This is a genomic window from Calidifontibacillus oryziterrae, assembly GCF_000331575.1.
In the GTDB taxonomy this organism is placed as follows: domain Bacteria; phylum Bacillota; class Bacilli; order Bacillales; family Bacillaceae_J; genus Calidifontibacillus_A; species Calidifontibacillus_A oryziterrae.
Genome location: NZ_ANOK01000003.1, coordinates 173015 through 230685 on the forward strand (window position 1 = coordinate 173015; position 57671 = coordinate 230685).

At 35.6% G+C, this 57671-nt stretch carries 64 protein-coding genes and 1 other annotated feature (1 of these 65 cut by a window edge); of the genes, 58 read left to right on the forward strand and 6 right to left on the reverse strand.

Annotation, left to right across the window (positions count from 1 at the left end; genetic code table 11):
* The 5 genes from D612_RS0100920 to D612_RS0100940 form a co-directional block, all read left to right on the forward strand.
* A protein-coding gene (locus D612_RS0100920; RefSeq protein WP_017753589.1) for a cytochrome c oxidase subunit I crosses the window boundary here: on the forward strand, window positions 1–1078 show its 3' portion. The gene continues 791 nt to the left of window position 1, outside the view; 1078 of the gene's 1869 nt are visible here — the last part of the coding sequence; its start codon lies off the left edge, out of view; its stop codon occupies window positions 1076–1078.
* Window positions 1078–1695 (forward strand): cytochrome c oxidase subunit 3, encoded by a 618-nt coding sequence (locus D612_RS0100925; RefSeq protein ID WP_017753590.1) that lies wholly within the window; start codon window positions 1078–1080, stop codon window positions 1693–1695. Before D612_RS0100920 ends, D612_RS0100925 begins: the two co-directional genes overlap by 1 nt.
* 3 nt (window positions 1696–1698) lie before the next feature.
* Complete coding sequence (gene ctaF / locus D612_RS0100930) at window positions 1699–2034, forward strand: cytochrome c oxidase subunit IVB (RefSeq protein WP_017753591.1); 336 nt, start codon at window positions 1699–1701, stop codon at window positions 2032–2034.
* Window positions 2035–2132: 98 nt separating this feature from the next.
* Window positions 2133–3035 (forward strand): cytochrome c oxidase assembly factor CtaG, encoded by a 903-nt coding sequence (gene ctaG / locus D612_RS0100935; RefSeq protein WP_017753592.1) that lies wholly within the window; start codon window positions 2133–2135, stop codon window positions 3033–3035.
* Window positions 3036–3049: 14 nt separating this feature from the next.
* The gene (locus tag D612_RS0100940; RefSeq protein ID WP_017753593.1) at window positions 3050–3568 is read left to right on the forward strand and encodes a GNAT family N-acetyltransferase; all 519 of its coding nucleotides are present in this window, start codon (window positions 3050–3052) and stop codon (window positions 3566–3568) included.
* Between the two features lie 8 nt (window positions 3569–3576).
* Here the strand turns inward: D612_RS0100940 and ytvI are convergent, their stop codons facing one another.
* Complete coding sequence (ytvI, locus tag D612_RS0100945) at window positions 3577–4635, reverse strand: sporulation integral membrane protein YtvI (protein WP_017753594.1); 1059 nt, start codon at window positions 4633–4635, stop codon at window positions 3577–3579.
* Between the two features lie 195 nt (window positions 4636–4830).
* On the opposite strand from ytvI, the gene D612_RS0100950 reads away from it, so the two are divergent.
* Window positions 4831–5205, forward strand: coding sequence for an Asp23/Gls24 family envelope stress response protein (locus D612_RS0100950; protein ID WP_017753595.1), 375 nt, complete (start codon window positions 4831–4833; stop codon window positions 5203–5205).
* Window positions 5206–5228: 23 nt separating this feature from the next.
* On the opposite strand, the gene D612_RS0100955 is transcribed toward D612_RS0100950, so the two are convergent.
* Window positions 5229–5582 (reverse strand): YugN family protein, encoded by a 354-nt coding sequence (locus tag D612_RS0100955; RefSeq protein WP_017753596.1) that lies wholly within the window; start codon window positions 5580–5582, stop codon window positions 5229–5231.
* A 255-nt stretch (window positions 5583–5837) separates the two neighbouring features.
* On the opposite strand from D612_RS0100955, the gene safA reads away from it, so the two are divergent.
* The 8 genes from safA (at window position 5838) to D612_RS0100995 (ending at window position 10340) form a co-directional block, all read left to right on the forward strand.
* Window positions 5838–6455, forward strand: coding sequence for a SafA/ExsA family spore coat assembly protein (gene safA, locus D612_RS0100960; protein WP_017753597.1), 618 nt, complete (start codon window positions 5838–5840; stop codon window positions 6453–6455).
* A 17-nt stretch (window positions 6456–6472) separates the two neighbouring features.
* Window positions 6473–6901, forward strand: a complete 429-nt coding sequence (locus D612_RS0100965) for a CBS domain-containing protein (protein WP_017753598.1) — start codon at window positions 6473–6475, stop codon at window positions 6899–6901.
* Between the two features lie 112 nt (window positions 6902–7013).
* The gene (locus D612_RS0100970; protein WP_017753599.1) at window positions 7014–8063 is read left to right on the forward strand and encodes a CAP domain-containing protein; all 1050 of its coding nucleotides are present in this window, start codon (window positions 7014–7016) and stop codon (window positions 8061–8063) included.
* Between the two features lie 141 nt (window positions 8064–8204).
* Window positions 8205–8627 carry a YlbD family protein gene (locus D612_RS0100975; protein WP_017753600.1) on the forward strand — a complete coding sequence of 141 codons (423 nt, stop codon included), beginning with the start codon at window positions 8205–8207 and terminating at the stop codon, window positions 8625–8627.
* 22 nt (window positions 8628–8649) lie between these two features.
* A complete protein-coding gene (locus D612_RS0100980) occupies window positions 8650–8907 on the forward strand; it encodes a YlbE-like family protein (RefSeq protein WP_017753601.1) in 258 nt (85 codons plus the stop codon).
* Between the two features lie 108 nt (window positions 8908–9015).
* Window positions 9016–9423 (forward strand): hypothetical protein, encoded by a 408-nt coding sequence (locus tag D612_RS17650; protein ID WP_017753602.1) that lies wholly within the window; start codon window positions 9016–9018, stop codon window positions 9421–9423.
* Between the two features lie 112 nt (window positions 9424–9535).
* Window positions 9536–9982 carry a YlbF family regulator gene (locus D612_RS0100990; RefSeq protein WP_026092345.1) on the forward strand — a complete coding sequence of 149 codons (447 nt, stop codon included), beginning with the start codon at window positions 9536–9538 and terminating at the stop codon, window positions 9980–9982.
* Between the two features lie 79 nt (window positions 9983–10061).
* Window positions 10062–10340 carry a YlbG family protein gene (locus D612_RS0100995; RefSeq protein ID WP_017753604.1) on the forward strand — a complete coding sequence of 93 codons (279 nt, stop codon included), beginning with the start codon at window positions 10062–10064 and terminating at the stop codon, window positions 10338–10340.
* A 63-nt stretch (window positions 10341–10403) separates the two neighbouring features.
* On the opposite strand, the gene D612_RS0101000 is transcribed toward D612_RS0100995, so the two are convergent.
* A complete protein-coding gene (locus D612_RS0101000; protein WP_017753605.1) occupies window positions 10404–10793 on the reverse strand; it encodes a DUF7147 family protein in 390 nt (129 codons plus the stop codon).
* Between the two features lie 139 nt (window positions 10794–10932).
* Here D612_RS0101000 and D612_RS0101005 point away from each other — a divergent pair, with 139 nt between their 5' ends.
* From D612_RS0101005 to coaD, 3 genes are all read left to right on the forward strand, one after another.
* Entirely contained in the window at window positions 10933–12384 is a 1452-nt protein-coding gene (locus tag D612_RS0101005; protein WP_017753606.1) for a stalk domain-containing protein, read from the forward strand.
* 289 nt (window positions 12385–12673) lie between these two features.
* The gene (gene rsmD / locus D612_RS0101015; protein ID WP_017753608.1) at window positions 12674–13243 is read left to right on the forward strand and encodes a 16S rRNA (guanine(966)-N(2))-methyltransferase RsmD; all 570 of its coding nucleotides are present in this window, start codon (window positions 12674–12676) and stop codon (window positions 13241–13243) included.
* Window positions 13244–13269: 26 nt separating this feature from the next.
* Window positions 13270–13770 (forward strand): pantetheine-phosphate adenylyltransferase, encoded by a 501-nt coding sequence (coaD, locus tag D612_RS0101020; RefSeq protein WP_026092346.1) that lies wholly within the window; start codon window positions 13270–13272, stop codon window positions 13768–13770.
* 5 nt (window positions 13771–13775) lie between these two features.
* Here coaD and ylbJ read toward each other — a convergent pair whose 3' ends face one another.
* Window positions 13776–14993 (reverse strand): sporulation integral membrane protein YlbJ, encoded by a 1218-nt coding sequence (gene ylbJ, locus D612_RS0101025; RefSeq protein WP_017753610.1) that lies wholly within the window; start codon window positions 14991–14993, stop codon window positions 13776–13778.
* Between the two features lie 157 nt (window positions 14994–15150).
* Between ylbJ and D612_RS0101030 the strand changes: the two genes are divergently transcribed.
* Window positions 15151–15942 carry a patatin-like phospholipase family protein gene (locus tag D612_RS0101030; protein WP_017753611.1) on the forward strand — a complete coding sequence of 264 codons (792 nt, stop codon included), beginning with the start codon at window positions 15151–15153 and terminating at the stop codon, window positions 15940–15942.
* Window positions 15935–17005, forward strand: coding sequence for a SepM family pheromone-processing serine protease (locus D612_RS0101035; protein WP_017753612.1), 1071 nt, complete (start codon window positions 15935–15937; stop codon window positions 17003–17005). Before D612_RS0101030 ends, D612_RS0101035 begins: the two co-directional genes overlap by 8 nt.
* Window positions 17006–17115: 110 nt before the next feature.
* Here D612_RS0101035 and D612_RS0101040 read toward each other — a convergent pair whose 3' ends face one another.
* Window positions 17116–18354 carry a nucleotidyltransferase gene (locus tag D612_RS0101040; protein WP_017753613.1) on the reverse strand — a complete coding sequence of 413 codons (1239 nt, stop codon included), beginning with the start codon at window positions 18352–18354 and terminating at the stop codon, window positions 17116–17118.
* Window positions 18355–18494: 140 nt separating this feature from the next.
* Here D612_RS0101040 and D612_RS0101045 point away from each other — a divergent pair, with 140 nt between their 5' ends.
* The 4 genes from D612_RS0101045 to D612_RS0101060 all read left to right on the forward strand — a co-directional run bounded on the left by D612_RS0101045 (window position 18495) and on the right by D612_RS0101060 (window position 20867).
* Entirely contained in the window at window positions 18495–19019 is a 525-nt protein-coding gene (locus tag D612_RS0101045; protein WP_017753614.1) for a YceD family protein, read from the forward strand.
* A gap of 26 nt (window positions 19020–19045) precedes the next feature.
* Complete coding sequence (rpmF, locus tag D612_RS0101050; protein WP_017753615.1) at window positions 19046–19222, forward strand: 50S ribosomal protein L32; 177 nt, start codon at window positions 19046–19048, stop codon at window positions 19220–19222.
* A gap of 191 nt (window positions 19223–19413) precedes the next feature.
* Entirely contained in the window at window positions 19414–20172 is a 759-nt protein-coding gene (locus D612_RS0101055; RefSeq protein WP_017753616.1) for an enoyl-CoA hydratase/isomerase family protein, read from the forward strand.
* An 80-nt stretch (window positions 20173–20252) separates the two neighbouring features.
* Window positions 20253–20867: an RsfA family transcriptional regulator gene (locus tag D612_RS0101060; RefSeq protein WP_017753617.1), complete on the forward strand. Its 615-nt coding sequence runs from the start codon at window positions 20253–20255 to the stop codon at window positions 20865–20867.
* Between the two features lie 25 nt (window positions 20868–20892).
* On the opposite strand, the gene D612_RS0101065 is transcribed toward D612_RS0101060, so the two are convergent.
* On the reverse strand, window positions 20893–21366 hold the full coding sequence (locus D612_RS0101065) for an N-acetyltransferase (protein WP_017753618.1): 474 nt from the start codon (window positions 21364–21366) through the stop codon (window positions 20893–20895).
* A gap of 195 nt (window positions 21367–21561) precedes the next feature.
* Between D612_RS0101065 and D612_RS0101070 the strand changes: the two genes are divergently transcribed.
* From D612_RS0101070 to D612_RS0101240, 35 genes are all read left to right on the forward strand, one after another.
* A complete protein-coding gene (locus D612_RS0101070) occupies window positions 21562–22473 on the forward strand; it encodes a 2-dehydropantoate 2-reductase (protein ID WP_017753619.1) in 912 nt (303 codons plus the stop codon).
* Window positions 22466–22849 carry a DUF3397 domain-containing protein gene (locus D612_RS0101075; protein WP_017753620.1) on the forward strand — a complete coding sequence of 128 codons (384 nt, stop codon included), beginning with the start codon at window positions 22466–22468 and terminating at the stop codon, window positions 22847–22849. Before D612_RS0101070 ends, D612_RS0101075 begins: the two co-directional genes overlap by 8 nt.
* A gap of 91 nt (window positions 22850–22940) precedes the next feature.
* The gene (gene bshC, locus D612_RS0101080; protein ID WP_017753621.1) at window positions 22941–24566 is read left to right on the forward strand and encodes a bacillithiol biosynthesis cysteine-adding enzyme BshC; all 1626 of its coding nucleotides are present in this window, start codon (window positions 22941–22943) and stop codon (window positions 24564–24566) included.
* A gap of 156 nt (window positions 24567–24722) precedes the next feature.
* Window positions 24723–25154, forward strand: a complete 432-nt coding sequence (mraZ, locus tag D612_RS0101085; RefSeq protein WP_017753622.1) for a division/cell wall cluster transcriptional repressor MraZ — start codon at window positions 24723–24725, stop codon at window positions 25152–25154.
* Between the two features lie 60 nt (window positions 25155–25214).
* Window positions 25215–26147 carry a 16S rRNA (cytosine(1402)-N(4))-methyltransferase RsmH gene (gene rsmH, locus D612_RS0101090; RefSeq protein ID WP_017753623.1) on the forward strand — a complete coding sequence of 311 codons (933 nt, stop codon included), beginning with the start codon at window positions 25215–25217 and terminating at the stop codon, window positions 26145–26147.
* A 41-nt stretch (window positions 26148–26188) separates the two neighbouring features.
* A complete protein-coding gene (ftsL, locus tag D612_RS0101095) occupies window positions 26189–26548 on the forward strand; it encodes a cell division protein FtsL (protein WP_017753624.1) in 360 nt (119 codons plus the stop codon).
* An 18-nt stretch (window positions 26549–26566) separates the two neighbouring features.
* Complete coding sequence (locus D612_RS0101100; RefSeq protein ID WP_017753625.1) at window positions 26567–28825, forward strand: penicillin-binding protein; 2259 nt, start codon at window positions 26567–26569, stop codon at window positions 28823–28825.
* A gap of 289 nt (window positions 28826–29114) precedes the next feature.
* Window positions 29115–31031 (forward strand): stage V sporulation protein D, encoded by a 1917-nt coding sequence (locus D612_RS0101105; RefSeq protein WP_017753626.1) that lies wholly within the window; start codon window positions 29115–29117, stop codon window positions 31029–31031.
* 135 nt (window positions 31032–31166) lie between these two features.
* Complete coding sequence (locus tag D612_RS0101110; protein ID WP_026092347.1) at window positions 31167–32642, forward strand: UDP-N-acetylmuramoyl-L-alanyl-D-glutamate--2,6-diaminopimelate ligase; 1476 nt, start codon at window positions 31167–31169, stop codon at window positions 32640–32642.
* Complete coding sequence (locus D612_RS0101115) at window positions 32639–34003, forward strand: UDP-N-acetylmuramoyl-tripeptide--D-alanyl-D-alanine ligase (RefSeq protein WP_017753628.1); 1365 nt, start codon at window positions 32639–32641, stop codon at window positions 34001–34003. The genes D612_RS0101110 and D612_RS0101115 overlap by 4 nt, the downstream gene beginning before the upstream one ends.
* Window positions 34004–34060: 57 nt before the next feature.
* Window positions 34061–35035, forward strand: a complete 975-nt coding sequence (gene mraY, locus D612_RS0101120) for a phospho-N-acetylmuramoyl-pentapeptide-transferase (protein WP_017753629.1) — start codon at window positions 34061–34063, stop codon at window positions 35033–35035.
* The gene (gene murD, locus D612_RS0101125; RefSeq protein ID WP_017753630.1) at window positions 35036–36394 is read left to right on the forward strand and encodes a UDP-N-acetylmuramoyl-L-alanine--D-glutamate ligase; all 1359 of its coding nucleotides are present in this window, start codon (window positions 35036–35038) and stop codon (window positions 36392–36394) included.
* Window positions 36395–36442: 48 nt separating this feature from the next.
* Entirely contained in the window at window positions 36443–37543 is a 1101-nt protein-coding gene (gene spoVE, locus D612_RS0101130) for a stage V sporulation protein E (RefSeq protein ID WP_017753631.1), read from the forward strand.
* 163 nt (window positions 37544–37706) lie between these two features.
* Window positions 37707–38795 (forward strand): undecaprenyldiphospho-muramoylpentapeptide beta-N-acetylglucosaminyltransferase, encoded by a 1089-nt coding sequence (gene murG / locus D612_RS0101135; RefSeq protein ID WP_017753632.1) that lies wholly within the window; start codon window positions 37707–37709, stop codon window positions 38793–38795.
* A 71-nt stretch (window positions 38796–38866) separates the two neighbouring features.
* The gene (gene murB, locus D612_RS0101140; protein WP_017753633.1) at window positions 38867–39775 is read left to right on the forward strand and encodes a UDP-N-acetylmuramate dehydrogenase; all 909 of its coding nucleotides are present in this window, start codon (window positions 38867–38869) and stop codon (window positions 39773–39775) included.
* A gap of 174 nt (window positions 39776–39949) precedes the next feature.
* Window positions 39950–40729 carry a cell division protein FtsQ/DivIB gene (locus D612_RS0101145; protein WP_017753634.1) on the forward strand — a complete coding sequence of 260 codons (780 nt, stop codon included), beginning with the start codon at window positions 39950–39952 and terminating at the stop codon, window positions 40727–40729.
* Entirely contained in the window at window positions 40713–41414 is a 702-nt protein-coding gene (locus D612_RS0101150) for a DUF881 domain-containing protein (protein WP_017753635.1), read from the forward strand. Before D612_RS0101145 ends, D612_RS0101150 begins: the two co-directional genes overlap by 17 nt.
* Window positions 41415–41448: 34 nt before the next feature.
* On the forward strand, window positions 41449–42156 hold the full coding sequence (locus D612_RS0101155) for a DUF881 domain-containing protein (protein WP_017753636.1): 708 nt from the start codon (window positions 41449–41451) through the stop codon (window positions 42154–42156).
* A gap of 30 nt (window positions 42157–42186) precedes the next feature.
* Complete coding sequence (locus D612_RS0101160; RefSeq protein ID WP_017753637.1) at window positions 42187–42537, forward strand: small basic family protein; 351 nt, start codon at window positions 42187–42189, stop codon at window positions 42535–42537.
* Window positions 42538–42661: 124 nt separating this feature from the next.
* Window positions 42662–43939 (forward strand): cell division protein FtsA, encoded by a 1278-nt coding sequence (ftsA, locus tag D612_RS0101165; RefSeq protein WP_017753638.1) that lies wholly within the window; start codon window positions 42662–42664, stop codon window positions 43937–43939.
* A 42-nt stretch (window positions 43940–43981) separates the two neighbouring features.
* A complete protein-coding gene (gene ftsZ / locus D612_RS0101170) occupies window positions 43982–45139 on the forward strand; it encodes a cell division protein FtsZ (protein WP_017753639.1) in 1158 nt (385 codons plus the stop codon).
* Between the two features lie 427 nt (window positions 45140–45566).
* Window positions 45567–46478: a sigma-E processing peptidase SpoIIGA gene (spoIIGA, locus tag D612_RS0101175; RefSeq protein WP_017753640.1), complete on the forward strand. Its 912-nt coding sequence runs from the start codon at window positions 45567–45569 to the stop codon at window positions 46476–46478.
* A gap of 24 nt (window positions 46479–46502) precedes the next feature.
* The gene (gene sigE, locus D612_RS0101180; protein ID WP_017753641.1) at window positions 46503–47222 is read left to right on the forward strand and encodes an RNA polymerase sporulation sigma factor SigE; all 720 of its coding nucleotides are present in this window, start codon (window positions 46503–46505) and stop codon (window positions 47220–47222) included.
* Window positions 47223–47364: 142 nt separating this feature from the next.
* Window positions 47365–48141: an RNA polymerase sporulation sigma factor SigG gene (sigG, locus tag D612_RS0101185; protein WP_017753642.1), complete on the forward strand. Its 777-nt coding sequence runs from the start codon at window positions 47365–47367 to the stop codon at window positions 48139–48141.
* A 164-nt stretch (window positions 48142–48305) separates the two neighbouring features.
* Window positions 48306–48599, forward strand: coding sequence for a YlmC/YmxH family sporulation protein (locus D612_RS0101190; RefSeq protein ID WP_017753643.1), 294 nt, complete (start codon window positions 48306–48308; stop codon window positions 48597–48599).
* A gap of 110 nt (window positions 48600–48709) precedes the next feature.
* Window positions 48710–49537, forward strand: coding sequence for a peptidoglycan editing factor PgeF (gene pgeF, locus D612_RS0101195; RefSeq protein WP_017753644.1), 828 nt, complete (start codon window positions 48710–48712; stop codon window positions 49535–49537).
* A 17-nt stretch (window positions 49538–49554) separates the two neighbouring features.
* Window positions 49555–50232, forward strand: a complete 678-nt coding sequence (locus D612_RS0101200) for a YggS family pyridoxal phosphate-dependent enzyme (RefSeq protein WP_026092348.1) — start codon at window positions 49555–49557, stop codon at window positions 50230–50232.
* An 11-nt stretch (window positions 50233–50243) separates the two neighbouring features.
* The gene (locus D612_RS0101205) at window positions 50244–50678 is read left to right on the forward strand and encodes a cell division protein SepF (RefSeq protein WP_017753646.1); all 435 of its coding nucleotides are present in this window, start codon (window positions 50244–50246) and stop codon (window positions 50676–50678) included.
* Window positions 50679–50681: 3 nt separating this feature from the next.
* The gene (locus D612_RS0101210; protein WP_017753647.1) at window positions 50682–50942 is read left to right on the forward strand and encodes a YggT family protein; all 261 of its coding nucleotides are present in this window, start codon (window positions 50682–50684) and stop codon (window positions 50940–50942) included.
* Between the two features lie 68 nt (window positions 50943–51010).
* The gene (locus tag D612_RS0101215; RefSeq protein WP_017753648.1) at window positions 51011–51784 is read left to right on the forward strand and encodes a YlmH family RNA-binding protein; all 774 of its coding nucleotides are present in this window, start codon (window positions 51011–51013) and stop codon (window positions 51782–51784) included.
* Window positions 51785–51876: 92 nt separating this feature from the next.
* Window positions 51877–52374: a DivIVA domain-containing protein gene (locus D612_RS0101220; protein WP_017753649.1), complete on the forward strand. Its 498-nt coding sequence runs from the start codon at window positions 51877–51879 to the stop codon at window positions 52372–52374.
* 64 nt (window positions 52375–52438) lie between these two features.
* Window positions 52439–52717: a binding site (T-box leader), on the forward strand.
* Window positions 52718–52839: 122 nt separating this feature from the next.
* On the forward strand, window positions 52840–55602 hold the full coding sequence (gene ileS / locus D612_RS0101225; RefSeq protein WP_017753650.1) for an isoleucine--tRNA ligase: 2763 nt from the start codon (window positions 52840–52842) through the stop codon (window positions 55600–55602).
* A gap of 167 nt (window positions 55603–55769) precedes the next feature.
* Complete coding sequence (locus D612_RS17655) at window positions 55770–56105, forward strand: TraR/DksA C4-type zinc finger protein (RefSeq protein WP_017753651.1); 336 nt, start codon at window positions 55770–55772, stop codon at window positions 56103–56105.
* 145 nt (window positions 56106–56250) lie between these two features.
* The gene (gene lspA, locus D612_RS0101235) at window positions 56251–56760 is read left to right on the forward strand and encodes a signal peptidase II (RefSeq protein WP_017753652.1); all 510 of its coding nucleotides are present in this window, start codon (window positions 56251–56253) and stop codon (window positions 56758–56760) included.
* Window positions 56729–57640 (forward strand): RluA family pseudouridine synthase, encoded by a 912-nt coding sequence (locus D612_RS0101240; protein ID WP_017753653.1) that lies wholly within the window; start codon window positions 56729–56731, stop codon window positions 57638–57640. The genes lspA and D612_RS0101240 overlap by 32 nt, the downstream gene beginning before the upstream one ends.
* Window positions 57641–57671 lie beyond the last annotated feature (31 nt).

Sequence of the window (57671 nt, forward strand, 5' to 3'; positions counted from 1 at the left end):
TGTCATTTCAACATTTTCGCGGAAACGTGTATTCGGTTATACATCAATGGTGTTTGCGACAGTATTAATTGGTTTTATCGGATTTATGGTGTGGGCACACCATATGTTTACAACAGGTCTTGGTGCAGCTGCTAACTCCATCTTTGCAGTTATGACAATGGCAGTAGGTGTACCTACAGGAATTAAAGTATTTAACTGGCTATTTACAATGTGGGGCGGAAACATTCGCTATACAACACCAATGCTGTATGCAACCTGGTTCGTACCAACGTTCGTAATGGGTGGGGTAACGGGTGTTATGCTAGCATCATCTGCTGCTGATTACCAGTTCCATGATACGTACTTTGTTGTTGCTCATTTCCACTATATTATTGTTGGTGGGATAGTGTTAGGCATTTTCGCTGGTATTCATTATTGGTGGCCAAAAATGTTTGGGAAAATGATGAACGATACGTTAGGAAAAATTACGTTCTGGATTTGGTATATCGGCTTCCACTTAACATTCTTTATTCAACATTTCTTAGGTCTTTGGGGAATGCCGCGCCGCGTATTTACATATTTGCCAAATCAAGGCTGGGACACGGCAAACTTTGTAAGTTCAGTTGGAGCGATTTTAATGGCAGTTGCTGTTGTATTATTAGTCGTTAACATGATAATGTCTATCTTTAATAAAGAGGCGGTTGGTGCAGATCCATGGGGTGATGGCCGCACGTTAGAATGGGCTGTTGCATCTCCACCAGTTGAGTATAATTTCAAACAAATTCCGTTAGTTCGCGGCTTAGATGCTCTATGGGTTGAAAAAATGGCTGGCAATAAGGAATTGACACCGGCAGAACCGTTAGGTGATATTCATATGCCAAACGGCTCATTTATTCCATTTGTCATTTCAGTAGGTCTATTTATTGCCGGATTTGGCTTTATGTACCATGACCTTGGCACGAACAAGACAGCTCTAATGGTAGCGATTTTAGGTATGGTCATAACGTTTGGGGCAATGCTCGTTCGTTCTATTAAAGACGATCACGGTTATCACATTCATAAGGAAGACCTTGAACGTGAAGGGGGGATAAGTGCATAATGGCTGAGCATGTATTAACTAAAGATAATTTTCCAGCAGAACCTGAAAAGGCGACGATGGAAGGGAAAAATAAATTTATAGGCTTTTGGTTGTTTCTTGGTGGCGAAACTGTTATGTTTGCTTCCTTATTTGGTACATTTTTAGCTTTACGTCATTCGACGATGAATGGGCCTACTGGTGAGGAACTTTTCTCACTGCCATTGGTTTTTATAGCAACCATGCTTCTACTTTTTAGTAGTTTGACAAGTGTTTATGCGATGTATCATATGAAAAACTTTGAGTATCGCAAGATGCTTGCCTGGATGTGGGTAACAGTACTGCTTGGGCTTGGATTCCTTTTACTAGAGATTTATGAGTTTAATCATTATGTTCATGAAGGATTGAGGTATACAACAAATGCATTTTCTTCTGCCTTCTATACTCTAGTTGGTTTTCATGGAGCACACGTCGTTTTCGGGCTTTGTTGGATTACAGCTTTATTAGTTCGCAACTCACGCCGTGAATTAAGTCTTTACACTGCTCCAAAGTTTTATGTAGCAAGCCTGTATTGGCATTTCATAGATGTTGTCTGGATTTTCATCTTTACGGCCGTATACTTAATGGGAAAGGTGGGTTAATAAATGACAATGAATTCTAATTCATCAACTCAAATCGATCATTTTGAGTTTCGCAAACAAAAGAATAAGGAGGAGATGAATCAACAGATAATTGTATTTTCATTAACACTTTTCCTTACGATAATGGCATTTGCTGCAATTGCCTTTACGGATATTATTACAGTTTGGTTTGCTGTACCGTTTATTGTCATTCTTGCAGTTTTGCAAGCTATATATCAATTATTTTACTTTATGCATATGAATCATAAAGGTCATGAAGCTCCGATTATATTCATATTTTCAGGTATATTAGTAGCAATTGTTACGGTCGTTGCTTTAATGACTATTGTCTGGATTTAACTTTTGGTTGTTTATCATGTAAGGACCCGATTAAACGGGTCCTTCTTTTAAAATCCCCATTCGCTTACAAATTGATGCATTATCGCGAGGTGAGAAGCATGCTAGAAAAATTATCAGTATTCGGGGTAAGGGCAATGTGGAGCCCAATATTCTTATTAATAATTGTTTTAATTGGTTTATTTTATATATGGGTAGTTAACAATCGAAAATCAAGGAAATTACAACCTGTATCAAGTAAACAACAACTTTTATTTATTTCTGCTTTGCTTATTCTTTATATTATTAAAGGAAGTCCTTTAGATTTATTAGGGCATTTAAACTTTAGCGTTCATATGTTTCAGATGTCTATTTTGTACTTAGTTGTTCCGCCGTTACTCCTAATGGGGTTTCCGACAAGAATGTTTGAATACGCTTTAGATAATAAAGTAATAGAAAAAGTGATTGTTATTGTTACGAAACCATTATTTTCTGTTGTTTTATTTAATGGATTATTTTCCTTTTATCATTTTCCATTTATTTTTGACCAAGTAAAAACAAACCCGTTTCTTCACGCCGTTGTTACAGTTGTGTTGTTTATTAGTGCAATGATCATGTGGTGGCCAATATTAACTCCAATTAAGAAATATTCAACTCTAGGAGGATTGCAAAAATTGGCCTATATTTTTGCAATGGGGGTCTTACTTACACCAGCATGTGCCTTAATTATATTTGCAGAACAACCCCTTTTTAAAACATATACTGATCCAATGGTTTGGGCTAAAGCATTGGAATTATGTGTCCCAAACGGGATGTTGTCAGCAATTGACTTATCAAGTCCCCAATTATTTTCATGGTTACCAGCAAAGGATGACCAGCGGCTAGGTGGGGTACTAATGAAAATTATTCAAGAGCTTGTATATGGTATTGCGCTTGGCTATGTATTTTTTCAATGGGTTAAGTCTGAAAAGGAAAGAGACCAACAAGAAAGCTTGTCAGTAGTTACTCCTTATTTGTTGAAATAAAGGAGCTAGAAAGATTGACGACAATTAACACAAAAAGATTACAAATTAAAGCTTGCACGCTTGAAATAGCTCAGGCTTTAGTTTTTGGTTCTAAAATAACAGATTCGCTAGATCAAATTATCATTCCAGACCATTGGCCGACTGATGAGATTAAAAGCATCCTACCTTTCTATATAGAAAGGCTAGAAAATGTTCATTATAAACCTAGATGGAGTTTTTGGCTAATCATCCATAATAATGATCGCCGTTTAATTGGAAGTGTACTATTTAAAGAGAATGGTCATGAAAGCGGTATTGTTGAATTAGGATATGAAATTGTGGATGCTTATCAAAAGCAGGGTTTTGGGTACGAAGCTATTCAAGCCCTTGTAAGCTGGGTGTTTGCAACTGGAAGAGTAAATGTAATTTTTGCAGAATGTGATCAAGAAAATGTAGGTTCGATTCGTTTATTAGAAAAATTAGGTATGCGTTGTACTGAATTGAATCCGCCTTTCATAAGATGGGAACTATCAAAAACGAAAAAAGGGTGTTGATACACCCTTTAAATTTTAAAATTAATTTTTATAATTCCAGCTTCCCGTGCTGAAGTAAATGCTATATAAATTAGTGGGCCAATGATAAATCCTAATATTCCAAACAACTTTAATCCTAGGTACATGGCTACCAATGTTGCTAATGGGGAAATACCCATTTGCTGGCCCATTACTTTTGGTTCCACCGTTCTTCGAATAACGAGTAGAATTGCCCCCAAAATGGCAATTTGTGTGCCGAGTACAATATTACCCGTTAATAAAAGATACAATGACCATGGCAGCATAATAATGATAGAACCGATTATTGGTATCACGTCGATAATCCAAATAACAAAGGCCATTGTAAGTGCTACCTCAGGAAGAATAATCAGTAGACCGATTAGTGCAACAATGAATATGATTATGCTAACTAACAGTTGGCCCTTACAAAAACCTAAAATCACATAGGATAGTCGTGATGTCATAAATGTAACACGATCGGCTGTCTTAGGCGTAAAATGATTATAAATTCTTGTTTTTAGGTTTGGAAGCTCCAGCATAATTAAAAATAATGCGATTAAATAGACAAGGATGCTTACTAAATAATTAGGTATATTTTTGATTGTTTTTGTAATATTATCAAAACTTACTATTTCAGTAAACGCGACTTTTGTTTTAAGTAAAAACTCCTCGACCTGGTTGCTAAGCTCCTTCACAACTTCAGCCGGTAAATCCTCTGAGGCAGCCATTAATTGTTTCTCGGCTTTAAACCATACTTTGTTTATTTCATTTATATAAGCAGGAGTATTTTCAGCAAATTCGATTGCTTCAGTGTAAACCTTCGTAACAATAAAATAATTAGTTAATCCTAATAAAAATATAAATACAAGAAATACCATTAAAACGGATAATTTTCTCCGTCCTTTTAACTTTTTTTCAAGAAATTTAACAAAAGGTTCTAAAAATAGGGCGGTGATCATTGCAACTACTAATGGTATAGATAAAGGTAATATCCAAATAGCAAGAAGTAAGATAATGAAACATATGATTGTTATGATGAAAAGCTTTTTTGTTTTGTCAGTTAACAATACGGGACTTCCTTTCTAAGTATATACTTAATTTCATTATAGAATGGAATTTTGTTTATGAATAGTGAATTAAGTATAGATAGTAAAATATTTTATCATTTAAATTATTCAGTTATGTTAATTTCATTGCGGTTATATTGTTGAACTTGTAAACTTTCCGCACCTTACAAAATTCTGTTGATTGGGGGATGTACAATGATAAAAAAAATGCTGGAAAAGGGCTCAATTAGTATATCGGAAGATGTTTTTTCAATAATTGCAGCAATTGTAATTGATGACATGGACGAAATTGCTACTACGGTATCCAACATAAAGGATGACTTTATCAGAGTGGTGAATAGAAAAGGAAATCAAAAAGGCATCATCGTTGATAATAATGAAGAGGAAGTATCGATAGATGTAAGAATATCTGTATATTTAGGAACAAATATTTGTGAGCTATGCAAGGGACTGCAACAAAAAATTTCCGAAGAGATTGAAGTTATGACCGGAATAAAGGTTGCAAATGTAAATGTATATGTTGATTCAGTGAAGGTTAAGGAGAAGGGGATTATCCAAAATATCGGATAGTCCCCTTCGTTTAGTAATGATCATTATGATAATTGTTGACTTACTTTTTCAAGAATTGCTTTTGCTTTTTCGACTACGCTACTTGGGAAATCTTCGCCTTCCCCATATTCAACACCATGTGGGTAGTAATGTTTTCCTAAAAGCGGTGTTAAGAGCTTGATTTTTGCATGTTTAGAATCAACATTACCTTCGACCGCATAGCCTTGAACTCGTAAATAAAATACTTCTTTTGTATCTAAAAGTTCAAATTTCTTGTCAAAGGAAACACGTTCAAAATCCCATTGTTCTCTTTTAAGTAATCCAACCTCACCTAAAACCTTTTCTAATACTGAAATATCGACTACTTTATCCTCTATTCCCGTTCCTTCAAATCTCATTATGTATCCCTCCTAAATTTCAAAAACACCCTAACAACTATAATAGTATGAAAGACTTGAAGATGCAATAAAGACTATCGTTTTATTTCAATTCAATGACAAAAAAAATTTGTTTTTTTATGAGATTTTTTAAAGATTTTGGTCAAAATATTAAAGATTTTGGCTCTGTAATATTTGATTGTTGTTTTTCAACAGTGTACTTTAACACAGCCAAGATATTTTAAATAATGCTTATGAGTGGAAGGAGGATATTTTTTGAGAAAAATTATAGCAACTTTTTTGTTTTTATTGGTCATTGGTACATCAAGCCTGATTGGCCAAGCACAAACACAAACCACATATACGGTTCAGCCAGGTGATTCGATGTGGAAAATAGCAGTAAGGTATCAAATCGGATTGACTGAGATTATTGAAGCAAACCCTCACATAAAAAATCCAGCGTTAATCTATCCTGGGCAAAAGGTAAATATTCCGGTTATTGATGAAATTAAGCGGATAGAACATCAAGTTATTCAATTAACTAATCAAGAAAGAGCAAAATATGGATTGCCTGCCTTAACTGCCAATTGGGAATTATCTCGCGTTGCTCGTTTTAAATCAGCTGATATGAGAGATCGAAACTATTTTAGCCATACATCTCCAACGTATGGTTCACCTTTTACTATGATGAAAAACTTTGGAATCAGATATTCAGCCGCAGCTGAAAATATTGCAGCTGGTCAAACAACACCACAAGAAGTTGTAAATGCTTGGATGAAAAGTGCTGGACACCGGCAAAACATTTTAGATTCACGCATGACCCATATAGGTGTTGGTTATGCTAAAGGTGGTTCATATCGCCATTATTGGACACAAATGTTTATTAAAAAATAATGAATGGAGGGATTTTTTTGAAAAGGGTTCGCGATGTCATGTCTAGTAATGTTGAATATTGCACACCTGTAGATAATGCATATGAAGTAGCAGTTAAAATGAAGGATCTTAATGTTGGGGCAATTCCAATTGTTGAAAATGGGAATCTTGTAGGGATGATTACTGACCGTGATCTTGTGATTAGAGGTATTGCCGAAAAACGTTCAGGTTCGAATTCAATTACAAATTTAATGAGTGAGCAATTAGTTACTGTTACACCAGAAACGTCTGCTCAAGAGGCAGCTCGGATTATGGCAGAAAACCAAGTACGTCGACTACCAGTTACTGAAAACGGACAGTTAGTTGGAATTGTATCGCTTGGTGATTTAGCTGTCGAAGAGATGACTGATGAAAAAGCCGGTTATGCATTAAGTGAAATTTCCGAACCGCCAGAAATGCATTCTTAATTATGTAAAGCGCCTTCTTATTGAAGGTGCTTTATTTTTTATTAGGGAGAATATTTCATATGCCTGGCCAATATAATGTAAAAATTAAGAATTTAAAAGCGGGGGGACCAGGTTGAGGAGATTAGTAATTACAGGATTAATTGTTACAGTAGCAATGTTAGGAATCGTCTATTTTCAACAGCATTTTGTACAAGAAGACAGGCAGAAACCGGTAACAACGGTTTTTTCAAATAGTGGACAAGCTATAAAGCAAACTAAACAAAAATCACAAAATGATGCTATTTTCCTTTATCAATTAATTGGCAAGGATGTCGAAAATGTAAAAAAATTATTAGGTGAGCCCAAAAGAGTCGATATGTCTGAGTATGATTACGATTGGTGGATTTATAACGAACCACTATCTCGTTATTGTCAAATCGGAATTGAAGCAGGAAAAGTAGTATCAGTTTTCGTTATGGGTAATGAAGTTGATATTCGTCCATTCAAGCTAGGACAATCACGAGCTGAAATTGAAGCAATTACAGACATTAAGGACAAAATAGAATTTGAGGTGGACCAAAACTTTTATCGATTTGAGTTAACAGCAGATGAACTTGAAACAACACCTTTAGTGCAGCTAAAAAATAATGTTTGGGCCCAGATTTTTATTGATAAATTTAGTGACACCCTGTCAAGCGTTCGTTTTATCGACAGTAAAACCTTAGTAAAGTTGAGGCCGTTTGAGCTTGTCTATCGAGGTGAATTACTTTCCGCAAATGAAATTGAAATGGAAAAGTTGAAACAAATTGAAGCTGGTGAAGCAATGCAAATTCTAGATATGACGAACATAATAAGAGAGCGAAATGGACTAGACTATGTTAATTGGGATGAGGAAACAGCAATTGTTGCCTTTAACCATTCAAAGGAAATGTTTGAAAAAGAGTACTTTTCTCACCGGTCTCCGATTGAAGGTGGTTTATCGGATCGGCTAATTAAAGGTGGAGTAATGTTTAAGGTTGCTGGGGAAAACATTGCAGCTCGATATGTTGATGCAATTTCTGCTGTAGAAGGTTGGCAAAATAGCGAAGGTCATAGAATGACACTTTTAAATAAGGAATTTACTCATTTAGGTGTCGGTGTATATGAAAAATACTATACTCAAAACTTTTATCAAGCTTGGTAATGAACTGATTATTTATATCCATTAACCTTATTAACAGGGCAATACTGTAAAAATGGGCGAACGTTTTGTAGCTCTAGGTAGTACCCTTATAGTAGGCAAAATAGTAGGCAAAAAATGTGCCTATATAAGAGGTGAATGGTTATGAGCAAATTAAATCCTAAGGTTGCCGAATTTAAAGAGTTTGTGAAACGGCATCCAAATATTGTAAAGGATGTTCGAGCAAATAAAAAGACGTGGCAGGAACTTTACGAGGATTGGTATATGTTTGGTGAAGAGGATAGCATGTGGGAAAAATATAAATCTGTGACAAGTGATGATGAGAAGCAAGCAAAACGGCCAACAGCTAAAAAGGAATCTGATTTTATGTCACAGCTATTGTCGATGGTAAAAAACATTGATATGAATGAGTTGCAAAAGAATTTAAATAATGTCAGTGGTGCTATATCAAATGTACAACAGCTTCTTGAACAATTCCAAAACTTTAAAGGTGCAACTACCCAACAAAATCATAAAGCTGGCAGACCAAGAAATCCATACAATCCTTTCTTCTTTCAAAAGGATTGATTAAAGTGGAGTTGATTTGAGAATGCGCTTTGAGATTCAAAAGTTATTGCAGGAACGACATGATTTTGGAAAATTTATTCGTGAAAATCCTATTTGGTATCGGTTATTAAGTAGAAATCCGGAACGGATTTTTGAAATTGAACAAGCAGCTAAACTTTATTACGGAAAAACTTTCCCACAAAAAATTGATCGTTTACATCAACAGGTCCAGTTAGCTCAAATGTTGATGGGGATCATGCACGGTATGGCGAACGAACAAAAAAATGAAATGGGCGATTAGCCCATTTTTAGTTTTATTACAATACATGTTAGGGCGATTAAATTAAGAAGGAGAGGTAAAGACTAATAAGAAACATTACATTACTCATTCGAAGGTGGGATTCTTGAAATGACAAAACTTTTGGTTGTCATTACCTCTATCTTTATTTTATGCGGTTATAGTATTAAAAATAATAATGATATAGGGATTACCTCTAATATTCATGTTCAAAAGAACGTTTCACAATACAATAAAAATTTAATGTCAGTGAAAGAATTTGTAAAAGGAAATGATGTGTTTGTTGAATGTGTAATATCAGATTTTACATTTTCAAAAAGAGACGGGACGAAAAAAAATAAACAGGGTTATGGCTTTTTACAGTTGTACTTAAATGGGAAAAAAATTGATAATATTTATACTGCTGCTTTTATTATTAAGGGACTTCCAATTGGTAAGCATCAAATTAAGCTAGAGCTAGTAAATAATGATGGTACCCCATATGGAATTGAGCATAATTTCGAAGTCGAAATTTCATAAAAAACTGAATGAAGAAAAAATGTTGCACCTGTGGGAATAAAAACAACCACAGGTTTTTAAGTATTAGTATAATTTCATATTTCATGATATTATTACGTTGGAGGTGTTATAAATAGTGATTGCAACTGAAGAACGAATAAAAATTTTAGATGTTGCTGAAGGTTTATCGAAGATGATTATTAATTCTGATATAGTCGAGGATTATTATCAGAGTTTATATAAATTGAAAAACGATGATTATGCAATGGGATTAATTAGAACGTTTCAAAAGCAAAAGGAAAAGTATGAAGAGGTTCATCGAATTGGGAAATATCATCCGGATTATTTACAGGTAATTAAAGAAACACGAGAGTTAAAAAGGGAGATTGATTTATTAGAAGTTGTATATACCTTTAAAAAAGCTGAGAATGCCCTGCAAGAACTATTAGACGAAATTAGCATTCTGATTGGACATTCTGTTTCAAAGTCAATTAAAGTACCAACTGGTAATCCCTATTTTGACTCTTTATCTGGTTGTGGGAGCGGTTGTAGCAGTGGAAAGGGCTGTGGATGTAGCTAAAGCTTGCTTTTCAATGATTATTCATGCTATTTTTAAATAAAGTTAAAAAATAGATAGACGCTTTAAGGGAGACTACATTATGGTTTTTGGAAAACGACAAGGAATTATCGTTTGGTTACATTCATTGAAACAAATAAAGCAGCTTCGTCGCTTTGGCAACATTCATTATGTTTCTAAGAAACTAAAATATGTTGTCATTTACATGGATATGGAGCAAGTCGATAGTACGATTGATAAGCTAAAATCCTTTTCATTTGTTAAAAAGGTAGAGCCCTCATACAAGCCTTTTTTAAAAACTCAGTTCGAAAATTCTAAGCCGGATAAAGCAAAAGAATATGATTACAAGATTGGCATTTAAGCATAAAATTAGCCCATGAGCCTTATAAGAGAAGAGGTTCATGGGCTTCGTTATTATATATAACTATTGTAAGGGTGAGATATAGTGATTCATACGCAGAATGCCAATTAAGTGCTGATAGTAAAGCTCCTTTTCTGCGAATGCAATCGAAGGCCTTACACTAATTGTAATGATTTCCTTCTCTAGCTCTTCTGCAAGCTGCATGAATAATTCATAGCGTTTATTTGCTTTTTTTTCAGGATTTGGAATTCCCTCCCTACAAATATATAGCGGTTGAAAATCACCGGGATTAGTTGGTTCTAATATTACAGATAACGAAGTAACATCGTTGTTATTAATTGTTGTTTGGAGGGCCATTAAGTGCAAAAGTCTATGCTTATTCGTTTTTGCAATCTCAATTAGCTCATATAGATCAGAATATCCTTCACCAAGCTCAATAAATCGTTGTATCATGTGTAACTCTCCTTTCAATCCAACTATCACTTTATCAACTGTATTAAAAAACGTCAAAATATTTTTTTGAATAACGTATAAAAATTGTCATATTTTTGATATCGTAGAAGAAATGATATTGTTTCAGTGAGGTATTGAAATGATTAAACGTGTGATGATTGTATTATTTATTTTACTAGTTATAATTAGTTCATTAATAGGATATCAATGGCTTATGTATGAATTCCAAGGAGAACAAACAGTAAAAGTACAGGAAGCTCCAATAGAAATGATTGTTTCTATTGTTCATAAGGATGGAAAATTAAAGATAACCGAATCAGCTTCGAATTTACAACAATCTAGCTTCTTAGTTAAGGTACCTTTAGATGTTGAAGATTTTCAGTGTGTTTTCGATAATGAACAGCAATGTACGGTTAAAAAGGATGGAGTATTCTATAGAATTGATGTGGGGAATGAAACTTCATTGACAGTTACGTATGAATTACCTGTAGCTTCAAATGTTACTTCGATTTGGTTAGATGATTGGTCCATCAAATTTTTATCGGATAATGATGAAGAATTACTAGCGAATTACAATGTAACGCTTTCTGAGGAAGAAAATAAAACAATAACATGGGCAGCAGGAGCCCAACGTAGGGCTGAGGTTGAAAAAGAGAATTTGTCTTACTACGCTTGGACCAAAAATGGAACCTCTGTTTTTCCTATTTATATGACGAAATCTTCAATCGAAAAAATTAGTGAGTATGAACCGACATTGTCAATTTATGCATTACATCCTGATAGCTTTACTAATATTGGAGAATGGATTACGCAATTGCCGGAACAAGGTGGATTAACAGTGATTCAATCAAATAATGATAAAGTATATATGGCTCCACATCTAGTTGTTGTTCCTTATAATCTCGAAGTGAAGAAGGTTGAAGAGTATATCGTTCAATCCTATTTGCTCTACAGTAAACAGCCTGAAACACAGGGAATTGCTTGGGTTTGGGAGGTCCTACCCGCCATTATTTTAGATCGTCCTGTTGGAAATAAAAAAGTGTATGAAATGTCTGTCGAATTAATTGAAAATCTTAGCCAAGAGACAAAGCAATCTTTTATTGAATGGTTACTAAGTGGGAATGATAAAGGGGAGCTAATAGAATTAGTGGACTTGGATCGTATCCTTTCAAATGCATCTCATTTAGAAACGGATTTCTTTGAAAAGAATGGAACCATTGATGGTGTAACTGTACCTTTATATTACTATGATAATCGGCCAGTTTATCACGGTAATAAAGTGATTAGTGAAAATTGGCGAGCAATTGAACGAAATCAAAGCATTCATTTTCCATTACTAGAGATGATGGAAAGCATTGGCTTCTCAGTAACTGTTTTCCCAGAGGATGAATTATATTTAATTACGAAGGGCGGTAACAGCTGGCGTTTTTATTTAAATGAGACGTATTTTATCTATAATCAAGAGGATTATGGATTAACACAAAAGCCTCTTGAACGCTTAGGTGATCGTGTGTTTATATCCGAAAAATGGGTAGAGGAGCTTTTGCGAATTGAAGTGATAAAGAGGGATGATGGCATTTATTTAAGATAAAAAAAACCCCGCAATAGCAGGGTCCTTCTATACTCTTGAAGTCGTTAGAGCATCAAGATAAGAAGGCAAAGGGAGAGGAGAAACCGGAGGAAGAACTTATGGGGAAACGTAAGTCTTCTCCGCGGTTGGCAACAGCATCATTTTTGATGCTGTTACTTACAATTATGGCCAATTTTTTTAATAATATACATTTAAAATAGGATTCAATATTGTTGAAATGGAATACTTTATGATAGGATAAACTAGGTAAAATGCTGTGGGGGATTTTTCGAATAATAGGTGATGAAAGATGAGGGTTATTGCTGGAACGTGTAAAGGAAGACCGTTGAGGGCTGTACCGGGATCGAATACAAGACCGACGACTGACAAAATTAAGGAATCCATGTTTAACATAATTGGTCCGTATTTTGATGGCGGGCAGGGTCTTGATTTATTTGGTGGCAGTGGTGGTCTAGGTATTGAAGCGTTAAGCCGTGGGCTTGAAAAAGTAATTTTTGTTGATCGGGATAAAAAAGCCATTGAAATCATTAAACATAATATTAGTCTGTGTAAATTTGAGGAGAAATCAGAAATATTTTGTAATGATGCAATTCGTGCTTTAAAAGCGCTTGCAAAGAGAAATCTAACCTTCTCCTTCATATTTCTAGATCCGCCCTACAACCTAAAAAATTTGGAAATGTTGATTACTTTTATTGATGATAAGAATTTGTTGACTGCTGACGGTTTAATTGTTGCAGAGCATGGAGCTGAATTTTTACTCCCTAAGAGAATAGGAAGCCTTCAATTAAAAAGAAGAGAAGTGTATGGAAGTACGACCGCAGTTTCTATCTTCGTTCAACATGAAAATACTGAAAATTAAAATAATTAACGATTAAAGGGGTAGATATCGTGAGTATCGCTGTTTGTCCTGGGAGCTTTGATCCAATCACGTACGGACATTTAGATATTATTAAAAGAGGGGCTAGTGTTTTTGAAACGTTATATGTGTGTGTGTTGAACAATTCCACTAAAAAACCACTTTTTACAGTTGAGGAACGTATTGATTTAATCGAAAGGGTTACAAAGGATATTCCCAATGTGAAGGTTGAAGCTTTTGACGGCTTGTTAATTGATTATGCCCGAAAAAAACATGCAAAGGTAATATTACGTGGGTTACGGGCAGTCTCAGATTTTGAGTACGAGATGCAAATCACTTCTATGAATAGAAAATTAGGTGAAGAGATTGAAACATTTTTTATGATGACAAATAACCAATATTCATTTTTAAGTTCAAGTATAGTAAAGGAAGCAGCAAAATATCATGGGAATTTTTCAGGACTTGTTCCACGTGAAGTAGAAGATGCGTTAAATGAAAAATTTAGAGGCGAACCCAATGACAATAATTAGAGGGATCAGCCTCTTTTTATTTGCTTAATGTAAAAGATAATATAAATGCATAACGAGCTAATTGTAATGAGTGCTCCATAATTTATTAGTATTTCCCAAAATTTATATGGCCAGGAGAGCGTAAGATCGTTTGCGATAGTTGGTATTACTTGCTTATTAGTTAAGGTGTATAGGTTTCCATATAATGGGTTCCAAAGTAAAACTGTGAAAATTGCGGCAAAGAAACCCTGCATTAGTCTTGCAATGAAAAATGGCTGAAAGCGAATGTCGGTTTCTGCTAAAATACTGGCAACCTGGGCTTGTACTGAAAAGCCACTGAATCCTAAAATAAAGCTTGTTATAATAATTTTATTAAATAAGTCTGTTCCTTCTGATAAACTAGTTAACTGACTTCCTAACGTGATTTCAAATAGACCAGAAATAAGTGGTAATGCTAATTGTGTTGATAGCCCAAATAAGGCTAGAGTGTTGCTGAAAAATATTGCCGCAATCTCTGTTATGTTTACAATATTAAGCAATCGGTTAAAAACAGAGAATAAAATAATAAAACCGCCAATCATCAATAAAGTATGTATGGATGAGATAACAGCATCTCCTAATAATTTTCCTAATGGTCGACGATCCTTTAGTCTAGTTTTATGAAGAACAATAAATGCTTCCTTTATTGAAAATGTGGTTTTTGCAGTTTGGAAATTTTTCTCTGGATCATTTTTTCCATGAAATCTCATCATTACCCCTACACATAAGTTACCTAAATAATGCGAGATTGCTAACAATAATCCAACCTGTGGATTGTTAAAAAAACCGACTGAGATTGCCCCAAATATAAATAGGGGATTGGATGAATTTGTAAACGAAACTAAACGTTCAGCTTCGATAGCAGTTAATTGTTTTTCTTGACGAAGTCTAGCTGTTAATTTAGCACCTGCCGGGAAACCGGATGCCATCCCCATCGCCCAAACAAAACCTCCAATACCTGGAACTTTAAATACAGGGCGCATGAGTGGTTCCAACAATACTCCAATAAATTTAACGACACCATAACCAATTAATAATTCTGACACAATGAAGAAGGGAAGTAATGATGGGAACACAACATTCCACCACATATCTAATCCACGTTTGGAAGCTTCTAACGATTCCCTTGGAAAAAAGATTAATCCGAATGCAATGAGTGTTATTGATACTGCTAACAGTATTGTTTTCAGCTTGGAACGTGTCACGTATAGCCCTCCAACATAACAATAAGTTCTTATTTCTATACTTGAAGAATATAGAATGTTAAAATGAGGTGAATCTTTTTCTCGTCCTACATTTAAATATACGATTATTCCATCGGAATAGACCTAAAATGAAGGAAAGGGATATGGAGGGGAACTTGTGAAACAGCCAACTATAGGATTAGCACTTGGTTCAGGTGGTGCACGTGGTTTTGCCCATCTTGGAGTGTTAAAGGTATTAAAAGACGAAAATATTCCGATTGATTTTATTGCCGGTAGCAGCATGGGTGCATTAGTTGGTGGGTTTTTCGGGGCTGGTCACGATATGGACCGACTATATAAGCTTGCAACAGCATTTCGTCGTAAATATTATTTGGATTTTACTGTTCCTAAAATGGGCTTTATTAGTGGCCAAAAAGTGAAAGAATTTATTCGCGTGTTTACAAAGGATAAGGCAATAGAACAGCTTTCTCCTGCTTTGGCAATCGTTGCAACAGATTTAAAGACAGGAGAAAAGGTTATTTTTAAAAATGGTCCGTTAGCAAAAGCTATTAAAGCGAGTATTTCCATACCAGGTATTTTCGTACCTGAAAAAATACATGGTCGTTTGTTAGTGGATGGTGGAGTTGTTGATCGCGTTCCGGTATCTGTCGTAAGAGAGATGGGAGCCGATATTGTGATTGCAGTTGATGTTTCTCATGTAAAAGGTAATGTTGAAATCACTTCAATTCTTGATGTTATCCTTCAAAGTATTGATATTATGCAGGACGAATTAGCAAGATTAAAACAGTTTGATGCTGATATCATAATTAGGCCAAAAGTTGAAAAATATAGTGCGAAAGCTTTTACTAATACTGAGGAGATCATTAAAATTGGAGAGGATGAGGCACGAAAGCAGCTCCCAATGATCGTAGAGGCAATTAAGAAGTGGAGTGAAAATCATCATGAATAAACAAAGAAGAATTCCTAAAAGTTGGATCATAATATGTGTCATAGCAATATTTTTAAGTTTTTTTCGCTTGCCATTTTATATATCAACACCCGGAATGGCAAAAGAGCTCGCGCCCATTGTAAAGGTGGATGGTGGATATAGCGCAGAAGGTAGCTTCTCATTAACAACCATTCGCATGGGGAAAGCGAATATTGTACAGTATGCGTGGGCAAAGGTTAATGATTATCATGAAATTTATCGAGAAGAGCAAATTCGTCCTGATGGAGAAACGAATGAAGAATATAATCATCGCCAGCTATATATGATGGAGGATTCGAAGGAGCAGGCTACGGTTGTTGCGTATACTGAAGCAAAAAAGGATATTGATATTAGTTATAACGGAGTCTATGTAAGTAGCATAATTAAAGGAATGCCTGCTGAAAAGCAGCTAGAAATTGGTGATCGTTTGTTTGCCGTAGACGGGAAAGAAATGCGAACTGCAAAGGAATTTATTAGCAATGTAACTAACAAAAAAGCTGGGGACGTTGTCAAGCTTAAGCTTGAAAGAGATGGTAAAAAAATTGAAAAAAATGTTCATATAGGAACATTTCCTGATAGTGAAGTTCCTGAAAGTGAACGAGGGAAAGTTGGCCTAGGGATTGTTCTAGTGGAAGACCGCAGTGTAAAAGTTAACCCAAATGTTGAAATCGATACTAGTCAAATTGGTGGCCCATCTGCAGGATTAATGTTTACCCTTGAAATTTATAATCAATTAGTAGAAGAGGATTTAACAAAAGGCTATAAAATTGCCGGGACAGGAACGATTGATTATGACGGGAATGTTGGAAGAATTGGCGGAATTAAGCAGAAAATTGTTGCGGCTCATAAGTCTGGAGTTGAGATTTTCTTTGCACCCAATGAGCACGGAAAAGAGCATGTTAGTGTAAATGGCGATCCAATTCCAACCAACTACCAAGAGGCTTTAGAAGCGGCTCGGGATATTAAAACTGAAATGAAGATTATACCTGTTGATACATTTAAGGATGCTTTAAATTACCTAGAAAAATTAGAACCAACTTATTAATTAATCAATTAATTAAGTAACACATGTATGAGCTGTCACAGTGGCCTGCTAGTGTGCATATCGGTAGTTTTTCTATTGAAAAAAGCCGTTCTTCACTCAGCAGGCTAGTTTTATAAAAATTGTTGTGTGCTTGGATCAAACCGAAGCGGTGGAGTAGAAAATTCTTCCTTAATCATTTGTGAGCGGTAAGGCTCATTTAGACATGACGCATATACACGTGATGCTTTGATATCTAGTTTGATTTGTTCATTTGAAATAGTAGACAACCTAGCTACAATAGGTAATGAAACAGTTTTTTTAATTTTATTTAAATAGGACTGACCGATAGTAGTAGATCCGAGTAAGCGTATATATGTTGGTATTTTATCTTTCATCTCTTGCTTTGATGTGTTCGTAAGAATATGTAGGCATAAGCGTTGTAATCTTGTCCACGTATATCGCTTTGTTTTTATGTTCTCCATAAATTCTTTAAAAGAGTGTGAGGTTAAAATATATTGCACAATACGATTCTCAATCCCTTCTTCAACCTCATAGATCTTTGTTAAATCTTCATTACGCATCGTAAGCAGTTGATATTTTAATAATGGAAAATAGTTCTCCCAGTTATGGAACATACCGTATTTACTTTTATAAGCAATTAATTGCTCATAGGTTGTTTTTGGAGTAACTTGATAAATAGCTGAAATATCATCGGTGTCGCCTTCTTCACTGAATAATGTATGACGAATACTTGTTGCACTAGCAATAGAACGATCAGTAAACTCTCGATCATGATAATGTGCTGACTTTCTTTGTATAGTATATGCCTTCATATTACTTCCCAATTTTTCGATAGATTGAATGTAATGAAATCCAAGGATGTTATTAGGCTGTGAAAGATTGACACATTTTGTTGTTGCGTTTAACGTCTGAAAGGCTTCACTTGCAGCACGTGGATAACTTTTCCCTTGTTTGAGGGCTTGCTTTAAGGTGTTTGAATATTTAGTCTCATTGTTATTCAAGACCATCAGTGTTTCATAAAAAGCATCAATATCACCAGATTCACTACCAAAGCAAATGCTTGTTACTTTTAAAGCGTCCAACAGTGTGACCGCACCTTGTGCAAATATTTCAGCTTTTTGTATTGCAAATACATATGGAAGTTCAATTACAATATCTGCACCACCAAGCAATGCCATTTTTGTACGAGCCCATTTAGATAGTAATGCTGGTTCACCGCGTTGTAGAAAATTGCCGCTCATGACAGCTACAATCAAATCTGCTCCTGTTACTTTTTTCGTCTCTTGGATATGATAATAATGTCCATTATGAAATGGATTATATTCAACTACAACACCCGCTGCATTCATATTTATATATATCCTTTCTTCTCTTCGTATTTATATTGGCTTCCGATTTTTTGTCTAGTCTTAGTATAGTGTAAAGGTTTTATATTGACAAATGATTATGTGAAAGCTATAATTACTTTTGTTGTCTTGAGGTGAGAGTATTGAAATGGTATATGAACCAATTAAATCAAATTCGAAATAAAGGTATCGTTATTGATGAATTTGTAGACGTAAGTAATTTAGTCGAAATATCTGATATTAGACGTATACCACCAGTACACGTTAAAGGTCATGGGGACTTTGGAGCAAATAAAGTTACCTTTACTTTAACAATACAAGGAACGATGATTTTACCTTGCTCTCGGACATTAAAGGATGCTAGTCATTCTTTTAATATTGAAACAATAGAAACATACTTATTGTCAGAAAATGGATATGGTAATCCTGACGAGGAAAATCTTCATCAAGTTGAGGGAGAAGTTCTTGACTTATTACCGATGATCAAGGAAAATATCCTCTTAGAGATACCTATTCAAATATTTTGTGATGATCCAACCGAAAAGGGAGGGGCGCCACAATCAGGAAAAGGCTGGGAAGTGTTATCAGAAGATGACAAGAAGGATAAGATTGATCCTCGATTTGAAGCCTTGAAAGATCTTTTTAATGACAACAAAAACAACGGATAGTTAAACCTTTTAAGGAGGTGGGAATAATGGCTGTACCTTTTAGAAGAACTTCTAAAACTGCAAAAAGAAAGCGTCGTACTCACTACAAATTACAAGTACCTGGTATGGTAGAATGCCCAAATTGTGGGGAATTAAAGCTTGCTCACCGTGTATGTAAAGAGTGTGGCACATATAAAGGTAAAGAAGTAGTAGCAAACGATTAATGAAAATGGGAAAAGCGCAGAGAATAATTTATTCTCTGCGCTTTTTGTCTTCATACGAATCTATAGCGTGACATACCATTGCGACGCAAAAGCGCTACTATGGGAAGGCATTGTTTTTTAAACACATATTTTGGTAAACTAAATGATATGCTTACAATTAAGATTTAAGGTGATAGAAAGGGGAAAAACCGATGGGGAAGGTTTTAGTTGAAAAAAATAATGGGGTTGTTTGGGCGACGATTAATCGTGCAGAAAAAAGAAATGCAATTGATTTTGATGTGATGGACCAATTGAAGGAAATCATCGCTGAAGTATCAGTTAATAAAAATGATAAGGCGTTAGTAATCACAGGGGCAGGAGATCAAGCATTTTGTTCTGGTGGAGACCTTTCAGTATTTCATAATCTTAATACGAAGAATGAAGCTTATGCCATGCTTTCGAAAATGGGGGAAATTTTATATGACCTATTAACACTTCCAAAGCCTACAGTTGCACTAATGAACGGAGCAGCAATAGGTGGAGGATGTGAAATTGCATCTGCATGTGACTTTAGAATAGCAAGAAAAGGCGCAAGATTTGGCTTTGTTCAAGGGAAATTAGCAATTACGACTGGTTGGGGTGGCGCCACTATGTTACTTGAAAAGTTACCGTACGATAAAGCGATGAAGTTATTAATGACCGCTAATAGATTTTCAGCAAAGGAGGGACTTGAGTTAGGCTTTATTCATTACTTATTAGATGATGCCCATTATAGGGATGAAAGTGAAGTTTGGCTTTCTGAATATATAGAGCAAAAGCGTGGAGTATTGGAAGCATATAAAAAAGTAGGGATTCGTAGGTGGCAGAATACGAAAATTCGCGAGAGAATTTTTGCGGAAATCGAGGAATGTTCAGTTTTATGGGAGGCTGACGAGCATCATGAGGCTGTAAAATCTTTTATAACAAAATAGAAAAAATAATAGATTTGTATTCTATCTTTCTTATATAAAGCATAAAGATAATAAAAAATGCACAGGTAGGAGAGATAGAAATGAGTACTTTAAGACAGGATGCATGGACTCAAGATGAGGATTTAATACTTGCTGAGGTTGTATTAAGACATATAAGAGATGGCAGTACGCAGCTAGCTGCTTTCGAAGAAGTTGGCAAAAGACTTTCAAGAACTGCTGCAGCATGTGGATTCCGGTGGAATTCCACTGTAAGAAAGCAATATGAATCAGCCATTACAATAGCAAAAAAACAACGAAAAGGCGAAAAACTAAACCATATTGATAAGCAAACTACCGAGAAACAAAATAATAAACAAAAACCATCTATAATTGCCCAAACAGACCAAACTGTTTCATTTGAAGATGTGATTGCTTTTTTATCGTCGGCTCATGAAACGGTTGAAAGCACGGAGATCTTACGTAAACAAAATGAAGAATTAAAAAATGAATTAACTGAGCTTCAAAAGGAAAGAAGAAATTTATTAGCACAAATCGATATTTTGAACGAAAAATATACACTAATTGAAGAGGACTATAAGGCTTTAATCGAAATCATGGAAAGAGCTCGTAAAATGATTGTTCTCCAAGAGGAGGAAGGTTCCAAATTTAAATTCCAAATGGATAAAAACGGAAATTTGCAAAGGATTAATAAGTGAAAAAAAGCTGACTTTTGTCAGCTTTTTAGTTTATTTTGTTGCTAGACAGTTGGTCAGGGTACCAAACTAGTAGTTTTTCAGGTAATTCATATGGTGGTTTAAACGGAATAAACCCCATTTTTTTCCAAAATCCTTCTGAGTTAACGATTGGTCTCGTAATAATTGGGAGATTAAAGCTTTTGGCAAATTGTATGAGAGTTTCCCCATAACCTTTGTGGCGATAATGTGGTAACACTTCAAGCTTGGAGAGATCTAAATAATCCCTTTCACCTTTAAATATATGATCGAACTTTCTAGGAGTGTGATACAAACTCATCCTTGCAATTAGCTTATCTCCGTAATAAATACCATAAAACGGTGATTCGCAATCATTTTCGACGATACTACCTTGAAGATCTTCAAGCATTTGCAGTTCATAATCGCCATATTCTTTAAACTTCTTGAAATCTTCTAGAGTTTTGTAATTGATAGACAAGTTCTCAATTGGAATGACTTCCATAAAGGCACCCTCCTTTTCACACTTTTTCATTTATATTATAATATAATTTTCCGAAAATTTCCTTAACTTCTTTTTTGAAAAATGTGGCATTATTATGGCTATTGAAATTTGGATTATGCTCTCGTCTACTTTGATTATTTGGTAAAATATATTTTAGAGTAAAAAAATTTTAGTTTTTGTTTATTGGAGGATTACATGAAGGTTGCAATTATAGGGGCAGGGGCCGTTGGTCTACTTACAGCGGCGTATCTATGTAAAGCGAATGTGGAAACAGTGATATATACAAGAAGGGATGAACAGGCTTCAGTTCTTAACCAAAACGGAATTGAACTACATAAAAAAGGAAAGAAGTCCACTTATTTTATTCAATCAAAACCATTGCAGCAAGGATTAGCTGAGGAAGACTTACTTATCATAACTGTAAAACAATATGATATCGAAGGGATCTTCCATTATCTAACAAGTTTAAATAGTAAGACACCGATTTTATTTTTGCAAAATGGCATGACCCATCTTTCATATTTACCTAGTCTAATGTCAACTTCTATCTTTTTAGGAATAGTTGAGCATGGTGTTGTAAAGCTATCTGACTATCGCATTGAACATAGGGGCATTGGACAAATTAAGCTCGCTTCTTATAAAGGTGATTTAAGCGGTTTTGACAATGTTTGGGCCAGTTTAAATTCGGTCGGGTTTCCTATCAAAAAAGAAGAGCAGTGGTATCCGATTCTTGCCAAGAAATTGATAGCAAATGCCGTAATTAATCCATTAACAGCAATTTATAAGGTTCGAAACGGCAAGCTATTAGAAGATCCCAATTTTCAAAGAAATATGAAACAGCTTTTTGATGAAATCATTTCTATCCTTCATATTGCTGATGAGAAGGATTCATGGGAAGAGGTTGTAAAGATTTGTTCAAGTACTTCAGCGAATTATTCATCTATGTATATGGATATTGCATGTAAACGTCAAACAGAAGTAGATTCAATATTGGGGTATTTACTAGAAGTAGCAGAAAATAATCATAAGTCTCTACCGTTAGTAACTTTTCTATATCATAGTATTAAAGGTATGGAGAACAGTAGGGAGGTTCCGGATCATGGTTAAATTGTTGGCAACATTCATAGCAACAATGGTGACAATGCCAATACTTGCGATTTTCGTTGTTTATTGGCTTTCATATATAGTAACAAAAGATAAAAAAAGATCATTTCGTTTGTCGGTAGACTTATCAACAGTATTTTTTATAATAGCTGTCCATTATTTAGTCATCATTATTTGGGGAAACTCATATTTATGGGTTATACTTTTACTACTTATTATGATAGGAATGTTGTTTGTGTTTTTACAATGGAAATATAATGAGGAGATTATTTTTCGGAAAGTTTGGAAAGGATTTTGGAGGTTTAATTTTCTTTTGTTTTCTTTAGGTTATCTTTCCCTTGTAATTTATGGTTTAGTTTTACGATTAAAGGATATTTAAGGTTGTAGTAGGCATTATTTTTGGGGAGTATGCTTATATTTGCTATACTTTATTTATATGTTAGATGTTAAAGCTGAAAGGAAGTATATAGATGGAATTGATGGACATCTCCCTTCCATTGACAAATAAAATTGCTACTAAATATGTTGATGGGGATGTAGACATAACGTCTTTTTTTGATTATCAAAATATCAATAACCTAAAGACATTTTCAGATCGATTAGAGGAGTTAAAGGATCGAAAATTTCCGCGAGAGGAAGTTTCTCGTTATTTAATGACCTTTCATCAAAAATATAATGTTGGGAAACAAACAAAAGAGAATATTCGTCGCTTAAGTGATCATGAAAGCGTCGTCGTAATCGGAGGTCAACAAGCAGGTTTATTATCAGGGCCACTTTATACAGTACATAAAGTTATTTCAATTATTAAGCTTGCTAAGGAACAAGAACAATTGTTACAAGTACCTGTTATCCCTGTGTTTTGGGTGGCTGGGGAGGACCATGATTTCGATGAAATTAACCATGTATTTGTGTTAAACAATAGCAAGGTTGAGAAACAGGCTATATCGCAAAAACAGTATAAAAAAACGCCTGCTTCATCGCTGGAAATTGATAAAAAATGTGGTGAAGATTGGATCAAACAAATTGTAACAACGTACGGAGAAACAGAACATACTAATAAGCTATTGGAATGTTTATTAAGTGACCTACAGCAATCCGATACGTATGTGGACTTCTTTATTAGGATAATTTATCGATTATTTCCGAATGACGGTTTAGTAGTTGTTGATTCCGGTGATCCCGGATTTCGATCAATTGGTGCTCCTTTTACACGTCAACTAATTGAAGAAAATGATCAACTTCGAGAAAATGTTTTGGCAGGGCAAATAACGTTAAAAGAATTAGGATTTGGAGAGCCAATTGAAATAAATGAAAGAAATGCTCATCTCTTTTTTGTTGATAATGGTGAACGGTTGCTCCTTGAATATTTCGATAATCAATTTAAAAGTAAAAATAATCAGTGTACTTTTGACAAAGCCGAATTATTAGAAATCGCTCTTAAAAAGCCGTATACACTTTGTAATAATGTAGTGACAAGGCCACTGATGCAGGAGTATATATTCCCGACATTGGCATTTATTTCAGGGCCAGGTGAAATTGCTTATTGGGCAACCTTGAAGAAAGCTTTTCATCTTTTTAATTTTAAAGTACCTCCTCTTGTGCCAAGATTAATGATCACACTTGTTGATAGACATATTAAGAAATATGTTGAGGAAAAAGACTTGTGTTTAAAGCAAGTCCTTGAAAATGGTTGTGATGAACAGAGAGAAAAGTGGCTGAAGGGACAACGTCCATTCGATATCGATAAGGTAACAGATGAAGTAATGGAAAATATTATTGCTGTTCATCTACCTTATCAGCAATTGGCAATTGATATTGATCAAAGCTTAAAAGATTTAGCTAAGAAAAATGAGGAGCTCATAAAAACACAAATTTTTTATTTAAAAGACAAAATGGAAAAGGTAATCCGTCAAAAGTACGATGTTGAGTTGAGGAAGTTTGATGAGATAAATATAAATTTAAGGCCATTAAACGCTCCCCAAGAGAGAGTCTTGAATATATTTTATTACATTAACAAATATGACATTAGCTTTATTGAAGTGCTCTTACAGTTGGATTATAAGTGGAACAACCAACATAAAGTAGTTTTTATATAATCTATAGTTATTTTTATTGTTGAAAATATGAAAATGTCGACCAAAAACCTGCTAAAAGAAGCAGGTTTTTTATTTTTTTTAAAGAATAGTCATAAAGTAAGTGGTAGAAAGTGGGGATATGTGGTATTCTAGTTACAGAAAGTGGGGCGCTTATGTATGTTAATGGGGGAATATCATCATAACATCGATCAAAAGGGCAGGATGATTATACCTGCCAAATTTCGCGAGCTTCTAGGTGACAGCTTTGTCGTTACTAGAGGTTTAGATCAGTGTTTGTTTGGATATCCCCTTGACGAATGGCAAGCGCTAGAAAATAAATTAAAAACCCTCCCATTTACAAAAAAAGATGCCCGAGCTTTTACGCGATTCTTCTTTTCTGGTGCAGCTGAATGTGAGGTGGACAAGCAGGGAAGAGTAAATATTGTTCCACCCCTTCGAGACTATGCACAGCTTGAAAAAGAGTGTGTCATTATCGGTGTTTCGAACCGATTTGAAATTTGGAGTAAGGAGAATTGGGAAACATATTTTGCTAAGTCAGAGGAATCTTTTGCTGAGATTGCTGAAAGCTTAATTGATTTTGACCTTTAAGTTCATAGTCAGGGGTAGCTTGTTTCATTCTCTGTGCAAATTTGAATGGTAGGTGTTTAGATGTTTGAACATGTAACAGTCTTAAAAGAAGAAGCTGTAAATGGATTAAATATTAAACCAGATGGTGTATATGTGGATTGTACGCTAGGTGGAGCAGGACATAGTGAACTAATTCTTAGTAAATTATCAAAGCGAGGAAAGCTATTTGCTTTTGATCAGGATGAAATGGCGTTAGTTCATGCCGAAAAAAAGCTTGCTACATATAGGGATCAAGTAACGTTAATAAGAAGTAATTTTCGCTATTTGAAGGAAGCGCTTCTTGAAAAAGGGATTAGCGAAGTAGATGGAGTTTTGTTTGATTTAGGAGTCTCTTCTCCGCAATTGGATATCGCAGAGAGGGGCTTTAGCTATCATCAGGATGCACCACTTGATATGCGAATGGATCAATCGGCATCATTGTCTGCTTATGATGTTGTAAACGATTGGGATTATCATGATCTTGTCAAAATTTTTTTCAAATACGGTGAAGAAAAATTCTCGAAGCAGATTGCTAGGAAAATTGAAAACTATCGAGCAAAAAAACCTATCGAAACTACGGGAGAACTAGTAGATCTAATTAAAGAAGCGATCCCTGCAGCAGCAAGACGGACTGGTGGACATCCTGCAAAAAGAGTATTTCAAGCGATCCGCATTGCTGTTAATGATGAATTAAAGGTTTTCGAGGAAGCAATTGAAGATGCAATATCACTTACAAGATCAGGTGGTAGAATTTGTGTGATTACGTTTCACTCTTTGGAGGATCGAATTTGTAAAACGACTTTTGCAAAGTGGAGTAAAGGGCCTGAATTGCCACCGGGACTACCTTTTATTCCCGAACAGTACAAGCCGGTATTAAAACTAGTCACAAGAAAACCGATCGTTCCATCTGAAGATGAGATGGAAAAAAATAATCGTGCACGCTCAGCAAAGCTACGTATAGCTGAAAAACTTTGAAGGATAAACATTATTATTAAATCATTAGGAGGTCGGAAGCTTTGAGTAATCTTGCTTATCAGGTTCAGCCGAAAAGACAACAACAATTCGAACCGAAAACGAAGCCTCAAACTAAAGTAAAAAAGAAAAGACAAATAACGTTTGGAGAGAAATTATTGCTATCATTTTTACTCATCCTTGGTACTATAGGTTGTACGTTGATTGTAATTAATCAGGCTACTATTTTTCAATACAATAATGATATACAAACACTAGAGGGCAATATTGCAAATCAAGAAAAGATAAATGGTGGTCTCGAACAAGAAATTACTGAACTATCTAAACCTGAACGGATATTGAAAATTGCAACAGAACAAGGATTAACAATCCAAAATAACAATGTACAAATAATTGGTCATTAGTAAGAGTGTGGTGGGATCATGAACAAGGCTAGAACAGTACATATCAAAGTTGGAGCGAGGATATTATCAATAGTATTTGTCCTGCTCTTTTTTATATTGGCATGCCGTTTTGTTTATATTCAAGTAACTAAAAGCGTAGAGGGACAAGTGTTAACAACGCTTGCCGAGGATAAATGGGAGAAGGAGCGCGTTATCGAGGCGAGCAGGGGACAAATATTAGATCGAAATAGTGAGATTATAGCTAAAGATGTGCCTACGTATTCAATGTATGCAATTATAAAAAAATCATACTCAAAGAATTCACCTAAACCGCTTCATGTGGATGATCCTCATGATGCGGCTGTCAAATTAGCTCCTTTAATTGGTATGGAAGTTTCCGAGATTGAGAGAAGGTTAACACCTAAAAGTGAAGATGATTTTCAGGTCGAATTTGGCCCAAATGGAAGAAATATTGATCATTTATTAATGGAAAAAATTGCAGCCTTAAAAATACCTGGTATTAATTTTCGTCGTGAAAAAAAGCGGCTTTATCCTAATGGTGTTTTTGCCTCCCATGTAATCGGCTTCGCATTACCGGATGACGAAGGTAAGCTTGTTGGTAATATGGGGGTAGAAAAAACTTTTGATTCCATACTTCAAGGGCAGGATGGATTTGTTAGCTTTCAAAGTGATCGGAAAGGCTTTAAGTTACCCGATCCTAAAGAAATGGTCACTTCACCGATTAATGGTAAGGATGTCTATTTAACAATTGATCAAAAAATCCAAACATTTCTTGAAACTGCACTTTCGGATGCTTTTAACCAATATGAACCTGAAAACATGATAGGAATTGTTGCTGATGCGAAAACCGGTGAAATATTGGCGATGGCAACAAGGCCATCCTTTGACCCAAATACAAGGAAGATCACAAATTATTTAAACGATGCAATTTCTTCCCGTTATGAGCCAGGTTCAACGATGAAGGTGTTTACTTTAGCCGCAGCTATTGATGCTGGTGTATTTAATGGTCATGAAGAATATCAATCAGGATCATATCGGATATCTGAAAAAGATAAGCCAATCCGTGACCATAACAAATCAGGTTGGGGTAAAATTACTTATTTAGAAGGTGTCCAAAGATCTTCAAACGTTGCTTTTGCAAAGCTAGTAAATGAAAAGCTTGGGACAGATAAATTTCTTGATTATTTACAACGATTTGGATTTGATAAGCCAACTGGCATCGACTTACCGAACGAAGTAGCGGGAAACATTTTATATCGATATCCGATTGAAAAAATTACAACTGCGTTTGGACAAGGGACTTCCATTACACCCATTCAGCAAATTCAGGCGGCAACCGCCATTTCAAATGGTGGGAAGATGATGAAGCCGTTTATTATCAAAAAAATAGTTGATCCCAAAACAGGCGAAGTGATTAAAGAACAACAACCAACTGTTGTCAATGAACCAATAAAAGCTGAAACAGCACAAGAAGTATTAAATATCCTTGAAACTGTTGTTTCTTCAGATGCAGGTACTGGTAAAGCGTATCGCATCGATGGCTATGAAATAGCAGGAAAAACTGGTACAGCCCAAATAGCCGACCCGAAAACTGAACAGTATATGACCGGACACGGAAATAATATATTTTCATTTTTAGGATTTGTGCCAAAGGATGATCCGCAGCTTATCATGTATGTGTCTGTTAAACAGCCAAAAATAAAAATTACAGAGTTAGGCTCTGAACCAATATCTTATGTTTTTAAAACTGTCATCAAAAATAGTTTACATTATTTAAATATTGTCCCATTAGAAGAGAAATCAAAGAGCAAACCTATTGCTGAGAATGGAATTGAAGTCCCTAATATAATTGGTAAATCACTGGATAGTGTGAAAACCGAGCTTATTAATATAGGAACACACCCGGTTTCCATCGGTTCCTCAATTAAAGTGATCGAACAGCTACCTGTACCTAACACAAGAGTATTACCTGGTGAACTTGTTGTATTAAAAACAGAAGGTAAAATAGTAATGCCTGATATGACGGGGTGGTCATTACGAGATATTTTAAAAATTACCGAGCTAATGAGCTTAAAACCAAATATCATCGGATCAGGCTATGTAAGTAATCAAAATATTAAGCCCGGTACGGAAGTTAAAGAAGGAGATTATTTAGTAGTTGAGCTAAAACCACCTTACCAAGAGGAAGAACAAATTGATGAGCAAAATGAAGTTTTTAATTTTACAACGAAAGAGGATCAAGAAATTTTTGAGTTAATGAAAAATGTGCAAGATTAAATTTTTATGGCGGAGCTAGTTGGCTCCGCTTTTTTATTTTCCTTCCTTACCGTCAGGGCTGATCAAGGCGATTCAGCTTTTCTATTTGTCTAGCTTCATCGCCTAGCCCTTTGTGAAAATTTCTTTCCACATACGAAGTCAAAAGCAGACTTCTTTGTGGAAAGAGCATTTTCCATTCAGGGCTGATCAAGGCGATTCAGCTTTTCTTTGTTCTATTATTTTTTGTACAGGCATATTATGAAACAAGCTTTTATGTCGGTTATGTTGGCAATAGAGGGGGGCTTTAGTTTTGAGAGTTTCAAATGTAACTGTTCGAAAACGACTAGTAACAGTGCTCATCATTGGGCTGTTACTTTTTGCAGTCATAGATGTACGTTTAGGCTATGTACAATTAGTGTTGGGGAATTGGCTAAGCGAAAAAGCTTTAGATTCGTGGGGCAGGGATATTCCATTTGAGCCTGAAAGAGGGGAGATACTTGATCGTAATGGGATTCCTTTAGCAACGAATGTAAGTGCTCCGACGGTTTATATTGTGCCAAGGCAAATTGAAGATCCTGTAGATGCTGCCAAAAAAATAGCTGCTGTTTTAAATATGTCAGAAGAAAAAGCCTATCGATATATTACAAAAAATTCATCAAATGAACGAATTCCTGAAGGACGCAAAATATCCAATGAAAAAGCAAGTGAAATAAGGGCACTAGGATTAAAAGGAGTTTATATTGCCGAGGATTCAAAACGACATTATCCTTTCGGTAGCTATTTATCCCATGTATTAGGGTTTACCGGTATTGACAATCAAGGATTGATGGGATTAGAACTTTATTATGACGAAAAGTTACGCGGTGAAAAAGGGCATGTTTCCTTTATTGCTGATGCGAAAGGAAGACGTATGCCAGATTCAACCGAAAATTATATACCGCCGATCGATGGGTTAAACATGAAATTAACAATTGATTCAAGGGTTCAGACAATAATTGAAAGGGAACTTGATATTGCTGAAGCAACGTATCATCCTGATGGAGCAATTGCAATTGCTATGGATCCTAATACTGGTGAAATCCTTGGGATGTCAAGTCGACCAGACTTTGATCCTGAAAGATATCAAGAAGTCGCACAGGAAGTATACAATCGTAATTTGCCAGTGTGGAGTACATACGAACCTGGATCTACCTTTAAAATTATTACATTAGCAGCTGCGCTTGAAGAAAAATTAGTTGATCTCGAGAAGGATCATTTTCATGATCCGGGTTTTATAAAAGTTGAGGGAGCAACCCCGCGGTGCTGGAAAAGAGGCGGGCATGGTCATCAATCCTACCTAGAAGTTGTTCAAAATTCATGTAACCCTGGCTTTGTTACATTGGGACAAAAGCTTGGTAAAGAAAAATTGTTTCAATATATTAAGGATTTTGGCTTCGGAAGAAAAACTGGAATTGATTTGCAAGGGGAAGGGACTGGAATTTTATTTAAATTAGAACGAGTTGGTCCTGTAGAATTAGCGACAACAGCGTTTGGTCAAGGAGTTTCAGTTACGCCGATTCAACAAGTAGCCGCTGTTGCGGCAGCGGTAAATGGTGGATATTTATATCAACCATATATTGCGAAAGAATGGGTTGACCCAACAACGGGTATGGTAGTAAGTCGTAATACTCCAATTATGACGAAAAGAGTAATATCCGAGAAGACATCTGAACAAATAAGATATGCACTTGAGAGTGTTGTCGCACAAGGTACTGGGAAAGGCGCATTTGTCGATGGATACCGCGTTGGCGGAAAAACGGGAACAGCACAGAAAGTAAAGGATGGACGATATATGGAAAACAACCATATTGTCTCTTTTATTGGCTTTGCCCCTGCTGATGATCCGGAAATAGTCGTTTATACAGCGATTGATAATCCTAAGGATACGGTTCAATTTGGCGGTGTTGTAGCTGCTCCAATTGTAGGTAATATTATTGAAGATAGCCTTCGTGTTCTTGATGTGAAAAAGCGAACAGGGCAAATTGAAAAGAAATATACATGGCCGGACCCTTTGATGGTAGAAGTACCTAATATTATCGGTCTCACGACGAAAGAGCTCCAACAATATTTAATTGATTTAAGAATTGATAAAAGTGGAGAAGGTACGGTCATTATTGATCAAGCACCTAAACCGGGGGTTAAAGTTGAAACAGGATCAACAATTCGTGTTTATTTGGGAGAAAAGTAAAGAAGGCATAATCAACATGGAATTTCACGGTTTTTTCGTGGAATTCCAGTTTTTCTAAATATACATTATTAAGACAACTTCCCTTTTGTTATAATAGATAAGTGATGAATTTTAATGATAGAAAGGGAATCCGAAATGGAACTTCAAAGTTTACTTGAAAGCTTATCTTTTTACAAGCAAATACATAAAGGAAATCCAGAAATAACATCTATAGAAATGGATTCAAGGAAAGTACAGAAGGGTAGCTTATTTGTATGTATAAATGGATTTACAGTTGATGGACATAACTTTGTCAATCAAGCGATTGAAAATGGGGCTAGTGCAATTATTGCTGAGAAAGAGTTGCCAATCAATGAATCTATTCCTTATATTGTTGTTCAGGATACAAAAAGAGCTTTAGCTTATTTGGCTGATTTTTTTTATGGGCAACCGACAAAAGGTCTTCGCTTGATTGGAGTAACTGGTACGAATGGTAAGACAACGACAACACATATAATTGATGAAATATTTAAAACTAACGGAGATTATACTGGTCTTATTGGGACAATGTATATAAAAATTGGTGATGAGACATACGATGTAAAGAATACTACTCCAGAATCATTATTATTACAACAAATGTTTCATAGCATGGTAGCAAAGAACGTAACGACAGCCACGATGGAGGTTTCCTCCCATGCGTTAGACATGGGGCGTGTACGTGGTTGTGATTATGATATCGCAGTATTTACAAACTTAACTCAAGATCATCTTGATTATCATAAAACTATGGATGAGTATGCACGTGCAAAGGGGCTGCTATTTTCACAATTAGGGAATTCGCTTGAGTATCAAAATCCAAAATATGCTGTGATAAATAGTGATGATCCTTATACTGAGCTTTTTCAGAAACTGGTTGCAGGTGCTCATATATTAACATATGGAATTGACAATGATTGTAATGTTAGGGCGTCTGAGATTAAGATGAGTTCCCAAGGAACGACCTTCAGATTGTCGACACCAATTGGAGAAGCACAAATTTCGATGAAGCTTATTGGCAAATTCAGTGTTTATAATGTATTGGCGGCAATAACAGTTGGGATCGCAGCAAACGTACCATTCGACGTTATCATAAGTGCAGTTGAAAAAATCGAAGGGGTAGCTGGCCGCTTTGAAGTCGTTAATGAAAATCAGGAATTTACTGTTATCGTTGATTATTCACATACACCTGATAGCTTAGAAAATGCCCTAACAACCGTAAAACAATTTGCGAAAGGAAAGGTATATTGTATTGTAGGTTGTGGTGGTGATCGAGATAAGACAAAACGGCCAATAATGGCGCAAATTGCTGTGAAAAATGGTGATGTTGCTATTTTTACTTCTGATAACCCTCGCTCAGAGGATCCGGTTGAAATTTTAAAGGATATGGAAGCTGGGGTTGTCGGAGAATCATATAAAGTCATTGTTGATCGAAAAGAAGCTATTTATTATGCGGTCAAACAAGTTGAAAAAGATGATGTTATTTTAATTGCCGGAAAGGGACATGAAACGTATCAAATTATAGGTTCTAAAGTTTTAGACTTTGATGATCGCGAAGTTGCAAAAGATGCGATAAAGGAGAGATTGTCATGAAGCTCTCAATAACAGATCTTCGGCAAATATTCCCTAACAATAGAGGTTCGATTAATGAAAATATTATGATTGATGAGGTTTTTACTGATAGCAGAAAACCAGTGCGTAAAGGGTTATTTATTCCCATTACTGGAGATCGGTTTGACGGGCACGATTTTTTAATGGATGCTATCCATAATGGGGCTGTTGCCGTTTTATGGCAGAAAGATAAACCAATACCTTCGTTTGTACCGACTGAATTTCCAATATTTTTTGTATCAGATACCATTAAAGGCTTACAAGCACTAGCAAGGAATGTCTTGGAAAAAACGAAGCCACTAGTAATTGGCATCACTGGCTCTAATGGAAAAACAACTACAAAGGACCTAGTATCAGCCGTTTTACAAAAGAAATATAAAACATATAAAACCCAAGGCAATCTCAACAATCATATTGGTATGCCGTTAACTATATTATCTATGCCTGAGGGAACTGAAGTTTTAATCGTAGAAATGGGTATGAGCAATTTTTGTGAAATCTCGTTATTAAGTAGAATAGCAAAGCCACATTATGGAATAATCACTAATATTGGTGAATCTCATATTGAATTTCTAGGTAGTAGACAAGGAATTGCGCGGGCTAAGTTAGAAATAATAGATGGTTTACAGCCTGAGGGAAAGCTGTTTGTTGACGGAGATGAACCATTATTAAAAGTTAAACCGAAAGATATTTCAGTTATCCATTGTGGTATAGAGGCAACTAATGATATTGTTATTTCTAATATACAGGTCAAAAGAAATGGATTACTCTTTACCATAGATGATGTTGTCTATGAGTTACCTTTACTTGGACAGCATAATGCAAAGAATGCATGTCTTGCAATTGCCTTAGGTTTGGAGTTAGGACTTACCACCGACCAAATAAGAGCAGCATTTTCAAATACTCATATTACGGGTATGCGTCTTGAACAGCTGCGTGGGAAAAACGAAGCATTGATTATTAATGATGCATATAATTCAAGTCCAACTTCAATGAAAGCTGCAATCGAAACGATAAAGGCAATGGATTTTTATGATAAAAAAGTATTAGTTTTAGGAGATAGTTATGAACTGGGACCTGAGGAAGAAGCGTTGCACCGAAGTGTCGCTTCTGTCATTGAGCCACCGATTACAGAGTTGATTTGTATTGGTGAAAAAGCAAATTGGATTGCTGATGAAGTAAGAAAGCAAGCAAAGTTAGCTTCGGTCTATAGCTTTTTAAGAAAAGAAGAAGCTTTACCTTTTATTTTAGAGTTGCTTGCTCCTGATACCGTTGTTCTTTTAAAAGCTTCTCGAGGTGCAAGACTAGAATCGCTAGTCAGAGGATTAGTAGAAGATTGTTAAGCATAGGATTCTAATGCGTTTATGTAAATAATAACGAAAAGAGAAAGGAGGACAAGAATGCTTGAACGCAGTATGTTAATGACAATTATAATGGCTTTTTTAATTGCGGCATTATTATCCCCTATCATGATTCCATTTTTACGCCGGTTAAAGTTTGGTCAAAGTATTCGTGAGGAAGGTCCAAAGTCGCATCAAAAAAAATCGGGTACTCCCACGATGGGCGGTGTGATGATTTTACTAGCAATTATTATCACAACTTTAGTCATGACAGGCAAATTCTCAGCCCCTACTATGGAAACGTATTTGCTGTTATTTATAACAATAGGATATGGAGTCTTAGGGTTTTTGGACGATTTTATTAAAATTGTCATGAAACGCAATCTAGGCTTATCATCCAAACAAAAGCTAATTGGTCAATTTATAATCGCTATTATATTTTATTTCTTTTTAAATAAATTAGGATTTTCTACATATATTAATATACCAGGTACCGATATATCGATTGATATTGGTTGGACCTATATTATACTTTTGATTATTATGCTTGTTGGGGCGTCTAATGCTGTTAATTTAACAGATGGGCTAGATGGACTCCTAGCTGGGACTGCAGCAATTGCCTTTGGGGCTTTTGCGATTTTGGCATGGAATCAATCTCAGTATGAAGTAGCATTATTTTCTATTGCCGTTGTTGGAGCGGTATTAGGCTTTCTTGTTTTTAACGCCCATCCTGCAAAGGTTTTTATGGGGGATACAGGCTCTTTAGCTTTAGGTGGTGCAATCGCAGCTGTTGCGATATTGTTGAAGCTTGAAGTACTATTAGTCATAATTGGTGGCGTGTTTGTCATCGAAACATTATCCGTTATTATTCAAGTCATTTCTTTTAAGACAACTGGTAAACGTGTCTTTAAGATGAGCCCATTACATCATCACTATGAATTAATAGGTTGGTCTGAGTGGCGTGTGGTGACAACTTTTTGGATCATAGGTTTATTGTTTGCAGGAATAGGAATTTATATCGAGGTGTGGATCTAATTGAAACTGACAACAGAGTATGAAGGAAAAAAAATCCTAGTACTAGGATTAGCCAAAAGTGGATATGCAGCGGCTAAAATCCTGCATGACTTAGGGGCTAACGTTACCGTTAATGATTATCAATCGCTTGATGAAAGTGAAGAAGCAAGTGAATTAGTAAGAAATGGAATTGTTGTGATTGGTGGCGGACATCCCGACAATTTAATGGACAATCATTTTGATTTAATCGTAAAAAATCCTGGAATACCATATAGCAATATCGTCTTAAAAAAAGCAACTGAAGAAGGCATCCCTATCATAACAGAGGTAGAGATCGCTTACACGATTTCTGAGGCTGATATTATTGGGATTACAGGCTCGAATGGAAAAACAACAACGACAACGTTGATTTATGAAATATTAAAAGCAGGCCATAAAAACCCCAAATTATCTGGGAATATTGGTTTGGTTGCTTGTGAAGTTGCGGCCAAAACAAAAGAGGATGAATTATTAGTGATGGAGTTGTCCTCTTTTCAGCTAATGGGAATACGTCAATTTAAACCGAAGGTTTCTGTATTACTTAATTTATTTAATGCGCATTTAGATTACCACGGAACAAAGGAAGAGTATGGGAAAGCAAAAGCAAATATTTTTAAAAACCAGACGGATACTGATTTTGCTGTTGTAAACTACGATGACACCGATGTAGTCGAGTTAGCAAAGCATACAAGGGCGAATGTTGTTTATTTTTCCGTTTCAAAAAATATAAAAAAGGGAGTTTATATTGTAGAAGGGAAAATATTTTATAATGATGAGGCAATTATCGATTTAACTGATATTTTATTACCTGGTTTACATAACTTAGAAAACATTTTAGCGGCTATTGCGGCTACAAAAATATTAGGTACTTCAAACAATGCGATAAAAGAAGTATTGCAAACATTTACTGGTGTAAAGCACCGCTTACAATATGTAGAAACGATTAACGGGCGTAAATTTTACAATGATTCAAAAGCAACCAATATATTAGCTACGCAAAAAGCCATATCGGCTTTTTCAGAACCGATGATTTTGCTGGCTGGTGGGTTAGATCGTGGAAATAGCTTTGACGAACTCATTCCTGCTTTAAAAAAAGTGAAGGCTGTTATAACGTTTGGACAAACGGCAGAGAAAATTTCAAATGCGGCGAAACAAGCAGGAATTAATACAATTAAACATGTCGATAATGTAGAAAAGGCTGTGCCGTTAGCTTATGATTTAGCGGATGAGGGTGACGTTATCTTATTGTCACCTGCGTGCGCAAGCTGGGATCAATTCAAAACATTTGAAGAACGTGGAGACATGTTTGTTCATTCTGTGCATAAACTTAAAGTAGACTAGTCCTACGAAGGTATGAATGCATAGAAAAATTGATTGAGGTGTATAAAGTTGCAGAATAAAAAATCTACGCCCGATTTTATTCTTATTCTTGCTACTTTGGCCTTATTAGCAGTTGGTATGATTATGGTGTATAGTGCTAGTGCTGTGTGGGCCAATTATAAATTTGATGATTCGTTCTTCTTTGCAAAAAGGCAGCTTCTATTTGCAGGAGTTGGAGTTATTGCCATGTTTGCTATTATGAATATTGACTATTGGACATGGCGGACATGGTCAAAGGTAATCATCGTTAGTTGTTTTATGTTATTAATTATTGTCTTAATTCCTGGTGTTGGACTTGTTCGTGGTGGAGCACAGAGTTGGTTAGGTATAGGGGCTTTTTCTATTCAGCCGTCAGAATTTATGAAAATTGCGATGATTGCTTTTTTGGCAAAGTTTCTATCAGAAAACCAAAAGCATGTAACATCGTTTCGTAAAGGATTGGTTCCTTCGCTTTCATTAGTATTTTTAGCCTTTGGTCTTATCATGCTACAGCCGGACTTAGGAACTGGTGTTGTAATGGTAGGGACATGTGTTGTAATGATATATGTTGCCGGTGCTAGAATTAGTCACTTCGTTGGATTAGGTCTTTTAGGTATTGCTGGATTTATTGCTTTAATTGCGTCAGCACCATATCGAATAAAACGAATTACTGCCTTTTTGGATCCATGGCAAGATCCACTTGATAGCGGTTTTCAAATTATTCAATCGTTATATGCAATTGGTCCAGGTGGGTTACTTGGATTAGGGTTAGGTCAGAGCCGACAAAAGTTTTTTTATTTACCTGAACCACAAACAGATTTTATTTTTTCGATTATTGCCGAAGAATTGGGATTCATTGGTGGAACATTTGTGATATTGCTATTTGCATTATTATTGTGGCGCGGTGTAAGGATAGCTCTAGGTGCACCAGATTTATTCGGAAGCTTTTTAGGCATCGGAATAATTGCAATGATTGCGATTCAAGTTATCATAAATATCGGTGTTGTGACAGGTCTTATGCCAGTAACCGGAATTACCCTTCCGTTTTTGAGCTATGGTGGATCTTCATTAACATTAATGCTTATGGCTGTCGGAGTCTTATTAAATATTAGTCGCTATGCCCGGTACTAAGAAATAATTGACATTTACCTAATATTTCGTTGTAATAATTTATAAAGGAAGCTTATAACCCTGTTTTTAACAGGGTTTCTATTATTTTTTGCTTGTAAAAAGGGAGCAATGATTTTTCTACAGTTGGAAATTTTACAAGTATTAGAAAAAATGGGGGATCGCCGTGAAAATTGTAGTAAGTGGTGGCGGCACTGGCGGCCACATATATCCTGCAATTGCCTTCATTAATGAAGTGAGAAAACATAACCCGGAGGCAGAGTTTTTATATATCGGAACAAAAAATGGATTGGAAAGCTCCATAGTGAATCGAGCGAACATTCCATTTGAAGCAATCGAGATTTCCGGATTTAAAAGAAGCTTATCGTTTGAAAATGTGAAAACCATTCTACGTTTTTTAAAAGGAGTTTCAATAAGTAAAAAGTATATAAAACAGTTTAAACCTGATGTAGTACTGGGAACAGGTGGGTATGTATGTGGCCCGGTTGTATATGCTGCAGCTAAGCTAAATATCCCTACAATTATTCACGAACAAAATAGTGTTCCAGGATTAACAAACAAATTTTTAAGTAAATACGTAGATAAAGTTGCTATATGCTTTCAGGAAGCAGAACAATTTTTCCCAAGAAATAAAGTTGTTTTTACAGGGAACCCGAGAGCTTCCGAGGTAGTTGGGAATGATCGTCAAAAAGGAAGAGACGTACTAGGATTTTCGTCTACAAAAAAAATTGTGTTAATAGTTGGTGGAAGCCGTGGAGCAAAACCGATAAATGATGCATTTTTAGAAGTTCTACCTAAGGTTGGTGAAAAGCAATACCACGTTGTTTATGTCACTGGTGAGGTGCATTACGAAAATGTAAAGCGTGAAGTCGATAAGGTTGGCAATCCAAGTAATGTGATTATTAAGCCTTTTATTCATAATATGCCGGAAGTATTAGCAGGCATTGATTTAATTGTTGCTCGGGCTGGCGCTACAACGCTTGCGGAGATCACTGCATTAGGGATACCAAGCATTCTAATTCCAAGCCCGTATGTTACAAACAATCATCAAGAAAAAAACGCGAGAGCATTGAGTGAGAAGGGAGCGGCAATTGTCCGCTTAGAAAAAGAAATAAGTGGTGCTGCTCTTTTAACAGATATCGATCAAATATTACTAAATGAAGAAGCGTTACAACAAATGAAAGTAGCATCTAAAGGTTTAGGAATACCAGATGCTGCGCAAAAATTATATGATTTGATGAAGCAATTAATCTAAATTTGTACGTGACAAGACATACTTGCATAAATTATTACTAACTAGCAAAATCGTCTAAAAAGGAGGGCACCATGGAAGATTTAATGGTAAAGCTTCGGGAAGCAAATATTGGTAAGGTCCTTATGAATGAGCCGCTAAAAGGTCACACAACGATGAAAATAGGTGGCCCTGCTGATCTTTTTATTGAGCCAAACAGTGTAGAAAGTGTAAAACAAGTACTTGAACTTGTGAATGAGGCTGGTGTACCATGGCGAGCTATTGGACGTGGTTCTAATTTATTAGTACTTGACGGTGGAATACGCGGGGTTATTATTAAGCTTGGTGAAGGATTAGACGATTTAGAAATAAACGGTTGTGAGGTTCGAGTTGGAAGCGGGTTTTCACTTATTTCATTAGCTACTATTATAAGTAAAAAAGGATTATCTGGCTTAGAATTTGCAGGGGGTATCCCGGGATCGGTTGGTGGGGCCGTTTATATGAACGCTGGAGCTCACCGCTCAGATATATCAAAAATTCTTGTGAAGGCATATTGTGTATTTGCGGATGGGAGTAGTGGTTGGTTAAGTAATGAAGAAATGCAGTTTTCATATCGGACCTCTGTCCTCCAAAAAATTAAACCGGGTATAGTGGTCGAAGCCATATTCCGCTTAAAAAAAGGTGACCGTGAGACAATTGTAAAGGAAATGCAAAAAAATAAAGATTATCGAAAAGAGACACAACCATGGAATTTCCCTTGTGCTGGTAGTATTTTTAGAAATCCTTTGCCCCATTATGCAGGGCAACTAATTGAGGAAGCTGGTCTTAAAGGGTATCAAATCGGTGGAGCCAAAATATCGGACCTTCATGGCAATTTTATAGTTAATACTGGAAACGCTACCGCCCAAAATGTACTAGATTTAATTCATTATATACAACAAATAATCATGGAAAAGTATTCAATTAAAATGGAAACAGAAATTGAAATTATTGGTGGAAAGTAACGATAACTTATAGCAAAAATATAAGTACCTTTGTTATAATGGAAATGAACTTCATAAGAGTGACCGACAAAACGGCATGATTTATGCCGTTTGTCTTATTATTCTTGATTAACAAGCAATTAACTAGAGTCATCTATTTGTTGTGTGAAGGCTTTGTATTATGGGGGATTTCGAATGAAAAAAGGAAAAGTAATTGCAATCGAGGACCGAATTCCAAAGTTAAAGCAACAAAGAAAGGAAAAAGCTAATCGCCGCCTTATTCTATATAGTTCCCTTTTCTTTGTATTAGTTTTATTCGTTCTTTATTTCCAGTCCCCATTAAGTAAAGTACAATCAATAAATGTTACAGGCAATGTACATGTTACTGCAGATGAAATACGAAAACTTAGTCATATTGATATTGGGACAAGCTTCTGGAAGGTTCAGGTAGATAAAATTGTAGAACGTATCCAAGCACACAATCAAATCGCTAACGTTAAAGTTTCGCGACATTTTCCTAATCACATCAATATAAAAGTTTACGAATATAAAAGAGTCGCTTATTTAGTTGATGGATCTTCATTCTACCCAATATTGGAAACTGGTAAAATGCTTACTGAAGGGAAATTAAGTGAAATTCCAGCAGATGCTCCACTATTAATGAATTGGAAACAAAGCGAAGTACTTCAGGAAATGGCAGCACAACTTAGAAAAGTACCTGTAAGTGTATTAAACCGAATTTCTGAGATTCACCTTACTCCAGATAATATTGATCCGCTCCATCTTACGTTATATATGAGTGATGGGCATGAAGTTAGTGCAACAGTACGAGATTTCGCCAAAAAGATTAGCAATTATCCAAGTATTGTTGAAAAGTTAAGTGACGAGCATTTTGGTGTTATCCATTTAGAAGTTGGTTCTTATTTTAGAGCATATGAAAAGGCGGGGGATGAAGAAAGTGAGAGTGAACGGTAAACATGTGATTCTCTCTTTTGTAACGTTAGTTTTAGGATTTCTTATTTCATTCTCCTACCAATTAACGAGTGGGAAAACAGAGAATATAGCCGAAAGCAAGCAATGGCAGAGAGAATATGAGCTACGCGAGAAATTAATTCGTCTTGAAGAAACAACAGATAAACTCCAACAAGAATTAACAGATAAACAACAAAAAATTAGAGAAATAGAAGCAGATTTAGCCCAACAGGAAAAATCGTTTAAAACAATAGTTGAAGATGTTGAGAAGCTCCGGATGTTTGCGGGTGAAGTTCAAGTAAAAGGTCCCGGTATTGAAGTTACTTTAGCTGATTCCTCTTACGTTAAATTAGAAGATAATCCGAATAATTATATTGTTCACGACGGACACGTTCATAAAGTAGTTAATGAATTATTAACAGCTGGAGCAAGGGCAATCGCAATAAATGGTCAGCGCTTAATGCAAAATAGCTATATTGCTTGTATTGGACCGGTTATTAGTGTGGATGGAAATGAACACAATGCGCCATTCGTCATCTCAGCAATCGGTGATCCTGAGGTATTGTTTAGTGCGTTAACGATTGTCCAAGGAGTACGTGATCAGCTCGTAATGGATAATGTTGAAGTGAAAATAGAAAAAAAGGTTGAACTCATCTTTGAACCATATCTTGGTGTTAAAAATGATTAACAATTTGTGCTCGGATGAAGGATGATTCTATATTATGGATAAAAAAGTAATAACCTTAACCATTATTACTGTTATTTTAGGGTTTATGGCTGCCATTCAATTTCAAACAACACAAGAACCAAATGTTCGTGATACAAGGGATATATGGGAAATTCGTGCAGCTATAGAACGTGAGCAAGAGCTCATTACAGAGCTTTATCAGGAAATAAGAAATAAAGATGAAACTTTAAAGAAGTACGAAGAAGCTCCTTATTATAGTAAACAACAAGGGATAACAAAACAGCTTGAAGAATTAAAGAAAAAAATTGGCTTAACTGAGCTAAAAGGCTCTGGTATTATTTTAACAATTAAGCCATCATTTAATGAGATGTTAGTCGGCCGTGGATATAAGACGGTTCCACCGGAACTTTTGATTCGACTAATTAATGAATTATTTAGGTATCAAGCAACTTCAGTTTCAATTGATGATGAACGAGTGATTGCGACTACACCAATAAGAGATGTAAATGGTAAAACATATGTCAACAACACTCCGATAGGTCCATTACCGATTGAAATAAAAGTGATTGCGAAAAATCCGGAAAAATTGCATAATCAAATGCAGGTTTCACAAATTGTTGATGAATTTTTTGCTTTAGAGAATTTAGAATTAACATCAGCATTGCAGCAAGAAGTAGTTTTGCCGGCTTATGATGCAGTTTTAAGGAATCAGTTTATGGAGCCTGTTGAACCTATTAAATAGGAAAATGAAAAAAATGAGGGAACAGCTAAAATGTGGTTACCGGTATTAGGATTATTAATAGGTATCTTTTTAGGTTTATTAACAGACTTAAGAATACCAGATGAATATTCAATGTATCTTTCAATTTCAGTTTTAGCAGCGCTAGATACACTATTTGGTGGAATTCGAGCTCACTTACAAAACACATACGATGATAGGGTATTTGTTACTGGTTTTTTCTCCAATATTTTACTTGCTGCAAGTTTATCTTTTCTAGGTGTTCATCTTGGTGTAGACTTATACTTAGCCGCAGTGTTTGCATTTGGAGTCCGATTATTTCAAAATATCGCGGTTATTCGGAGAATACTTTTGTCAAAATGGACAACTTCTCGCGAAAAATAGAAAAAAATCTCAATTTTATAAAGGGAAAAAGACGTTCATGTTGAATATTTTTAATGTTGAACACTTTTTTGATGTAACATCATGAATAGCGAACATGAGAATTTTTTGGAGGAGGTGCCAAAGAATGAACAGCAGTGAAATCATTGTAAGCCTTGACATCGGTACATCCAATGTTAAAGTGATCATTGGCGAAGTATCGAATGATTCCTTAAACATTATAGGTGTGGGGAACGTAAAATCTGAAGGTATTAAAAAAGGATCGATCATTGACATAGATGAAACTGTGCAGTCTATTAGGAAGGCTGTTGATCAAGCCGAACGAATGGTTGGCATGAATGTAAATCGCGTTGTCGTTGGAGTTGCTGGAAATCATATTCAGCTTATTCCATCACATGGGGTTGTTGCAGTTTCTAGTGAAAACCGTGAAATCGGAAATGAAGATATTGCTCGTGTTATTGATGCAGCTCAAGTTATTTCTATCCCACCTGAGCGTGAGATAATTGGTGTTGTACCGCATCAGTTTATCGTAGATGGCTTGGATGGTATTAATGATCCGCGTGGTATGATAGGTGTACGCTTAGAGGTTGAAGGAACGATTGTCACAGGGTCAAGAACAATTTTACATAATCTCTTGAAGTGTGTAGAAAAAGCGGGTCTTGAAATAACTGATATTTGTTTACAGCCACTTGCTACTGGATCCATCGCGTTATCGAAGGATGAAAAGAATATTGGTGTGGCGCTTGTTGATATTGGTGGGGGGCAAACAACCTTATCTATATTTGAGCATGGTCACCTACAAGTAACTCAAGTATTACCAATTGGCGGAGACCATATGACGAATGATATTTCTATCGGTCTTAGAACTTCAACAGAGGAAGCGGAAAAAATCAAACTTAAGCATGGATATGCGTTTTATGATCATGCTTCTGCCGATGAGATCTTTTATGTCCCGGTAATAGGTAGTGACATCCAAGAGCAATATAGTCAACTTGACCTTTCTGATATAATAGAAGCTAGACTGGAAGAAGTCCTCCTTATCGTACAGGAGACAATAAAAAAATTAGGCTATCGAGATTTGCCAGGTGGTTATGTTTTTACTGGTGGTGTTGCAAATTTGCCAGGATTATTGGAACTAGCTCAGCTTGTTCTTCAACATAATTTACGTATTGCTAAGCCTGATTATATTGGGGTTCGTGACCCTATATACACAACGAGTGTTGGTTTATTACAATATGTATACCGGAGTGCTAAATTATATGGTTCAAAACTTCCATCATCGGTATCTAATGTTGAAGTAGACCGACAACAAAAAAGAATTCAACAAGTAGTTAAAAAGCCAAAAGCAAATAATACAAGTGTTGTAACAAAAGCGAAAGAACTATTCAAATCCTTTTTTGAATAAGAACAACAATAGTCGGAATTTGGAATATAGGAGGATTTTGTGATGTTGCAGTTTGATACACAGATGGATCAGTTAGCTTCTATAAAAGTAATCGGTGTTGGCGGTGGCGGAAGCAATGCTGTTAACCGTATGATTGAACATGGAGTTCAAGGAGTAGAATTTATAGCTGTGAATACAGATGCACAAGCTTTAAATTTGTCGAAAGCTGAAATTAAATTACAAATTGGTACAAAACTTACAAGGGGTCTTGGTGCCGGTGCTAACCCGGAAGTTGGCAAGAAAGCAGCTGAAGAGAGCAGGGAACAAATCGAAGAAGCTCTTAAAGGAGCAGATATGGTCTTTGTTACTGCTGGGATGGGTGGTGGTACAGGAACAGGTGCAGCCCCTGTTATAGCATCCATTGCAAAAAGCTTAGGTGCTTTGACAGTAGGTGTTGTAACGCGTCCCTTTACATTTGAAGGAAGAAAACGTTCTACTCAAGCTGCAAGTGGAATCGCTGCGTTTAAAGAAAACGTAGATACATTAATTGTTATTCCAAATGATAGATTGCTAGAAATAGTAGATAAAAACACACCTATGCTTGAAGCTTTCCGTGAGGCTGACAATGTTTTACGTCAAGGTGTACAAGGTATTTCCGATCTGATTGCAACACCTGGTTTGATTAATCTGGACTTTGCAGACGTGAAAACAATTATGTCTGACAAAGGTTCTGCATTAATGGGAATCGGTATCGCGACAGGTGAAAACCGTGCAGTTGATGCTGCTAAAAAAGCAATTTCAAGTCCACTTCTTGAAACTTCTATTGATGGTGCTCAAGGTGTCATTATGAATATCACTGGTGGTATGAACCTAAGTCTCTATGAGGTTCAAGAAGCTGCCGATATTGTTGCTTCAGCATCGGATGAAGAAGTAAATATGATTTTTGGTTCTGTTATTAATGAGGACTTAAAGGATGAAATTGTAGTAACCGTTATTGCAACGGGGTTCAAGGAAACGGACTTAAACAAACAAAGACAAGATCAGTTTGGTAGAGGTATTGGTATTAACCGTCCGGGGATTCAGCCAAGCAGAGCAGTACGCAGAGAAGAACAGCACGAGCAGCCTGAAGTGTCACATGTTGGAACAGGTGGTCAGCCAACTAGTGCCGAGGATACCCTTGATATTCCGACTTTTTTACGAAATCGTAATCGCCGCCACTAAAAAATCACATATGAATATATTAAAAGAAACACGTACCTTTTGGGTAGGTGTTTTTTTTGTTTAGGAAATTATAAAATTTGATCCTGTGGATAAATACTATAGCACAGAGAGTAGTCCTCCAGCGCAAGCGCCCAGCGACTAGTAAACTTCGCTCATCTCTTTTGCGATAAGTCAACATCGACTCGTCCCTCGACGTGTTTTGTTTATCTCAGTCGATGCGCTCTTAGTTTATACGTCGCTAATCAGGGTGTTTGCGCCTTTGTTTATCAGAGCTGATTAAGGCGCTTACGCTTTTTGAAGTTTCTACAAAAGTTGTCAAAAACTCTATCGAGAAGCCGCCATCGTTTGACACACTTCAAAATTTTTTATGTATATACTAGTTTTGTAGCTTTTATCACTATTTATAAGTAATGAAAGGAGAAAATTTTTGACCATTTATTTAGATGTAATATGGTTATTAAACTTTTTCTTTGATTTATTATTGTTGTATTTAACGGCCATTATTTTAAAACGAAAAATAATAAAGTGGCGAATGATTCTCGGTGCACTTATTGGCTCCACAATTGTATTAGTATATTTTACACCGTACCAAGGTTTCATTTCACAACCTCTTATTAAACTACTATATTCTATTCTTATTGTCGGAATGGCCTTTGGATTCCTTAAATTTCGTTACTTTTTTAAAAATCTTTTTGCTTTTTATTTTATTACGTTCATGGTTGGAGGGGGGCTCTTCGGATTACATTACTTTTTTCAAACAGACCTTTACTTTGCAAATGGGATGCTTACCTCTAAAACTGGTGGTTTTGGTGATCCGGTAAGCTGGCTATTCGTTTTAATCGGATTCCCACTTATTTGGTACTTTTCAAAGCAAAATATTGATGGCATTGAAGTGAAAAAAATTCAATATGAAGAAATTGTTAATGTTCAAGTTGATTTTGGCCAGGATATTATTTTCTTAAAAGGCTTAATAGATAGTGGCAATCAACTCTATGATCCATTAACAAGAACACCAGTGATGATACTAGATTTAAGTAAAGCAAAAACTTATTTACCATCGTCTATAATTGATTGCTCCCAACGTGTAGATGATTTTTCTTTTGAGGAAATCGATGCAAATTGGTCCCACCGGATTCGTTTAATCCCTTATCGGGTTGTTGGCATGGAGCAGCAATTTTTGTTAGCGATTAAACCAGATAAAGTAATTATTCATACGAGTCAAGAGCAAATTATGGTAACAAAAGCTTTTGTTGGCTTAAATTATACTCCTTTATCGTCTGAAGGGGACTTCGATTGTATTATTCATCCAAAGATGCTTATAAAAAATATTTCTGCATAATAAGAAAGATGAGGGGGAAGTAAATTGGCAAAAATCAAACTCAAACTCACACTTCTTTGGTACAAACTATTAATAAAACTTGGCTTGAAAGCAGATGAAATATTCTATATTGGCGGTAAAGAAGCTCTACCTCCTCCACTATCTAAGGAAGAAGAGGCACACCTTTTAGAAAAACTACCAACAGGTGATAAAGCTGCGAAATCTGTATTAATTGAAAGAAATTTAAGACTAGTTGTTTACATTGCGAGAAAGTTTGAAAACACAGGAATAAATATTGAGGATCTTATTAGTATTGGTACAATTGGATTAATTAAAGCTGTCAATACTTTTAATCCCGAAAAAAAGATAAAGCTAGCTACATATGCTTCAAGATGTATAGAAAATGAAATATTAATGTACTTGCGGCGTAATAATAAAATTCGATCAGAAGTATCATTTGATGAACCATTAAATATTGATTGGGACGGAAATGAATTATTACTATCGGATGTATTAGGAACTGAGGAGGATATTATTACGAAGGATTTAGATGCCAGTATTGATCGAAAGCTATTATTAAAATCTTTAGAACAATTAAATGACCGCGAAAAACAAATTATGGAGCTGAGATTTGGGCTGATCGGCGGTGAAGAGAAAACACAAAAAGATGTGGCTGATATGCTTGGGATTTCACAATCATATATTTCTCGACTTGAAAAAAGAATTATTAAACGCCTACGTAAAGAATTTAATAAAATGGTGTAAGGTTGATCAATAAAATAAAAAAATATTGATGGACCAAGGTTCTACACATTGTAAGTTTGGATTATTGTAAATTCGTGCATAAAATTCCCTCTTGAGGAGATACTTTACTCATACAGCAACCTCGCAGGTTGGGAGGGAAAGAATGACACGAAACAAAGTAGAAATTTGTGGTGTAGACACATCAAAACTTCCAGTATTGAAGAATGAAGAAATGCGTAAGTTATTTAAGGAAATGCAAAATGGAGATACCAGTGCTAGGGAAAAACTAGTGAACGGTAACTTACGTCTAGTACTCAGTGTAATTCAACGATTTAACAACAGAGGCGAATATGTGGATGATTTGTTTCAGGTTGGCTGTATTGGCTTAATGAAATCAATTGATAACTTTGATTTAGGCCAAAATGTGAAATTTTCGACGTATGCTGTCCCAATGATTATCGGCGAGATAAGAAGATATTTACGTGATAATAATCCAATTCGAGTTTCTAGATCTTTACGGGACATTGCTTATAAAGCCTTACAGGTAAGAGAGAAACTAATGAGTGAAACTTCTAGAGAGCCAACTGCTGAAGAAATTGCAAAGGTATTAGAAGTTCCCCATGAAGAAATAGTTTTCGCTCTAGATGCTATTCAAGACCCTGTTTCGCTTTTTGAGCCGATTTACAATGATGGAGGCGATCCTATCTTTGTAATGGATCAATTAAGTGATGATAAAAGTAAGGATCTGCAATGGATTGAGGAAATTGCATTGAAAGAAGGTATGCGACGACTTAATGAAAGAGAAAAGTTGATCTTAACAAAAAGATTTTTCCAAGGGAAAACACAAATGGAAGTTGCTGAAGAAATTGGGATATCTCAAGCCCAAGTATCACGTTTAGAAAAAGCAGCTATTAAACAAATGAATAAAAATATTCAATAGTTCCCGAAAGGACTTGCCAATGTGAGCAAGTCCTTTTTCACTTGGTGCCAGGGCGGTGTCCATAGTGGTATACATAGAGGTTCCTGCCCCCGTAAAATAATACCAATTACGCATAGTACAAGCTTCGGGGTACATATAGTAGTAGAGAAAGTGAGGGAGAAGTGATGATTACAATTTCCGAGTTTCAAATAAAGGATGTTGTCAATGTAGCAGACGGGAAAAAGCTTGGGAATATTAGTGATTTAGACATAAATATAAATACAGGCAAAATTGATGCCATTATCATTCAGACAGGTGCTAAGATGCTTGGTTTATTTGGGAAAAACGAAGAAATATTAATACCTTGGAGAAACATTGTAAAAATAGGAACGGATGTAATTTTAGTTCGCTATTTCCAATCCGACTATTTTGATGAGAATAACAAGGACGAGGTTTCGCCACCAACTATTATTAAATAGAAATGAATAGTAATTTAGAAGAATTTCATGTTTCTTTACTATTTTTATTACAATCATGTGGTAAAATAAAATAAAATATTACATAATGTCATATTGAAAGGAGTTCATGGATGGAAAAAGAACCTTTTCGTTTTAAAGATTCGCTTTTATTTATTGACTCCTGGAATAAAATTGATCGAAATATTGTTGTAGGTATGACAACACGTCAAGGTGGATTCAGTAAAGCTCCATTTAATTCAATGAATTTAGGACTCCATGTATATGATTCTCCAGAGGATGTTATCCAAAATCGTGAACAACTGGCCAAACAGCTTAATATTCCGCTTGCTTCTTCTGTTTATGCCGAGCAAGTCCATGGCGCTAACATAACAAGAGTAACAAAAGCTGAACGAGGCAAGGGAGCTACAGAGTTGGAAACGGCTATTAAAGGAGTAGACGGTCTATATACGGGAGACGATAGTACTTTTTTATTTGCCGCATATGCTGATTGTGTACCGTTATATTTCTATGCCCCAAAGCACCATTTAGTTGGGATTGCACATGCCGGTTGGCGTGGAACGGTAAACAATATTGCTGGAGAAATGATAAAAGCATGGACAAATAAGGAAAATGTACGAGCTGATGAAATTCTTGTTTCGATTGGCCCGGCTATTGGTGAATGTTGTTATATTGTGGATAATAATGTAATTGAACAACTTGATAAAGCTTTAGATTATAAAATGCTAGATGATGTCTACAGTAAGCTCAAAGGTGGGCAATATCGTCTAAATTTAAAACAAGCTAACTTCCTTTTGTTAATTAATGCAGGAGTTTCTGCAAACAATATCGAAATATCTACATATTGTACTTGTTGTCATCATAATTTGTTTTTTTCTCATCGCCGTGATAATGGGAAAACAGGGAGAATGCTTAGCTTTATCGGAATGAAGGGTGAATAATTATGGAGGTCCAAGCATTGTCTGTTGAAAATAATTTAAAACAAATACAAGCAAATATTAATGAAGCTTGTCGCATATCGAACCGTGAACCAAGCGAAATAAAAATTATTGCTGTCACAAAATATGTGTCAATTGAAACTGCTAAAAAAGCCATAAAGGCAGGTATAAAAAATATTGGCGAAAATCGTGATTCAGGTCTATTGGATAAATGGCAGGGAATAGGGGATCAAGCTATATGGCATTTCATTGGTACTCTCCAGTCTAGAAAAGTAAAAAATATCATTGATCATGTTGACTATATTCATTCATTAGATCGGCTATCATTAGCAAAAGAGATTAACACACGTGTAAATCGCAAAATAAAATGCTTTGTTCAAGTTAATGCGTCAAAGGAACCATCCAAGCATGGCTTACAGGAAGAAGAGGTATTACCTTTTATTGAACAGCTTGGACAATATCCTAATATTATTATAGAGGGTTTAATGACAATGGCCCCACTTACTGATAATGAGGAATTATTGCGAAATACATTTAAAAAGGTAAAAGAGTTGCAAAAGAAAGTACAAGCTACTGCTCTACCTTATGCACCATGTACTGAACTTTCAATGGGAATGTCGAATGATTATAAAATTGCAATTGAAGAAGGAGCAACGATGATCAGAATTGGAACTGCTTTAGTAGGAAAAGAATTTTAGGAGGTGTTTATATGAGTATTAAATCTAAGTTTAGAACCTTTTTTGCTTTAGATGATGAAGAAGATTATTATGAAGAAGAGTATATTGAAGAGGAGATCGAACCTACTCGTTCGGCTAAACGCCATGGAAAGCACAATGTTGTTAGCTTGCAAAGTGTTCAACAATCAGCAAAAGTAATCCTTATGGAACCGCGTCTATATGATGAAGTTCAAGAGATTGCTGATCATTTGAAGAGTAGGAGAGCCGTCGTCATTAATTTGCAAAGAGTACACAATGATCAAGCAAAGCGAATTGTCGACTTTTTGAGCGGTACTGTGTATGCTATAGGTGGTGATATTAAAAAACTTGGCGGAAATACATTTATTTGTACGCCGGAAAACGTAGATGTATCCGGTTCAATTTCAGAAATGGACATTGAAACGGAGTCAACAGAGATGAGGTGGTAAAACATGGGGCTCGTTATTAGTATAATAGGGCAGGCGATTTATTACTATATTTGGATTATCATTATTTATATTTTTATGTCATGGTTTCCTGGTGCAAGGCAATCATCAATAGGTCAATTTATGGGGAGAATTGTTGAACCATATTTAGAACCATTTCGGAGGATTATTCCGCCGCTTGGACCCATTGATATATCCCCAATCGTTGCTATTATAGTTCTTCAATTAGCACAAACTGGCGCCTATTCCTTATTAAACTTTTTTTAGATAACATCGATTATCAGGGATCTTTCACTAGATCCCTGTTTTTAACTAAAGGAGACATATAACTGGAAATGTCAATATATCAGCATTTTCGTAAAGAGGAACACGCATTTATTGATCAAGTAACTCAGTGGAGTGAACAGGTTAAAAAACAATATTCTTATAAATTGCTAGACTTTTTAGATCCGAGGGAGCAGGAAATACTACATAGTATTATTGGTACTAAAGGTGAAGTAAAATGTCGCTTTTGGGGTGGATTTGAGCATGCAGAACGAAAAAGGGCTATTCTTTTTCCAGAATACTATGAACCTGAAATTGAGGATTTTGAACTTGCATTATTCACGATAAATTACCCGAGAAAATTTGTAAAACTTGAACATCGAAAAATTCTTGGATCATTAATGGGATTAGGACTTAAACGATCGAAATTTGGGGATATTTTAATTGGCGATTTAGATGTACAGTTTATAACAATTCAGCAAATAGCTGAATTTGTAAGAGTAAACTTCCATCAAGTCGGTAAAACAAATATTTCAGTTGAGGAAATCCCATTCAGAAGTATGGTTATTCCAAATGAAGCATGGCAGGAAATTACAATAACCGTTTCTTCCCTCAGATTGGATGTCATTTTAGCTAATGTCCATCATTTATCACGACAAAGAGTCACTCCGTACATTCAAAACAAACTAGTAAAAGTTAATTGGAAAATTATTGAAGATAATTCATATATTTGTCATAAAGGTGATACACTTTCATTAAGGGGGTATGGCCGTTGTATGATTAAAGCAATTGAGGGCCAAACAAAAAAAGAAAAATGGCGAATTGTCGTTTTAAAGAAAAAATAATTTCCATTCATGCAGGAATCAAGAAGTAAATGTCGAAAAATAAATAGATATGAAGTTAGCTAAAATATCACGATCCACTGGAGGTGCCATCTATGCCGTTAACGCCGTTAGATATTCATAATAAAGAATTTAGTAAAGGTTTTCGTGGCTATGACGAGGATGAAGTGAATGAATTTTTAGATCAGGTTATTAAAGATTACGAGCTTATTATTCGCGAGAAAAAAGAGCTTGAAGAGAAAGTGAAGGATTTAACCGAGAAAGTTGGTCATTTCTCAAATATTGAGGAAACTTTAAATAAATCGATTATTGTTGCTCAAGAAGCAGCAGAGGAAGTTAAAAGAAATGCACATACAGAATCAAAGCTAATTATTAAAGAAGCCGAAAAAAATGCTGACAGAATTATTAATGAAGCTCTAAATAAGTCGCGTAAAATTGCGATTGAAATTGATGAGTTAAAAAAGCAATCCAAAGTATTTCGTAATCGCTTTAGAATGTTGATTAAAGCGCAATTAGAAATGATTGAGAGCGATGATTGGGATCATTTAATGCAATATAATGATGATGAAATCGATGATAACACAGAACAATAAGTAAAGCTTGACGAACAAGCTCTGATTGCATATAATCTTTTAACATAAGCTAATTTTAATAAAATAATTTACGATGATAGGGACAGTAATCTTTGCAGTTCATTCTTTAGCGAGTCAAGGTTGGTGAAAGCTTGATGATTGAGGTAAAGATGAAAATCACCCTTGAGGTCCTGATCGAATCCGACCTGAATAGTAGGATATAGTTGGTAGTAGGTTTTTGGCGTTTCATTCACGTTACGAATGCTAAAGTGAGTTTTGCTAAGTGCTTTTTATTTATTAATGGAAAATATCCACTTAGAAAGCTAATATGGGTGGTATCGCGGGAAACCTTCTCGTCCCTTTTTAGGGATTGAGGAGGTTTTTTTTATTAAAAAGATATGTTAAAGCACGTTGTTGATATTGGTAACAGAAAAGTTTACCATAGCCTATAAAAAGGGAAAAATCTATGTTATTAGGAGGATAAATATGGAATACAAAGATACGTTGTTAATGCCAAAAACGGAGTTTCCGATGAGAGGTAATTTACCGAAGCGTGAACCAGAAATTCAAGCAAAATGGGAAGAACAAAACATTTATGAAAAGGTTCAAAAACGAACAGAAGGCCGTCCATTATTTATTTTGCACGATGGACCACCATATGCAAATGGTGATATCCATATGGGACATGCATTAAATAAAATTATTAAGGACATGATCGTAAGGTTTAAATCGATGAGTGGCTATCATGCTCCCTATGTACCAGGGTGGGATACTCATGGTTTACCAATTGAAACAGCACTTACTAAAAGTGGAAAAGTCGATCGTAAAAAAATGAGCGTAGCAGACTTTCGCAAACTTTGTGAGGAATATGCTTATGAACAAATTGATCGTCAACGTGAGCAGTTCAAACGGTTAGGTGTTCGCGGTGATTGGGAGAATCCCTATATCACATTAACAAAAGGGTATGAAGCGCAACAAATTAAAGTTTTTGGAGAAATGGCAAAGAAAGGCTATATTTATAAAGGACTTAAGCCTGTATACTGGTCTCCATCATCTGAGTCGGCATTAGCAGAGGCTGAGATTGAATATCAAGATAAACGCTCTGCTTCTATTTACGTTGCGTTTTCGGTGAAGGATGGAAAAGGTAAACTTAGTGGGGATGAAAAAATTATCATTTGGACAACAACCCCATGGACAATTCCTGCCAATCTCGGAATATGTGTTCATCCAGAGCTAGAATATAGTGTAGTAGAAGTTGATAGCAGTAAATATGTACTAGCTTCTGCATTACTTGAAGAAGTAGCAAAAGTGTTAGAGTGGGAAAATGTTAAAGTTGAGAAAACATTAAAGGGTACTGAACTTGAAAATGTTGTTGCCTGCCATCCATTCTACGATCGTAACTCAATTGTGATGTGTGGAGAGCACGTCACAACCGATGCAGGTACAGGTTGTGTCCATACTGCTCCTGGTCATGGTGAAGATGACTTTGTTGTTGGGAAAAAATATGGATTAGACGTTTTAAGTCCAGTTGATGATCGAGGTTGCTTTACAAATGAAGCACCAGGATTTGAAGGAATGTTTTATGATGATGCCAACAAAGAAATTACAAAAAAACTTGAAGATGTAGGAGCTTTACTAAAGCTAACTTTCATTACTCACTCCTATCCACATGATTGGAGAACGAAAAAGCCAGTCATTTACCGTGCTACTTCACAGTGGTTTGCATCAATTAAAGATTTTCGCAATGAACTACTACAGGCAATCAAAGAAGTAAAATGGGTTCCTGCATGGGGTGAAACAAGACTATATAATATGATGAAGGACCGTGAAGATTGGTGTATTTCGCGCCAGCGTGCGTGGGGAGTACCAATACCAGTATTTTATGGTGAAGACAATGAACCGATTATTACAGATGAGACGATTGAGCATGTTTCAAATCTTTTTAGAGAGCATGGCTCAAATGTATGGTTTGAAAGAGAAGCTAAGGATTTATTGCCAGAAGGTTTCACATCATCACATAGTCCAAATGGAAAATTTACAAAAGAAACTGATATTATGGATGTTTGGTTTGACTCAGGTTCATCTCATCAGGCGGTCTTGGTTGAACGTGAGGGTCTACAGCGCCCTGCTGATCTTTATTTAGAGGGATCTGACCAATATCGTGGATGGTTCAACTCTTCGCTATCAACAAGTGTTGCCGTAACAGGTAAAGCACCTTACAAAGGGATTTTGAGTCACGGTTTTGCACTTGATGGTGAAGGTCGAAAAATGAGTAAGTCACTAGGAAATGTAGTCGTTCCTAATAAAGTTATGCAACAGCTCGGTGCAGATATTTTGCGGTTATGGGTTGCATCTGTTGATTATCAATCTGATGTTCGTGTTTCAGATGCCATTTTAAAACAGGTTGCTGAGGTATACAGAAAAATCCGTAATACTTTCAGATTTTTATTAGGGAATTTAGACGACTTCAATCCGGCAGCGGATCAAGTCCCAATAAATGAACTTCGTGAAGTTGATTTGTATATTTTAGTTAAATTAAATAAAGTCATTCATAAAGTGACTCAAGCATATGAAAATTACGACTTTGCTGAGGTATATCATACTATTAACAATTTCTGTACGATTGAATTAAGCTCATTCTACCTTGATATTGCAAAGGATGTGCTATATATTGAGCCGGCTAATAGCAAAAATCGTCGAGCAATCCAAACCGTTCTACATGAGTCCTTATTGGCATTAGTTAAGCTAGTCACACCGATTTTACCTCATACAGCTGATGAAGTATGGACTTATATTCCGAACGTGACAGAAGAAAGCGTACAGCTTGTTGATATGCCAAAGGCACAGGTAATAGAAAATTCTAATGCCATTGAAGAAAAATGGGATACATTTATGGAAATTCGCGATGATGTCCTTAAAGCACTTGAAAATGCACGAAATGAAAAAATTATTGGCAAATCTTTAACAGCTAGTATTACACTATATCCAAACGAAAAATATAAACAGTTGCTAGAAAATACAAATGATCTTGCAAAGATGTTTATTGTATCTCAATTAACGATTGCTGGAGAGCAAAAGGAAGCTCCAGATGATGCGCAAGTATTTAACACACTGTCAATCATTGTTAAACCCGCAGAAGGTGAGACATGTGAACGTTGTTGGGTTGTAACACCAACAGTAGGTGAAGTAAAAGAACATCCGACATTATGTAAAGATTGTGGTACAATCGTTCAAAAGTATTATGCATAATAATGAACTAGAAGGCTGGCCTAAGAGTAGGTCAGCCTTTTAATGATAAATAATCTAACTAAAAAATATAACAAAAATTCGCAATCAATAGTAAATGTTGCTAGGTTAAAGTACCCTCATTATGTATACAATAAGCTTTACAATTAATAAGGAGGTAACCATAGCATATGAACGATCATTATCATCAGATCAAAACAGAGCTTGAATTAACAAAGCACGAGCTTGAGGATAGATTAGATCGTAGCTATTTTATGGAATTTGGAAATTTTCAATCGGTTGCCACATTATATGAACGGGAAAGAAAGTATTTAGTGGATCGGGAAATCTTAGCTGAATTAGAGGACGTGAATCGAGCATTATTAAAAATGGAATTAAATTTATATGGATTATGTGAAGAAACAGGTCAACAAATTCCCATCGAAAAATTAAAGGTGTTGCCTACTCTTAGAACAATCAAGGAATCAGAAATGATCGGTCAAAATTCCATATATGTCCGAGCATAATGAGCATGTAATATATATATAAAACTGTTGACGGAAGGACTTCATACATAGTCTTTCCGTTTGTCTATTGTTGTTAAATCTCTATGGACTGTGCTACAATTTTACAGGGACAATTTTTTTGGACAGTAGGATCGGAGGAACATCGGTGATTTATTATATTATTGCTTTAATTGTTATTGTCATTGATCAATGGTCAAAGTGGCTTATTGTTAAAAATATGGAACTCGGTGAAAGTATTTCAATTATTGATCATTTTTTTTATTTAACATCCCATCGAAATAAGGGGGCAGCTTGGGGTATTTTGCAGGGTCAAATGTGGTTTTTCTATATTGTTACTGCCATTGTTATTGTAGCTGTCATTTATTACATATCGAAGATTGCGAAAAAGCAACCACTATTAGGCTGGGCATTAGGTCTAATCCTTGGCGGTGCAATCGGTAATTTTATCGATCGACTCATTAGAAAAGAAGTGGTAGACTTTTTTGATTTTTATTTAGATTTTTTCTTTTTTACTTACAATTATCCAATTTTTAATGTTGCGGATTCAGCACTTGTTGTCGGCGTGATATTAATTATTATCCATACATTTATTGACAGCAAGAAAGCGAAGGAGTCAGAGCTTAATGGACAAAATACAACTAACGATTACAATTGAACAAGATAATGAACGGATTGATAAAGTTATTTCTATCCTTAATGAGGAATGGTCACGAAGCCAAGTTCAAGGGTGGATTAAAGAAAATTTAGTCACTGTAAATGGTAATACTGTAAAAGGAAACTACAAATGCAAGCTAAACGATATGATTACAATTTCGATTCCTGAACCAGAACCATTAGATGTTTTGCCGGAACAAATGGATCTTGATATTTATTATGAGGATTCAGATGTGTTAGTTGTTAATAAACCTAAAGGTATGGTTGTTCATCCTGCGCCAGGACATTTAACTGGGACTTTGGTAAATGGATTAATGGCACATTGTAAGGATTTATCTGGCATAAATGGGGTATTAAGACCTGGAATTGTTCACCGTATTGATAAAGATACATCCGGCTTATTAATGGTAGCTAAAAATGATGTAGCGCATGAATCATTAGTTGACCAACTCGTTAAAAAGACAGTTGTCAGAAGATATAAAGCGCTTGTACATGGTAATATACCGCATGATAAAGGGACCATAGACGCTCCTATTGGACGTGATAAACAAGACAGGCAAAGCATGACGGTTACGGACGAAAATAGTAAGGAAGCAGTTACACATTTTACTGTATTAGAAAGATTTGATAATTATACGTTTATTGAATGCAGACTTGAAACGGGAAGAACCCACCAAATAAGGGTTCATATGAAATATATTGGTTTTCCGCTTGTTGGGGACCCTAAATATGGACCTAAGAAATCATTAGATTTAAATGGGCAAGCGCTTCATGCAGGAATAATTGGTTTTAACCATCCTAGAACCAATGAATATTTGCAGTTTGAGGCTCCATTACCATCAGAATTCGAACAAATTTTAAATAAGCTAAGAAAAACATAATTGACATTATGAATTAACAGTGTCATAATTT

Bases quoted from the DNA above. Each gene is read 5' to 3' on its own strand.
- D612_RS0100925 (WP_017753590.1), top strand. From the start codon at position 1,078: ATGGCTGAGCATGTATTAACTAAAGATAATTTTCCAGCAGAACCTGAA.
- ctaF (WP_017753591.1), top strand. From the start codon at position 1,699: ATGACAATGAATTCTAATTCATCAACTCAAATCGATCATTTTGAGTTT.
- ctaG (WP_017753592.1), top strand. From the start codon at position 2,133: ATGCTAGAAAAATTATCAGTATTCGGGGTAAGGGCAATGTGGAGCCCA.
- D612_RS0100950 (WP_017753595.1), top strand. From the start codon at position 4,831: ATGATAAAAAAAATGCTGGAAAAGGGCTCAATTAGTATATCGGAAGAT.
- D612_RS0100955 (WP_017753596.1), bottom strand. From the start codon at position 5,582: ATGAGATTTGAAGGAACGGGAATAGAGGATAAAGTAGTCGATATTTCA.
- D612_RS0100975 (WP_017753600.1), top strand. From the start codon at position 8,205: ATGAGCAAATTAAATCCTAAGGTTGCCGAATTTAAAGAGTTTGTGAAA.
- D612_RS0100980 (WP_017753601.1), top strand. From the start codon at position 8,650: ATGCGCTTTGAGATTCAAAAGTTATTGCAGGAACGACATGATTTTGGA.
- D612_RS17650 (WP_017753602.1), top strand. From the start codon at position 9,016: ATGACAAAACTTTTGGTTGTCATTACCTCTATCTTTATTTTATGCGGT.
- D612_RS0100995 (WP_017753604.1), top strand. From the start codon at position 10,062: ATGGTTTTTGGAAAACGACAAGGAATTATCGTTTGGTTACATTCATTG.
- D612_RS0101000 (WP_017753605.1), bottom strand. From the start codon at position 10,793: ATGATACAACGATTTATTGAGCTTGGTGAAGGATATTCTGATCTATAT.
- D612_RS0101005 (WP_017753606.1), top strand. From the start codon at position 10,933: ATGATTAAACGTGTGATGATTGTATTATTTATTTTACTAGTTATAATT.
- rsmD (WP_017753608.1), top strand. From the start codon at position 12,674: ATGAGGGTTATTGCTGGAACGTGTAAAGGAAGACCGTTGAGGGCTGTA.
- D612_RS0101035 (WP_017753612.1), top strand. From the start codon at position 15,935: ATGAATAAACAAAGAAGAATTCCTAAAAGTTGGATCATAATATGTGTC.
- D612_RS0101040 (WP_017753613.1), bottom strand. From the start codon at position 18,354: ATGAATGCAGCGGGTGTTGTAGTTGAATATAATCCATTTCATAATGGA.
- rpmF (WP_017753615.1), top strand. From the start codon at position 19,046: ATGGCTGTACCTTTTAGAAGAACTTCTAAAACTGCAAAAAGAAAGCGT.
- D612_RS0101055 (WP_017753616.1), top strand. From the start codon at position 19,414: ATGGGGAAGGTTTTAGTTGAAAAAAATAATGGGGTTGTTTGGGCGACG.
- D612_RS0101060 (WP_017753617.1), top strand. From the start codon at position 20,253: ATGAGTACTTTAAGACAGGATGCATGGACTCAAGATGAGGATTTAATA.
- D612_RS0101065 (WP_017753618.1), bottom strand. From the start codon at position 21,366: ATGGAAGTCATTCCAATTGAGAACTTGTCTATCAATTACAAAACTCTA.
- D612_RS0101070 (WP_017753619.1), top strand. From the start codon at position 21,562: ATGAAGGTTGCAATTATAGGGGCAGGGGCCGTTGGTCTACTTACAGCG.
- D612_RS0101075 (WP_017753620.1), top strand. From the start codon at position 22,466: ATGGTTAAATTGTTGGCAACATTCATAGCAACAATGGTGACAATGCCA.
- bshC (WP_017753621.1), top strand. From the start codon at position 22,941: ATGGAATTGATGGACATCTCCCTTCCATTGACAAATAAAATTGCTACT.
- mraZ (WP_017753622.1), top strand. From the start codon at position 24,723: ATGTTAATGGGGGAATATCATCATAACATCGATCAAAAGGGCAGGATG.
- rsmH (WP_017753623.1), top strand. From the start codon at position 25,215: ATGTTTGAACATGTAACAGTCTTAAAAGAAGAAGCTGTAAATGGATTA.
- D612_RS0101100 (WP_017753625.1), top strand. From the start codon at position 26,567: ATGAACAAGGCTAGAACAGTACATATCAAAGTTGGAGCGAGGATATTA.
- D612_RS0101110 (WP_026092347.1), top strand. From the start codon at position 31,167: ATGGAACTTCAAAGTTTACTTGAAAGCTTATCTTTTTACAAGCAAATA.
- D612_RS0101115 (WP_017753628.1), top strand. From the start codon at position 32,639: ATGAAGCTCTCAATAACAGATCTTCGGCAAATATTCCCTAACAATAGA.
- mraY (WP_017753629.1), top strand. From the start codon at position 34,061: ATGCTTGAACGCAGTATGTTAATGACAATTATAATGGCTTTTTTAATT.
- murB (WP_017753633.1), top strand. From the start codon at position 38,867: ATGGAAGATTTAATGGTAAAGCTTCGGGAAGCAAATATTGGTAAGGTC.
- D612_RS0101145 (WP_017753634.1), top strand. From the start codon at position 39,950: ATGAAAAAAGGAAAAGTAATTGCAATCGAGGACCGAATTCCAAAGTTA.
- D612_RS0101155 (WP_017753636.1), top strand. From the start codon at position 41,449: ATGGATAAAAAAGTAATAACCTTAACCATTATTACTGTTATTTTAGGG.
- D612_RS0101160 (WP_017753637.1), top strand. From the start codon at position 42,187: ATGTGGTTACCGGTATTAGGATTATTAATAGGTATCTTTTTAGGTTTA.
- ftsA (WP_017753638.1), top strand. From the start codon at position 42,662: ATGAACAGCAGTGAAATCATTGTAAGCCTTGACATCGGTACATCCAAT.
- ftsZ (WP_017753639.1), top strand. From the start codon at position 43,982: ATGTTGCAGTTTGATACACAGATGGATCAGTTAGCTTCTATAAAAGTA.
- sigG (WP_017753642.1), top strand. From the start codon at position 47,365: ATGACACGAAACAAAGTAGAAATTTGTGGTGTAGACACATCAAAACTT.
- D612_RS0101190 (WP_017753643.1), top strand. From the start codon at position 48,306: ATGATTACAATTTCCGAGTTTCAAATAAAGGATGTTGTCAATGTAGCA.
- pgeF (WP_017753644.1), top strand. From the start codon at position 48,710: ATGGAAAAAGAACCTTTTCGTTTTAAAGATTCGCTTTTATTTATTGAC.
- D612_RS0101205 (WP_017753646.1), top strand. From the start codon at position 50,244: ATGAGTATTAAATCTAAGTTTAGAACCTTTTTTGCTTTAGATGATGAA.
- D612_RS0101210 (WP_017753647.1), top strand. From the start codon at position 50,682: ATGGGGCTCGTTATTAGTATAATAGGGCAGGCGATTTATTACTATATT.
- D612_RS0101215 (WP_017753648.1), top strand. From the start codon at position 51,011: ATGTCAATATATCAGCATTTTCGTAAAGAGGAACACGCATTTATTGAT.
- D612_RS0101220 (WP_017753649.1), top strand. From the start codon at position 51,877: ATGCCGTTAACGCCGTTAGATATTCATAATAAAGAATTTAGTAAAGGT.
- ileS (WP_017753650.1), top strand. From the start codon at position 52,840: ATGGAATACAAAGATACGTTGTTAATGCCAAAAACGGAGTTTCCGATG.
- D612_RS17655 (WP_017753651.1), top strand. From the start codon at position 55,770: ATGAACGATCATTATCATCAGATCAAAACAGAGCTTGAATTAACAAAG.
- D612_RS0101240 (WP_017753653.1), top strand. From the start codon at position 56,729: ATGGACAAAATACAACTAACGATTACAATTGAACAAGATAATGAACGG.